Origin of the sequence: Ruegeria sp. HKCCD7303 (assembly GCF_013111185.1) — a bacterium.
Lineage (GTDB): Bacteria > Pseudomonadota > Alphaproteobacteria > Rhodobacterales > Rhodobacteraceae > Ruegeria.
Map to the genome: position 1 here is coordinate 1 of NZ_WVRE01000014.1, position 40,806 is coordinate 40,806.

At 53.7% G+C, this 40,806-nt stretch carries 33 protein-coding genes, 1 tRNA gene and 1 pseudogene; 15 read left to right on the forward strand and 20 right to left on the reverse strand.

Annotated elements, in window-relative coordinates; translation table 11 throughout:
* A partial coding sequence (locus GS630_RS21485; RefSeq protein ID WP_171656720.1) for an HNH endonuclease occupies positions 1 to 196 on the forward strand: 196 nt, incomplete at its 5' end.
* A 624-nt stretch (positions 197 to 820) separates the two neighbouring features.
* Positions 821 to 1,912, forward strand: a complete 1,092-nt coding sequence (locus GS630_RS21490; RefSeq protein ID WP_171621552.1) for a hypothetical protein — start codon at positions 821 to 823, stop codon at positions 1,910 to 1,912.
* A gap of 196 nt (positions 1,913 to 2,108) precedes the next feature.
* Here GS630_RS21490 and GS630_RS21495 read toward each other — a convergent pair whose 3' ends face one another.
* From GS630_RS21495 to GS630_RS21525, 7 genes are all read right to left on the reverse strand, one after another.
* The gene (locus GS630_RS21495) at positions 2,109 to 2,285 is read right to left on the reverse strand and encodes a hypothetical protein (RefSeq protein WP_171621553.1); all 177 of its coding nucleotides are present in this window, start codon (positions 2,283 to 2,285) and stop codon (positions 2,109 to 2,111) included.
* Positions 2,282 to 3,586 (reverse strand): DUF6538 domain-containing protein, encoded by a 1,305-nt coding sequence (locus GS630_RS21500; protein ID WP_171656721.1) that lies wholly within the window; start codon positions 3,584 to 3,586, stop codon positions 2,282 to 2,284. The genes GS630_RS21495 and GS630_RS21500 overlap by 4 nt, the downstream gene beginning before the upstream one ends.
* A 37-nt stretch (positions 3,587 to 3,623) precedes the next feature.
* Positions 3,624 to 3,815 carry a hypothetical protein gene (locus GS630_RS21505; RefSeq protein WP_171712238.1) on the reverse strand — a complete coding sequence of 64 codons (192 nt, stop codon included), beginning with the start codon at positions 3,813 to 3,815 and terminating at the stop codon, positions 3,624 to 3,626.
* Positions 3,816 to 3,825: 10 nt separating this feature from the next.
* Positions 3,826 to 3,975, reverse strand: coding sequence for a hypothetical protein (locus GS630_RS21510; RefSeq protein WP_171656723.1), 150 nt, complete (start codon positions 3,973 to 3,975; stop codon positions 3,826 to 3,828).
* 236 nt (positions 3,976 to 4,211) lie between these two features.
* The gene (locus tag GS630_RS21515; RefSeq protein ID WP_171621497.1) at positions 4,212 to 5,669 is read right to left on the reverse strand and encodes a sulfotransferase; all 1,458 of its coding nucleotides are present in this window, start codon (positions 5,667 to 5,669) and stop codon (positions 4,212 to 4,214) included.
* Positions 5,666 to 5,923, reverse strand: coding sequence for a hypothetical protein (locus GS630_RS21520; protein ID WP_253285971.1), 258 nt, complete (start codon positions 5,921 to 5,923; stop codon positions 5,666 to 5,668). Before GS630_RS21520 ends, GS630_RS21515 begins: the two co-directional genes overlap by 4 nt.
* Positions 5,923 to 7,020 carry an arylsulfotransferase family protein gene (locus tag GS630_RS21525; RefSeq protein ID WP_171621498.1) on the reverse strand — a complete coding sequence of 366 codons (1,098 nt, stop codon included), beginning with the start codon at positions 7,018 to 7,020 and terminating at the stop codon, positions 5,923 to 5,925. The genes GS630_RS21520 and GS630_RS21525 overlap by 1 nt, the downstream gene beginning before the upstream one ends.
* A 1,336-nt stretch (positions 7,021 to 8,356) precedes the next feature.
* Here GS630_RS21525 and GS630_RS21530 point away from each other — a divergent pair.
* Positions 8,357 to 9,115 carry a sulfotransferase family 2 domain-containing protein gene (locus GS630_RS21530; protein ID WP_171237064.1) on the forward strand — a complete coding sequence of 253 codons (759 nt, stop codon included), beginning with the start codon at positions 8,357 to 8,359 and terminating at the stop codon, positions 9,113 to 9,115.
* A 2-nt stretch (positions 9,116 to 9,117) separates the two neighbouring features.
* On the opposite strand, the gene GS630_RS21535 is transcribed toward GS630_RS21530, so the two are convergent.
* The gene (locus GS630_RS21535) at positions 9,118 to 9,345 is read right to left on the reverse strand and encodes a hypothetical protein (RefSeq protein WP_171621499.1); all 228 of its coding nucleotides are present in this window, start codon (positions 9,343 to 9,345) and stop codon (positions 9,118 to 9,120) included.
* Positions 9,346 to 9,478: 133 nt separating this feature from the next.
* Complete coding sequence (locus GS630_RS21540) at positions 9,479 to 9,676, reverse strand: hypothetical protein (RefSeq protein ID WP_171621500.1); 198 nt, start codon at positions 9,674 to 9,676, stop codon at positions 9,479 to 9,481.
* 429 nt (positions 9,677 to 10,105) lie between these two features.
* On the opposite strand from GS630_RS21540, the gene GS630_RS21545 reads away from it, so the two are divergent.
* The gene (locus GS630_RS21545) at positions 10,106 to 10,492 is read left to right on the forward strand and encodes a hypothetical protein (RefSeq protein ID WP_171712240.1); all 387 of its coding nucleotides are present in this window, start codon (positions 10,106 to 10,108) and stop codon (positions 10,490 to 10,492) included.
* A 159-nt stretch (positions 10,493 to 10,651) separates the two neighbouring features.
* Here the strand turns inward: GS630_RS21545 and GS630_RS21550 are convergent, their stop codons facing one another.
* Both GS630_RS21550 and GS630_RS21555 read right to left on the reverse strand, forming a co-directional pair.
* The gene (locus GS630_RS21550; RefSeq protein ID WP_171621502.1) at positions 10,652 to 12,358 is read right to left on the reverse strand and encodes an AIPR family protein; all 1,707 of its coding nucleotides are present in this window, start codon (positions 12,356 to 12,358) and stop codon (positions 10,652 to 10,654) included.
* Positions 12,359 to 12,676: 318 nt separating this feature from the next.
* Positions 12,677 to 12,752: transfer RNA gene (locus GS630_RS21555), tRNA-Thr, on the reverse strand.
* Positions 12,753 to 12,933: 181 nt separating this feature from the next.
* On the opposite strand from GS630_RS21555, the gene GS630_RS21560 reads away from it, so the two are divergent.
* The 3 genes from GS630_RS21560 (at position 12,934) to GS630_RS21570 (ending at position 16,599) form a co-directional block, all read left to right on the forward strand.
* The gene (locus GS630_RS21560; RefSeq protein ID WP_171621503.1) at positions 12,934 to 13,803 is read left to right on the forward strand and encodes a hypothetical protein; all 870 of its coding nucleotides are present in this window, start codon (positions 12,934 to 12,936) and stop codon (positions 13,801 to 13,803) included.
* 174 nt (positions 13,804 to 13,977) lie between these two features.
* Positions 13,978 to 15,084: a saccharopine dehydrogenase family protein gene (locus GS630_RS21565; protein ID WP_171238650.1), complete on the forward strand. Its 1,107-nt coding sequence runs from the start codon at positions 13,978 to 13,980 to the stop codon at positions 15,082 to 15,084.
* Between the two features lie 3 nt (positions 15,085 to 15,087).
* Positions 15,088 to 16,599, forward strand: coding sequence for an aldehyde dehydrogenase family protein (locus GS630_RS21570; protein WP_371809156.1), 1,512 nt, complete (start codon positions 15,088 to 15,090; stop codon positions 16,597 to 16,599).
* Between the two features lie 96 nt (positions 16,600 to 16,695).
* Here the strand turns inward: GS630_RS21570 and GS630_RS21575 are convergent, their stop codons facing one another.
* Positions 16,696 to 17,601 carry a LysR substrate-binding domain-containing protein gene (locus GS630_RS21575; protein WP_209940322.1) on the reverse strand — a complete coding sequence of 302 codons (906 nt, stop codon included), beginning with the start codon at positions 17,599 to 17,601 and terminating at the stop codon, positions 16,696 to 16,698.
* Between the two features lie 98 nt (positions 17,602 to 17,699).
* On the opposite strand from GS630_RS21575, the gene GS630_RS21580 reads away from it, so the two are divergent.
* Genes GS630_RS21580 through GS630_RS21595 form a run of 4 tightly spaced genes read left to right on the forward strand, consistent with a single transcriptional unit; the run spans position 17,700 to position 23,309 of the window.
* The gene (locus GS630_RS21580) at positions 17,700 to 18,872 is read left to right on the forward strand and encodes a pyridoxal phosphate-dependent aminotransferase (RefSeq protein WP_253285972.1); all 1,173 of its coding nucleotides are present in this window, start codon (positions 17,700 to 17,702) and stop codon (positions 18,870 to 18,872) included.
* Complete coding sequence (locus GS630_RS21585) at positions 18,872 to 20,074, forward strand: acyl-CoA dehydrogenase (RefSeq protein WP_171238648.1); 1,203 nt, start codon at positions 18,872 to 18,874, stop codon at positions 20,072 to 20,074. Before GS630_RS21580 ends, GS630_RS21585 begins: the two co-directional genes overlap by 1 nt.
* A gap of 11 nt (positions 20,075 to 20,085) precedes the next feature.
* Complete coding sequence (locus tag GS630_RS21590) at positions 20,086 to 22,275, forward strand: alpha-ketoacid dehydrogenase subunit alpha/beta (protein ID WP_171621506.1); 2,190 nt, start codon at positions 20,086 to 20,088, stop codon at positions 22,273 to 22,275.
* Entirely contained in the window at positions 22,272 to 23,309 is a 1,038-nt protein-coding gene (locus GS630_RS21595) for an ACP S-malonyltransferase (RefSeq protein WP_171238646.1), read from the forward strand. The genes GS630_RS21590 and GS630_RS21595 overlap by 4 nt, the downstream gene beginning before the upstream one ends.
* A gap of 47 nt (positions 23,310 to 23,356) precedes the next feature.
* Here GS630_RS21595 and GS630_RS21600 read toward each other — a convergent pair whose 3' ends face one another.
* Together GS630_RS21600 and GS630_RS21605 are read right to left on the reverse strand one after the other, a co-directional pair.
* Positions 23,357 to 24,100 (reverse strand): nucleoside 2-deoxyribosyltransferase, encoded by a 744-nt coding sequence (locus GS630_RS21600; protein ID WP_171238645.1) that lies wholly within the window; start codon positions 24,098 to 24,100, stop codon positions 23,357 to 23,359.
* A 24-nt stretch (positions 24,101 to 24,124) separates the two neighbouring features.
* Positions 24,125 to 27,214: an AAA family ATPase gene (locus GS630_RS21605; protein WP_171621507.1), complete on the reverse strand. Its 3,090-nt coding sequence runs from the start codon at positions 27,212 to 27,214 to the stop codon at positions 24,125 to 24,127.
* A 181-nt stretch (positions 27,215 to 27,395) separates the two neighbouring features.
* Between GS630_RS21605 and GS630_RS21610 the strand changes: the two genes are divergently transcribed.
* Positions 27,396 to 28,823 carry a metallophosphoesterase gene (locus GS630_RS21610; protein WP_171621508.1) on the forward strand — a complete coding sequence of 476 codons (1,428 nt, stop codon included), beginning with the start codon at positions 27,396 to 27,398 and terminating at the stop codon, positions 28,821 to 28,823.
* A gap of 713 nt (positions 28,824 to 29,536) precedes the next feature.
* Here GS630_RS21610 and GS630_RS21615 read toward each other — a convergent pair.
* The 4 genes and pseudogenes from GS630_RS21615 to GS630_RS21630 form a co-directional block, all read right to left on the reverse strand.
* Positions 29,537 to 30,472 carry a hypothetical protein gene (locus tag GS630_RS21615; protein WP_171175790.1) on the reverse strand — a complete coding sequence of 312 codons (936 nt, stop codon included), beginning with the start codon at positions 30,470 to 30,472 and terminating at the stop codon, positions 29,537 to 29,539.
* Positions 30,473 to 30,580: 108 nt separating this feature from the next.
* Positions 30,581 to 33,727: an adenylate/guanylate cyclase domain-containing protein gene (locus GS630_RS21620; protein ID WP_171621509.1), complete on the reverse strand. Its 3,147-nt coding sequence runs from the start codon at positions 33,725 to 33,727 to the stop codon at positions 30,581 to 30,583.
* A gap of 273 nt (positions 33,728 to 34,000) precedes the next feature.
* Positions 34,001 to 34,344, reverse strand: a pseudogene (locus GS630_RS22480) (transposase); the annotation flags it as partial.
* A gap of 299 nt (positions 34,345 to 34,643) precedes the next feature.
* On the reverse strand, positions 34,644 to 35,468 hold the full coding sequence (locus tag GS630_RS21630) for an endonuclease/exonuclease/phosphatase family protein (RefSeq protein WP_171621511.1): 825 nt from the start codon (positions 35,466 to 35,468) through the stop codon (positions 34,644 to 34,646).
* A 936-nt stretch (positions 35,469 to 36,404) separates the two neighbouring features.
* Here GS630_RS21630 and GS630_RS21635 point away from each other — a divergent pair.
* The 3 genes from GS630_RS21635 to GS630_RS22550 all read left to right on the forward strand — a co-directional run bounded on the left by GS630_RS21635 (position 36,405) and on the right by GS630_RS22550 (position 38,572).
* On the forward strand, positions 36,405 to 36,794 hold the full coding sequence (locus GS630_RS21635; protein ID WP_170560072.1) for a hypothetical protein: 390 nt from the start codon (positions 36,405 to 36,407) through the stop codon (positions 36,792 to 36,794).
* Complete coding sequence (locus GS630_RS21640) at positions 36,794 to 37,972, forward strand: AAA family ATPase (RefSeq protein WP_171621512.1); 1,179 nt, start codon at positions 36,794 to 36,796, stop codon at positions 37,970 to 37,972. The genes GS630_RS21635 and GS630_RS21640 overlap by 1 nt, the downstream gene beginning before the upstream one ends.
* A 396-nt stretch (positions 37,973 to 38,368) precedes the next feature.
* Positions 38,369 to 38,572 carry an HGGxSTG domain-containing protein gene (locus GS630_RS22550; protein ID WP_305848827.1) on the forward strand — a complete coding sequence of 68 codons (204 nt, stop codon included), beginning with the start codon at positions 38,369 to 38,371 and terminating at the stop codon, positions 38,570 to 38,572.
* A 440-nt stretch (positions 38,573 to 39,012) separates the two neighbouring features.
* Here GS630_RS22550 and GS630_RS21645 read toward each other — a convergent pair whose 3' ends face one another.
* Together GS630_RS21645 and GS630_RS21650 are read right to left on the reverse strand one after the other, a co-directional pair.
* Positions 39,013 to 39,783 (reverse strand): DUF2182 domain-containing protein, encoded by a 771-nt coding sequence (locus tag GS630_RS21645; protein ID WP_171621513.1) that lies wholly within the window; start codon positions 39,781 to 39,783, stop codon positions 39,013 to 39,015.
* 28 nt (positions 39,784 to 39,811) lie between these two features.
* Positions 39,812 to 40,432 (reverse strand): DUF1326 domain-containing protein, encoded by a 621-nt coding sequence (locus tag GS630_RS21650; RefSeq protein WP_170560160.1) that lies wholly within the window; start codon positions 40,430 to 40,432, stop codon positions 39,812 to 39,814.
* Positions 40,433 to 40,806: the final 374 nt, after the last annotated feature.

Genomic DNA, 40,806 nt, shown 5'->3' on the forward strand with positions numbered 1-40,806 from the left:
CCGCCAAGTGGCCTCTGCGCGGTTCGTTTACTGCGTGGTTAACCGGGCGGTGATCGATGAGGCGACGGTGGTTCGCCATCGCTGTCATAACGAGCGCTGCGTCCGTCCTGAGCACCTGATTGAGGGGTCTGCGGCGGATAACAAGCGCGACGACTGGGACTTCTGGGCGAACGGCGTCGATCGAGACCTGCTATAACCGTGGCATGGGCCTTCTACGACCTCTGAGCGCCCACCCTCAACACCCGTTACACCCGAAACCACTGGGGCATAAACGGGGGCATTTCTTGGAGGGTTTAGCCCCAAGTGCCTAGTCTCGTTCCATGTTCTGATGAATTGGCTGGGGTGGTAGGAAACCTTGCCCTCCGATGAAACCCAAGAGCTTTTCCCACTAGCCCGAGAAACTGGGGCGGTTTCGGGGGCATTCGCTAAGCTCTGCGACGGGCATTTCTGACCGCTAGACCGACCGTTGAAGGGACAGCTTACGAGACCGCTGACGACCCGCTGACGATCGGTTCCGGGTGCTGAAGACTGGTCGCTGGTGCTGGCGGGTGGCGGAGCGGACGGTCAGGTTTAGTGCTGCGAAGGACTGTTGAGAGCCCAAATTCAAAACATGCCAACAGTCCCTTCGGGGGTGGCTGTTGACTTTTGTTTCGTCTCACATTGAGGTTTGACAGTGTTTATTTTACGTGCGTTTTAGGAACGCTCAGTTGGACAATCGGCAGTTCCGCCAATAGCCCTTCAGGGTTCCACGTCTTGACTGTCGCTACCGACCGGGTTGTTCTAAGCGACGTTATTTGTAGCAAAATTGTTGGATAAGCGATTGACTTTAAATCTTTACATCAACCCCGAGGGGTTTCCGGCACTGATTTCTGATCTCATAGTTACCCCGATTAAAGACGGAATGACTCCAGAAGCTGGAACAGTGCTCACACCCTCAAATGTTTGGCCTGAAGAAATTGTTTCAGACAAACCCTATGCTGACTTTGTCGACAAATTGCTGATCCTGGATGAACAATCTACAGCAACATTTGCAGCAACCGATGCGGCCAAAGTCATAGATTTCCTTCCAAACCTCGCAATTCGCATGAAACATCGTCCTGACGACGTTCGTCCCATGAGGTTCGCTGGTGATCTTGCAGACCAGTACCTTGAAGAAAATGACTGCCCAGATGCGTTCAGGATGATGGGTGTTCGCCCCGCTATTGTGGAACAGCAGAAAGCTGTAAACTTGATCGCTCCAAAAGGGTCTAAAATTTTAAAAACTGGACGTTTCAACGACTGCTATGCACAAGGCACCGGCGCCAACGCAGCGTTACGCCTCCTGAAGAGATTTGATGCTCATCTGAGCACCGGCAGTTGGCCGGAAGATTCATTTGCGCACCTCATTGACTTCCTAGGAATTCTGAATGCTGAAAAACTCTTCAATGAAGAAGCAGAAAGCCTGGCAGACACTTGGGGAGGGTACCTGCAATGTTCTTTCTATGATTTGGAGAAAAGTACCGTACAGTACATTCCGTCCTGGGCGCACATTTCGCTCGGGTTCGACGCTAACGAGCAAAGAATAGGAATTCATCGGAAGCACGTTTTTTACAGTAGGGACGTAAGTCAATACTGGTTGGGCGTTATGTTCCTGAATGAAAGGCGTCCAAAGTGCTTAACTTGGCCCATCAGAAACCTGTTCGATACAGAGGTGGATAATTCACCGCCGAATTGGGAAACGTATAGCCCTAAGTTCACAACGGTTTCAATTTTCGTGCAGAAAAATGGGCACGTGCTGGACCCACTTCACAAAACCCTAACGCCAGACGAACACAAAGACCTCAGTTTTAGATTTGGAAAAGACCGGTTGGAAATGCGATTTTCTCAAGATCTTAAGACGAGCTTGATTGACTTGGTCCAAAAGGCAATCTGAAACCAACAACGTAACCGCACAGCGACTCTCCAACGCTGCGGGATTGATCTAGCCCCACACAATCTCGGGTTGGAATCCGACGACGGCAACTATGTCCGCAACTCAGCCATTCAGCCACCTTCAGCCAAGTCCGCTTCGGGAAAAAGAAAGGAAAGTGATACCCCGGCAGCCCACTAGGGGCCGCCGAGGGATAGATCTACGAGGGTGGTCTTCGGTTGACGACATAGTCAGCCAGCCACTGCCAGTAGGCTTCTGCGTCCCGAAACCCCAGAGCCCGAGCAGCCATATCTTCTGCTGCCTTACGGGTGCACCCGTCATCGAACTCGGCAATCGCTGCTCGTTCCTCGAAGGCGTCAATGTCAGGGAAGCTCATGTCGACAGTCTTATCTGGTCAACGATGGACCGCCGTTGCTCGTCACTGATGCCAGCCGAGTAGATGCCATAGGTGATCCCGTTCTCCGACCGTGCCGATTGGTGACCGACCAGAGATGCCGTGAAGTGTTCCGGAACACCTGTTCGCTCGCACTGGGTGATGAACCACTTGCGGGTCGAGTGAAACACCAGTCCCGGTCGCTCCAGACCCAGTCGCCGTCTCAGTCTCGCAAACCCCTTGGTGACGCGCGCCACGGTCAGGTCAGGGAACAGAGGGCCATGGCCAGGCAGTTGCCGGAACGTCTCGTCCAACACCGGGTGAACAGGAACCAGTCTCTCCGCTGCGTCGGTTTTCAGAAGCCGCAGTTCATTGGGTTGAACATGAACGAAGCAGCCGAGGTTGCCTTTGGTCAGGAGATCTTCCCGGAGCAGCCCAACCGCTTCCCCCGCTCGCATCCCTGTCAACAGGCAGGTCAGCAGAACCGGATGCAGTTCTCGGTCCTTGGCTCCCAGCAGCCGGGCCACCTCATCGTCAGTTAGGACGGCATAGGGTTGAGGACGTACTTTCCGGTCGAAGAGAACAGTTCGGAAGGGGTTAACCTCCAGATGCCCCTCATAGACCACCCAGTCGAGGAAGTGATTGACCTGCGACCAGATACGTCGCTGGGTTCTGGCCGTAATAGTCACCGACCCACGAGACGAGTACGCGACTAACTGGTCCAGGGTCAGCCCTCTGGTCCGCTCAGACTTGCCAATCATCGAGGACAGTTGGGCTATCGCTGACAGGAACTCTCGCCCCTCCGTCCGCGTCAGACTGCAAACCGACTGGTCACCATATCGGCTCGTGAATAACCCCACGGAGTATCGGACCGATTTGAACCCACTGGGTCGCAGTGCATCACTACGCCGGGAGAGATAGGCCAGGCTTAAATCACGAACCGGCACTTTCACCGGCGCAGATGGTCTTGTGAATTTAGACTGCTCCAGATTGCACCCAGAGTCCTCCAGAGTGGCCCGGAGACGGACGAGAGACGCCTCTGGCTGGTCAACCCAATCAGGAACGTCAGTGTTGGTCCCTGGGGCAGAGAGGGCTTCCTCTGCCTGCGACCGAACCTGTTCCACCAGCGTTTCAAACCGCGCATTGACTTCAGCGGCTCGGACGCGGGCGGTGTTACGATCCCCGGTCTTGAGGCTCTGCTTCAGCGCCTGAACGCCCAGCGCGAGAGCCACGTCAACGGGATAGTTGCGCCGATACAGCCACGTATGGCCCTTCAGATAGGCATAGCGAATGTGAGCAGACATGGGCCTCCTCCTTTTCGGTTTAGAATTTGGGATTGGGTCAGTTGGTTGAGATGAGCCGAACGATCATCTCGAGGGCCGGTTCGCCGTAGGACCCAGCCAGAGGGCCAGTCACAGCAAAGCCCGTTACGCAGTCTTCGAACACCACTTCCACGCGGAACAGATGTTCAGGGACGTCATCAAAGGCGCGGATGATCACGACGTCACCGGGGTTCAGCTCCAGCTCAGTCATCGTCGGACCTCTACGTCCAGAGGACCGCCAGCAGAACCAGCGCCGAGACAGCGGGGTGAGACCGAGAGACCACCCAGAGCATCGTCGTCAGGACAGCCTTGGGCGGTGGGCGCAAAAGAAAACCCCCGGCGAGAACGCCGAGGGCAGACAGGTACTTCATGGATCAAACTCCTGCAGTTGCTTCTTTATTTAGATGCAGGGGTTCTCTCGTTTTCAGTGGGAGCGGACGTTCAGGTTTTCTGCGCGGATGGCGGGTTTGTGGACCTAACCGACTTTAAACCCGCGAGGCGCAACTTTTACTTTGGGTTTACGCCGCTAGCTAACAGTCAGAAATTGATTGTAACCTTCAATCGGCACTATTTTAGGAAAGTGTTAGCCTTCAGTTCCGGCGGTTGCTCACTTGAGAGCATAAAAGATGTCCCGGGCTTCTTGCAAGCGTTTGGGATCGAAGTTTCCAACCGTTGCTGCATCAGGCTTCGGAAGGAAATAGCGTTCGAATCTCTGGTGGGTACGCGACAGCCCTAACATGTCGTATAAGGCTTCCATCGTACGCTGAGGAGCAGCGCGCAGATCATCCTGAAATAAGAAAATACACTGATCTTTATGCTCTAGAAGCCCCCGAAACGCGCAAATCCAATAGTGCAGCCAATAGTCTGAATGATGCGTGCCTTCTTGCTCTGGCTCAAACCCGCGGAAAAAAAAGGGCTTATGCAAGTTGCCAAACTCGAAATGGCCAATATCGGACATGTATCGGGTCACAAAACTGTTTCTTGCCTGAAGCATGCTGAAATTGTTGTGCTGCCGCAGGAGTGACTCTGCATGGCATTCCGGTCGCCGCACTGGAACAACGATTCTGCAATCTGGAAAAGACTTGAGCAAATAGGATACGCGGGCAATGTTTGCGTTGTTCTTAGAACAGTAAATCGTTTTCAGTACGTCTTTCGGCCCGGCCTGAATGTTCCGTGCCCTGATGATGCTACGCATGTGCTGCCGCAAAAACTGATCTGCCTCAGGGTCTGTATCGCACGTGCTCCAAAGGGGAATCGAAGTGCCCCTGTAGCGATCTGGCCAAAACGATTTCCAAATGACTTCCTCGAACGCCTCGGGGCTATCAAGGTCGATCTCCAGCCCGTCGCCATGGGCGCGCTGCCTCCTCCGGACCCCCCGCTTCGGCCCGCCCGCGATTTTGTTCCACAGAACAGGAGCCGTCAGAAATGGCATATCCCGATAGATATGCGTGGCCACTTCGGGCGCATCATGCAAAGCGTTGAGGACAGCGGTCGTCCCGCCTCGTGCCAGGGATGTCACAAAAACAGGTTGCGTGGCATCAGCAGTGGAAGATTGCCTCGCCATGCGATCTTCAAGCCGCGAGGCCAGTTTCAGTATCGCCGGTCCTGAGAAGGCAAGGTTATGCACAAACTGGTCAACCGACGAGTATTGGCCGCCTTCAACATGTTCCTCCGTATCCGCGCGACGTAGCCGGCTGCCAATTTTGGCGCCTGCAAAAGCAAGGACCGATACCACGACGATGTAATCCAGACGAAGCATGACCCCAAGCACCGCCGCACCTGTTGCGATTCCGGACCAGTCCGCCAGCGCAATCGGGAGACCCGCCGCCGTCAGAGCCAGCGCAATGCGCCACGTCAAGTTCAGCCCACCCACCAGCAGCTTCAGCCCTGCTTGCCTTGCGGCCGCTTCCTTGGCGTCGTCAGAAAGCTGGTTGTCAAATAGCGCGGTGACACCGGCCATACAGGTGCTCACGACGTGTTGGGCCGTCCCTGCGATATTTGTTTGCCACAGGGCCAGAATAAATCCGGCAACTGCCAAGAGCGAAACGGCTATCGCTGCTATCATGGCGTCGGATCGTTTTCGGAACCAGCCTGATTTTTCCGCCCCCCGATCCAACGTTTAAGCGGAAACCAGACCAGCCCGACAAGCAGAAACACAACACCAAGAATGACGGCAATCGTAACAGCAATCGCGCCCAACCCGGCACCCGGGCCGATATAGGCATGTGCCGGGCTGGCCAGCATCGCAAAGGCTATGCAGCAAACAAGCCACAACGGGATTAGACGACCTTTAAACTTATGATTAGCAGGCTGGTTCATTATGTGCATTCCTTCCAATCGACTTCAAAATACCCCGACGGATAGAGTTTCGAATTGGTGATCTCACCAACAAATTCATCATTATATTCATTGACGTATTCCCAGATCACGTTGCCTGCTCTGTCCACTTCCAGAACACGCCCGGCATCAAATTCGGTAATCAGTACTCCTCCATTTTCCAGAATTTCATGCTGTCCTCGAACGACCGACAACATCTCCTGACCCGGCTTGCTTCCGAATACGATTTCCGTTTCCCGGCTCACCGGATCAATCGCAATGATGTTGGTGTCGCGCGGCGCATCTACCCGTGTTTTTTCGGTCGCCGTATAAGAGGTCAGATATGCGTTGTTATTGAAGATCGAGATTTTTCCGTCAGGACGGAATTCAGGGTCATGCTGCCGAACCCAGGGGCCGGTCTGGTGCCACTTAACTTTCCGGGTGTTTGCATCAACGACCATCACCAGATTAAGCCCTCGCATCGAAAGCACCCAATCCCCAGCGTTAAACAGTGGGAATTTGTCGGCAAGTTCTGATGGCAACTCATCAATTTTGTTGGCGTGGACCAGTTCACTGCGGATCACCCGCGTTGGCTTAATTTCCCTGCCATTGGCGGTCAGCAGTGCCGACAGGCCGCTATCGATGATCAAACCAGGTATTGAAATGCTTTCAAGAACCTGCCCCTGTTCATCAAGTTTCAGAATGACATCTTCCAGAATCGGCTCGCTTGTGGCCGGGGTCGAAAAGGGTGGAAAGCGATCGACAACTTCTGAGGCAATCCATTCGTCGCGACCAAGCGTCAGGTATCCACCATTTTCAGATCTGACCATTGAGTGGTGTGATTTCTCATTGAGCGTCCACAGAACATTTGAACATTGATCCAGCTTAACCGCCCCGCAATACTCATAGCTAAAAACAAGCTCGCCTTTTTCGGTCAGCAATGCGCCATGAACATCGGTCAACAGAGGATTACTGAGCTGAGCACACGGACGGGTGGCGATTTCAGGAAAATGTTCAATGTAGTTCAGCGACCATTTGCGAATGACGTTGCCATTACGGTTCACCAGCCTGGCCTGGTTCTCGCCATCAAAGAAACCCATCAGCAGAATGCTGTCCTGATGTCCCGGTTTCGTATTGATCACGACGCCCTTGCCCTGTCCGCGTGCCGGCTGAAGGTGTTTATGGTACGCCCGCGCCTCGCGGGTCAGTGATTTGTCTACGACCAGAACTTTATATACCGATAGAAGTTGCGGCACCGGTGGCCAGTTCTTTCTTTGCGCAAATATCCCGAACAGAACCGACGAGAAAACAACAGTGAGGAACAGGCAAACCTGGAATAGTCGCTCGGGCAGCTTTTCAAAGTCAGTTCTTTTCTTGCGCGTTTTACCAATCAAAACCAAACTCAAAACTCATACATAGTATCGGACGCGCGAGTTCTCGATCTACTCGGGCAACGATGCTCACTATGCATTTCTCATCATGAACGTGCGAAAAACATCCCGTTCATAATTCGTTAATTTTTGCCCTGTGCAGACGTTGGTGCGCGTTAAGGCATCAGTGATATTGGGCTCTCAACAGTCCTTCGCAGCACTAAACCTGACCGTCCGCCCCGCCCCCCACCAGCACCAGCGACCAGTCTTCAGCCCCCGGAATCGATCGTCAGCGGGTCGTCAGCACCCAGTCAGCACTAGTAAACGAGTATGCCGGCGGTCAGAAATGCCCGTCGCAGAGCTTAGCGAATGCCCGTGCTCACTGTTACAAATGCCCCCGAAACCGCCCCAGTTTCTCGGGCTAGTTGGAAAAGTTGATAGGTTTCATCGGTCGGCAAGGGTTCCTACCACCCCAGCCATAATAATTCTTTAATCACTTACTGAGAAATTGACCGCCGATTGTGGTTAAATTTCTGACGTTTAGAACTTAGCAACTAGAGCTAATATCCGAACGTCAAAGCAATAAGGTTGATTTCGGGCCGCACTCTCAGTTCGCGTTTCCGAAAGTACGCTTTGGTGGCCTCGGGAGAGGCTTTGTATCAGAACACAGCGAACTGCTTGTTCTGATCTGACCAGATCGCCCGGAATTCCGACTTTTACAGGAAATCCCTGGCTAGGCCGTCTGATTGTTCGCCTTCAGCGATGGCATCTAGAAAACTGGGCGCCAGCGTTGCGAGATCGACCCGATTCTACATCTAGCGCTTGGATTCGCCTTTTGTTTCCGCGATCTCAGAGAACGTTCTGCCATCTATAATCATCACCAAGCAATCGCTCTAGCCGGCGATCGCTCATCTAAAGGCAAAAAAATACAATCAGTTTGATGTTTGATTGAGACAGAAACTCACGTTAACGTGAACGCATCATCTGGCGCGTTCGAGTGCTGTCAATAAAATCAACGTTGCGCCTCATATTTACCGGAGACGAAACGAATAAAGTCGGGCGGAATATGTTCTCTTTTAAAAAATCGAAAAAGCTTCGACCGGCGATCTTTCCACACATTCAAAAAACCGCAGGCACGTCTGTGCAAGAGATCGCCCGCCGTCACTATGGCGAAAACCAAGTGTGCAGTCACGCTGATTACCAGACACTCGATCTTGATGAGTGTGCCAAATTTCCTTTTATTTCTGGACATTTCGGAATGATATTTGCTGAGCCGCTATTGGCAGATCGCTACCTTTTCACGTTCTTGCGAGAGCCGACTGAAAGAGTCGTTTCTCTGTACAAGTATTTGTCGAAGCAACCTGCTGAACAAAGTGAGCTTGCAGCCGCTGCACGCACTCAAAGTCTAAAAGAGTTTTTGTTGCAGGCCAACAAACCGAAATTTTCGCAACATTTGTGGAACGCCCAAGCTTGGCAACTGCATTCCGGATGGGGTTCTCGGAAGGCGCGCGAACAAGCCGACGCGAACCTCTTAGGTGACCCAAGGCAAATCGACCCGAACGCCCTGCTGGATCGGGCGCGACAAAACCTCCGACGGTTTGATTATATCGGGTTTGTCGACAGCTTTGAGAGCGACATTCGCAATATTTTCGCTGATCTGGGGGCACCTAAAATCAAAGTCCTTCACAGCAACGCATCCAAGGTCGAAATTCACCAACCCGATGAAGAGACGTTGGCTCTTATTGAAGAACTAACCGCTTTGGATCGCGTGATTTTTGATGAGGCAAAGAAACTAGTGTCACACCGATCCGGCGGCACGGGCTGAACTTATCCGCCGACGTAAACCCCGCTTTTCGGCCGATAGAAAATCTTCTGATCGTGAAGGCGCCCCAACAGGTCTTGAATTCTGTTCAACGCATCTTCTCGTTCCTCCCTTTGTTGCACATTTTCAGCCCGCTCAGCATGTGAAAGTGCAGTCTGCGCCCGGCGGAGAGAGCTTTCAATCAAATCGATGTCTTCGACGGACAGTTCGAACATGTCGTTGTATTGCGGCATAAAGAACCTCCTTTGGATGTTGAAACCTTAAAGAATCTCAGGTGCGTTTTAACGGGCTGGGAGGAAGAAATAATGTGGCCCAGCAATCTGTCGTCAGCAGTCCTTCGACTATCCAAGCGAGACCAAAAAAAGACTAGTTCGGCCGCACCGCAACCAGAACGACATCAAGCTCATCCTCCAGAGCCTGCAACTTTTGCAGCTTGTCTTTCGGAAGATCCGCAGTGCCCGCATCCACAGCGGTGAGGGCTACAATCGGGCTTCCGATTTCTTCTTCAAGTTCCTGAACCAGGTTCAGCTTGTCGGCTTTGAGTGTTGCAAGTGGATAAAGCATGGCAGTCTCCTATCTTGAAATAACTTCAAGCATAATCGATTTTCAGGAGCTTGAGTGCATTTAATGCAAAATGATCTCCAATTCTCGATGCGTCCGTGGTGACGAAGCATTTTGCCCAGTCGCGCAGTCGGGTTAAGCGTGACGGACGCCATCGGAACGGCGTGTATTGGCTAGGCTGCCGAAAAAATACAGAAACGTCTTGAGCAAAGGAAGTGGTGCCCCCACACGGACTCGAACCGCGGACCTACTGATTACAAATTTCCCGAAATCATCCCCTCAATACCAGCTAAGTAGCTGATTTTGCTTAGTTTAGCCTTCCGACAAATCGTCCTTTTTAGGACTTATCGGACATTCGGTGGACACAGTCTGGACACAGCCCGAACCCCTCGCGGGACACAGTGTTCACCACCATCCTAGGTTGAACAGACCATGAAAACTACAGAACGTGACACATACATTTGCCAGGACTACTCAGATGGGAAGGAGATCAGTGAACTGGCGCGGTCCTATGGGATCTCGGACCGTCGGGTCGCACAAATCTTGCGGGCCAACGAGGTCCAACTGCGCCCTCGTACAACCGAAGAGAAAAAGCCCCTTAGCCCACTTCATGTGCGTCTGGGAATGCACCTCTACAATTACCGCTTCAATCGTGGCCTCGAGCCCTACGATGCAGCTACAGAAATGGGCTGGTCGATGCTCAAGGTTCGGAAAGTTGAGAAAGGCGTTACTGAGCTCGAACTCTTAGAACTCATTGACATTGCAAAGTACACGCAGACGACACTCGACGAAATCCTGAGTTCCACAAACCGAAACTGAGGGCATATTTTTGAAGTTCCTCTGCCTCAGCCCAATCAAAGGTCTACATAGCAGCCGCTATTCAAAAAGCGCAGTGCATAACTTTGTAAACCCAACCTCTAATCGATGGTTTGAACTTGCCCGCGCACGGGCAAGTTCGCTACGGCTAATTGATGGCAGTTACTGCGTTGTTTCGTTGGACTCCATCAATTCCGAAATCAGTTCCGCGATCGGCTTAACCCTTTTGCGCTTTACGTCCTTCTTGTACGCAGAAGTCAGCTTAATACTCATCGCTCGACACCATGTCGGGCTTTTCAGGTCTCTTTTATGGTCAAACTCACCGTTCTCAAGCAAGTCTCCGACTTCGGCGTTGAGATCATCCACCGTAGTTGATGCAATTTCGCTGAAAAGGTTAACAAAATCAGCCACAAGACCCTTGTCGAAAAGCGTTTTGGGGTGTTGTAACAAGTCTTTTGCTGTTGGTTCGTCTTTGAAAATTTGAGCCACAGAGTGCGCAACAAAATACCGTGTCAGATTATAGTGTCCAAACACTTGATCATCAAAGCCATCCAAGGTCTTGCCAACGCTTTCCAGGAGTTCGTTGCAGAAGACTAATTTGGCACCATTTACGTCAGCACGCCCGAAGATTTTGGCATGGGCATCGTCCATAACTTTGAATTTCTGGTGGCAAGCCCAAGGTTCACCTAGATCAATCGCCAAGAGCGATAGACCTGCATCTTCATTTTTTAGAACTCTTTTGCCAGCGTTGATCTCGCCTTGTTTTACCTCAAGCACAATGTTGTCGTAGGCGAGGTCCTTGATCTCTTTCTTGAGCCGCTGTTGAATCGAGTGGTTGGATTTTTGATCCCTGGGCTTAATCGCGTTCTGGTTGTTGCTATTGTGAGTAATCTTGTCAGACAGCTCAGCATCGTCTCCCAATGCGACTACTTTAGTTAAAACTTTCAGGTCGGCAGTGATGCTAGCCTTTGAGTTTAGAAGCGAAGTAAGACTCTGAGCGCCATTCACTACGACAAAGCTTGAGATCTTCAATTGATCCTCCGCCTCATCAATTTTGCTACAAAGGACTGTTATGCCATTGTGATACAGAGGGAAATTCTTGTGCTCTCCCTTGTTTTTGATGCTCGCCACCAAACTCTTGTTAACTTTGGTATTACCAAGCGCAAGTCGAACATTCTGACTAAAGAGAGTCTGATCTGAGATTCCCTTCATGTGTGTAAGCTGAAGGGCGTTGGCCAAAAATATTCTTGCGGTAACGCCGTCAGCCGTCTGATATTTGATGACTTCAGTATCCGAAGTGTCAAAAACAAAATCCTCATTGATCCCGCTTTTGGCTTCGAGATCGACGAACTCACTGGCAATTCTGTCTGCATCGTAGACGACGAGGTCACCAGCAGATTTCAAGAAGTCCAATCCGTCTTGGTTCAAGCTGGCGTTACAGCAAAATACACCTTCAACGGAATAGCCAGCGGCGACCTTTTCCTTAATACGTTCCCGCACCAACGCACCCTTAAGTTCTGCGTTCGCCTCACCGTCCAGCAAAACCTGGATGTTTTCCGGGGTTTCAAACTGTTTCAGAGTGCCGCAGAACTCCTTGAGATCAGTGTCACCCAACTTCGATCCGGCCTTCATTCGAACTTTGGATTGAAAAACATGAACGGTCTCTAGGGTATCATTTACAAGGATGCCATCGACACCTTTGTCCTGCTTTTTGTCCACACAGGCATCATCTGCATCTTGAGGCTCAAGACGATAGATATTCTCCAGAACCCACCTCAAAAACTGAGTGGATTCCGTCGCTCCGCGCTTCTGATAGGGTTTCAAAAAAGTTTGGGTCAAATTCCCAAACTCGAGGTCTGCTGCAATCATGTAAGCGATCCCAATTGGCGTTACCACAAAAGATTGAGCAGACACTCGTCCATACAACCAAAGAAAACAAGAGCAACTGATTATCTATCTATTGCACCTCTCGAAAGGAGCAAAACTGACAACCCGTGGGAGATCGATTGCAGCTAACTCAGAGTGTTATGCACTTTAGATGGATTGGGAGCACAAAAAGAGCAGGAATCAACTGGGCAGCAAAACTGATCAATCGGTAAATTTTGGACACAGTTCGGACACAGTGCAAGAAGCTTGAAGAAAGCGCACTACCTGTGTCCAAATAAGTCATTGTTTTTTTTGATTAAATGGTGCCCCCACACGGACTCGAACCGCGGACCTACTGATTACAAATCAGTTGCTCTACCAGCTGAGCTATAGGGGCACTGGCAGTCGATTACTTCCTCTGGCGGGGGACTGCAAGCCTCATTTTCAGCTTGAACTAAGGTATTGTCGGTTTTCCTGAGAAAGTGCAAAAACCACTCAGGCAGAAACCCCACATACGTCTGGTACAGCGAAGGACATGTGCGAGGTTGGGTATTGTATGTGAGGGTACGGAAGTCGACATGCAGGTAATCATTCATGCCGGTGCAGCCTTTACCGATGAAGGCCACATTTTGTCGTCGCTTGTTGCAAACAGACAGATGCTGGCAGAGATGAAGACTGCTCCGATGGGCCCGCGGATGTCCCGACAATTCGTCAAGATCATGTCGGACGCGCTGACCCAGGGCACATCGATCGACGAAACGCGGGACAGTCTGGCCCCTCTTTTTCCACAAGACGTCAACCTGGAGCGTGTAGTTCTGTCGAGCGACAAGTTCTTTGGGCCTCGACGGACTGCGCTGCAACATGGTCAGATTTATCCTTTTGCGGGAAGGCGGACGGCATTTACTGAAACCCTCTTGGAAGGTGCGCAGCTTGAGCTGTTTGTCGGGCTGGTGAACCCTGGAATTTTCATTCCCAAAACACTGATGTCCATTCACGAAGACCATCGGCGGGATATTCTGGCCAGCACTGACCTCAGTTGTCTCAGTTGGCTCAGCATGATTGAAGACCTGCGCGAACTTGCGCCTCAGTTTAAACTGACCGTATGGGAAAACGAAAATCTACCTCTGATCTGGGGTGATATTGTCCGGGCTATGACAGGGCTGCCCAGCGAGACACCCCTTCCCGATGAGTACTCCTTTTTGACGTCGCTCTTGACCGACGCAGGACAAAGACAAGTGCAGGAGATCCTTGGGCGGCGCACACCCTTGGATATACAAGGCCAACGCGAAGAATTGGCGCAAGTCCTCGAGGATCAAGCGCGCCCCGAGCTGGTTGAAGAAGAGTTGGATTTGCCTGGGTGGAACACGGACATATTTGACGCGTTTACAGAGCTTTACGCGCAGGACATGGCCGCCATCCGCACCATGTCAGATATTCGCGTGTTTTAGCCTTCGATCTCCGTTTCAGGCAGCACCCCAGATGCCCGTCTCTGATCCGTCATAACTCCGAATTATCCGTCATAACGACAGAATACCTGTACGTTTCGTCACATTTCACCCTGCCACCCGAACAGCCTTCGAACCATCGTTAAGTGAGGCATAAATTGGGAGGCTAAGACAGTAATGTCCTGGAATGTGTGTATCGTAGGCGCAGGCAAAATCGGGCAGATGATCGCGACCCTACTGAAAGCATCGCCAAATTACACCGTGTCTGTTGCGGATCACGACCTCAAATCACTGGCAGAAGTTGCAAAGCTTGGTGTGCCCACCAAGCAAGTCGACGCCAGCGACACACATAGTCTGGCCGCAAGTCTTAAGGGCTTTGATGCCGTAATCTCGGCGGCTCCCTTCTTTTTGACACCAAAGATTGCTGAGGCGGCTCAAAAGGCAGGCGCGCATTACTTTGATCTGACCGAGGATGTGGCCGCCACGAACGCTGTGCGCGCCTTGGCCGAGGGCAGCCAGACAGCATTCATGCCGCAATGCGGGTTGGCGCCGGGCTTTGTTGGTATCGCGGGCGCTTCTCTGGCCGCCGAATTTGACGAAATCGACAGCCTGCATATGCGGGTCGGTGCGCTGCCGCTCTATCCGACCAACGCGTTAAAATACAATCTGACCTGGTCAACTGACGGGCTGATCAACGAGTATTGCAACCCCTGCGATGCCATCGTGAACGGCCAACGGGTCAAAACCGCGCCGCTGGAAGACTACGAGGTTCTGGGGCATGACGGCGTGGAATACGAATGTTTCAACACTTCGGGCGGGCTGGGTACATTGCCCGAAACGCTTGAAGGCAAGGCGCGGTCAGTCTCGTATCGGTCGATCCGTTACCCGGGCCATTGTGACATTCTGAAACTGCTGCTGCATGATCTGGGCCTGGAACGTCGCCGCGATTTGCTGAAAGAGATTTTCGAATCCGCCCTACCCCGCACCGATCAGGACGTTGTTCTGGTCTACTGCACAGCCAAGGGCATGATCGACGGCGCGCTGCGTGAGAAATCGCTGATCAACAAAAGCTTTGCCCGTGACATCAGCGGCCAGACCTGGAGCGCTATTCAGGTCACGACAGCCGCAGGCGTTCTGGGCGTTGTCGACCTGATGCGCACGGGTGCGCTGCCTTCGAAAGGCTTTGTCCGGCAAGAGCAGGTGAAGCTGCCCGACTTCCTGAAGACTGAATTTGGCGCGCTCTATCGCGCTGGTGATGCAACCCCTCAAAACAAAGCGGCCTGAGACATGAAAGACGTTGTAATGACTGCAGAAACCACACTTTCGAAACTGGACCTGATTGCGGCTGAATTGACCGGCGGTACCTTGCAGGTGACGTCTCCGATCGATGGTCGTGTATTGGCCGACGTGCATGAGACACCCGCCGCTGAGATGGACGCCATCATAGCCCGCTCGCAAGCTGCGTTCAAAGCCTGGCGCGTGGTGCCCGCACCGCAGCGGGGCGAGTTGATCCGGCTGCTGGGTGAAGAACTGCGCGCAGCCAAAGACGATCTTGGCGCGCTTGTGAGCTGGGAGGCTGGTAAGATCACCTCCGAAGGTTTGGGCGAAGTACAAGAGATGATCGATATTTGCGACTTTGCCGTTGGTTTGTCGCGACAGCTTTACGGTCTGACCATCGCATCCGAGCGTCCGGGCCACCGGATGATGGAAACCTGGCACCCTGCCGGGCCGGTGGGTGTCATCTCGGCCTTCAACTTTCCGGTTGCAGTCTGGTCGTGGAACGCGGCGCTGGCGATTGTTTGTGGTGATCCGGTGATCTGGAAACCGTCCGAGAAGACACCGCTGACTGCAATGGCATGCCAGAAGATCTTTGAACGCGCTCTGGCTCGTTTTGGCGACGCCCCTGCCGGTCTGTTGCAGACCGTGATCGGCGGCGCGGCTTTGGGCGAAGCTCTGGTATCAAGCGAAGATGTACCTGTGATTTCGGCAACCGGTTCGACGCGTATGGGGCGCGCTGTGGCGCCCATCGTGGCGGCGCGCTTTGGCAAGTGCATTCTGGAACTGGGTGGTAACAACGCGATGATCGTTGGCCCCTCGGCAGATCTGGAAATGGCCGTGCGCGCCATTGTGTTTTCGGCAGTTGGCACCGCAGGTCAGCGCTGCACAACCTTACGCCGCCTGATCGTTCACAACTCGATCAAGGACGAATTGGTGGCCCGCCTAAAGAAAGCTTATTCTGGTTTGCCCATCGGCGACCCGATGGCCGAAGGCACGCTGGTTGGGCCTTTGGTGGATGAAGCCTCGGGCGCAGCCATGACAGCTGCGCTGAAGGCGGCAGAGGCCGAAGGTGGTAAGGTGTTCGGCGGCAACTGTGTGACCGAAGGTGTCCCCGGCGGTGTCTATATGGAACCTGCGATCGTCGAGATGCCCGGGCAGTCCGATACTGTGAAGACCGAAACATTTGCGCCTATCCTTTATGTCTTGGGCTATGAGGATTTCAACGAGGCCATCGAACTGCAAAACGATGTGCCGCAGGGGCTGTCTTCTTGCGTGTTCACCCTGAATATGCGCGAGGCCGAGCAGTTCCTGACCGCGGCCGGATCCGATTGCGGCATCGCCAACGTCAATATCGGGCCATCAGGGGCCGAAATCGGCGGGGCATTTGGCGGTGAAAAGGAAACCGGGGGCGGACGTGAAAGCGGTTCGGACGCGTGGAAAGCGTATATGCGCCGTCAAACGAATACCGTGAACTACTCAGCGGAACTGCCGCTTGCGCAGGGTGTAAAGTTCGACATCTAAGGCCCGCGCTGTTCGTAAAAGAGTAGCCTCTCAAGCAAACAAGAACTGGCCGCATCGGGTAGGAAGACCCCGGCGCGGCCATTTTGATCCATTCAGCTAGCCAGCTGATCGCCGGTGCTTTGACTGCTTTATCAACCAATCCGAAAAGACCTGAACAGCTTCGTTTTTTTGCCCGGTTGGGAAAGCCACGTAATACGCGCTGCCTGACACATTCGCGACCTGACCAATCTCGACTAGGGCTCCCGAGGCCAACTCGGCCTCGATCAGATAAGACGGCAGGATCGCAGCCCCCAACCCGGCAACGGCCCCCTCGATCAGCATCGAAAACTGATCAAAGCGCATCCCAGGAAACACAGCGCGCGCACCCAATCCCAGGCTGTCATGATAGTCTGACCATTGCTCGGACCGTGAGGTGAGATGCAATAGCGGCAGATCGAACACATCTTGTTTTTCGTCAAGCCCAGCGCTGCCCACCAGTGCAGGCGCAGCCGTGACCACCAGATGCTCCGGGAACAGCTTGCGCAGCGCGGCACCCGGCCAGTCATCATGGCCAAAGTGGATGGCAACGTCCACGCGCCGCTCTTCCAAACTAAACGGCGTCGTATAGGAGTGAAGGTCCAGTACGATCTCTGGATGTGACGCTTTGAAATCGGCCAGGCGGGGCACCAGCCATCGCGTCGCGAAGGTGGGCAACACTGCCATGGTTAAAAGGGTGGCGCCGTCCCCAGCGGCAATGGCACGGTTGATTGTACCGCTCAGTCGTTCAAGATCGCCGGCCAGTTCCTCGCGCAAAGCGCGCCCTGCTTTTGACAGCCGAACGGCCCGCCCAACGCGGCGAAACAGCGTAACACCTATTGCCGCCTCCAACTCGCGCACCTGACGACTGACCGCGCCCTGCGTAACGCCCAGTTCCTCTGCCGCCATGGTATAGCTTTCGTGACGCGCTGCGGCTTCAAAACTGCGCATCAGGGCAAGAGACGGAAGAGCGTTGATCCTGGGCATGACATCCATGAGCTTTAGTCACAGAAAAGATACCTATTGAGGTGTTTTTCTCAAGTAATTTAGGCATTAGTTTCATGCTGAATTTCAAAGGAAATGACATGTTGTTCCAACGTGCAGAGCGGCTAAACGGGATCGAACTCTCTGAGATCGTGCAGATTTCCGAGGCTGCTGCCCGTTTACGCGCGGATGGCCGCGATATTGTGGCGCTGTCAACGGGTGAGCCGGATTTGCCCACGCCGCCACATGTGGTCGAGGCGGCCCACGCCGCGGCGCAAGAAGGTAAGACAAAATACCCACCAACCGCAGGTATCCCCGATCTGCGCACCGAGATCGCTCGTCAGGCAGGGGTCGAGATGGCGCAAGTCATCGTGTCGACCGGGGCAAAACAGGTGATCGCAAACGCAATGCTATCCAGCCTGAACCCCGGCGACGAGGTGATCATGCCCGCGCCCTATTGGACCAGCTATTCCGATATTGTTCGCATGGCGGGAGGAACGCCGATTGTCCTGCCTTGCCCGATGGAACAGGGCTTCAAGCTGCTGCCCGAACAGCTTGAGGCCGCGATCACGCCCCGTACCCGCTGGCTGATGCTCAACACACCGTCGAACCCGTCCGGGGCCATCTACACGAAGGATGAGATCGCCAGCTTGGCTACCGTTTTGGCGCAGCACCCGCATGTCTGGGTTCTGGCGGATGAGATTTATCAACACCTCAGCTTTGTTCAGTTCACCTCGGTAGCCGAAGCCGCACCAGAACTTGTCGGGCGCATGTTGATCGTCAATGGCGTGGCCAAAGCCTGGTCCATGACCGGTTGGCGCATCGGTTGGGGGATTGGACCCGCCGATCTGATCAAGGCGATGGTGGCGGTGCAAGGTCAGGTGACCTCGGGCGCGTGTTCGATTTCACAATGGGCCTCTTTGGCGGCTATCACTTGTGACCCAAGCTTGCTGGAAGAACGCCGCGACCTGTTCGCCCAACGCCGTGATCTTGTGGTTGCCGGGCTGAACGCAGTTCCTGGGCTGCGTTGTGACGCGCCTGATGGGGCCTTTTATGCCTTCCCCTCATGCGCGGAATTGCTTGCAGATCACGGCGGACCCTTCAAGAATGATGCGGACTTTTGCGGCTGGGTGCTGGAAGAAGCCGGTGTCGCCCTTGTCCCCGGTCGTGCTTTTGGCTTGCCCGGACATTTCCGCCTGAGCTTCGCTTACGCCCAAGATACAATAGCAGCTGGCCTTGAACGCCTTAAATCGGCTGTAGAAAGGAAACTCTGATGAAACCACAATCCCGTCCGCAGCTTGGCCCCTTCACCTGGGAAGACCCGTTCCTGCTGGAAGACCAACTGGCCGAAGACGAACGCATGGTGCGCGATGCCGCGCGTGCCTATGCGCAGGACAAACTGCTGCCACGCGTGACCGAAGCCTTTGCCAAAGAAGAAACCGACCCTGGCATATTCCGGGAAATGGGTGAGATGGGCCTACTGGGGACCACCATCCCCGAGGAGTTCGGCGGCATCGGGTCCAGCTATGTGACTTATGGCCTTGTGGCGCGTGAAGTTGAGCGTGTCGACAGCGGTTACCGCTCGATGATGTCGGTCCAGTCCAGCCTGGTGATGTATCCGATCTATGCCTACGGCACCGACGAGCAGCGTCAGAAATACCTACCGAAACTGGCCAGTGGTGAGTTCATTGGCTGTTTTGGCCTGACCGAACCCGACGCAGGTTCAGACCCTGGCGGGATGAAGACCGTCGCCAAAAAAACCGAAGGCGGGTATGTGTTGAATGGTTCGAAAATGTGGATCTCGAACGCGCCGATTGCGGATGTGTTTGTGGTCTGGGCCAAGTCCGAGGCACATGACGGCAAGATCAAAGGCTTTGTTCTGGACAAGGGCATGGCCGGGCTGTCCGCGCCCAAGATCGAAGGCAAACTGTCGCTGCGCGCCTCGATCACTGGTGAGATCGTGATGAACAATGTTGAGGTCGCAGAAGACGCACTGTTACCCAATGTCGAGGGCCTCAAAGGTCCGTTCGGCTGTCTGAACCGCGCGCGGTATGGGATTGCCTGGGGCACCATGGGTGCGGCCGAAGCTTGCTGGCACGCCGCCCATCAATACGGGATGGATCGCAAGCAATTCGGGCGACCTTTGGCGCAAACCCAGTTGTTCCAGTTGAAACTTGCCAACATGCAGACCGAGATTGCCCTTGGCCTGCAGGCCGCCCTTCGCGTGGGTCGCCTGATGGACGAAGCCCGCGCCGCGCCCGAAATGATCAGCCTGATCAAGCGCAACAATTGCGGTAAAGCACTTGAGATCGCGCGCCACGCCCGTGACATGCATGGCGGCAACGGTATCAGTCAGGATTTTCACGTTATCCGGCACATGGTGAATCTGGAAACGGTGAACACCTATGAAGGCACACACGACGTACACGCGCTGATTTTGGGGCGCGCGCAAACGGGCCTGCAAGCCTTCGCCTAAGGACAGTCAACATGGATCGCGCAGCCATTGTGCACGAAAACTTCCTGCGTCGCGTGGCGGCGCAGGATTTCCCCGCAGGTAACGCCCCTGCTGGCCCTTTGACCCAGACCGAGGCCGTGGGGCTGTATCGCGCACAATGCCTCAGCCGAGCGCTGGATCGGCAAAGCCGCGCGATGCAGAAAGCCGGTCAGGGGTTTTATACCATTGGGTCTTCCGGCCACGAAGGCATGGCAGCTGTCGCCGCCGCCCTGCGCCCGACCGATCCCGCCTTTCTGCATTATCGCGATGCTGCCTTTCAGATCGCCCGCTCTGATCAGGTGCCGGGGCAAAGCCCAACCTGGGATATTCTACTGTCTTTTGCTTCGTCTTCTGAAGACCCGATCAGCGGTGGGCGGCATAAAGTATTGGGGTCCAAGGCACTGTGCATTCCGCCGCAGACCTCAACCATTGCCAGCCACCTACCCAAAGCGGTGGGCGCGGCATATGCCATTGGCGCGGCTCGCCGCCACCGCCCAGAACATGCTGACATGCCGGATGATGCGATTGTCTATTGTTCCTTTGGCGATGCCTCGGCCAACCATTCAACCTCGCAAGGGGCGTTCAACACCGCGCAATGGACGTCTTACCAATCTGTGCCTCTGCCATTGCTGTTTTGCTGTGAAGACAATGGTATTGGTATTTCGACCAAAACACCGCAGGGTTGGATCGCAGCGACCTTCCAAAATCGGCCGGGGCTGAAATACTTCAGCTGCAACGGGCTTGATCTGTTCGACACATTCCGAGTCGCGCAAGAGGCGGCCGACTACGTGCGCCGCCGCCGCAAACCCGCCTTCCTGCATGTACGCACGGTGCGCCTTTACGGTCATGCCGGGGCGGACATGCCGACAACCTATCTGCCGAAGTCGGAAGTCGAGGCAGAAGAGGCCAACGATCCCCTGCTGCATTCTGCCCGACTGCTGGAACAATCCGGGGCTATGCAGCCCGAGGACGCCTTGGGCATCTATACCGATACCTGCGCACGTGTCGCCCGTGTCGCAGACAAAGCCGTAACCCGCCCGCGCTTGAAAACAGCAAGTGACGTGATGGCCAGCCTGATCCCACCTGCGCGCCCCTGTGCACCGACCAATGGCCCAAGCCCAGAGCACAGAGCCGAAATCTTCGGCAGCGATCTAAAGGCGCAATCCGAGCCTCAGATCATGTCGCGCCTGATCAATTGGACCCTAACCGACCTGATGCTCGAACACGATGAGATCGTGATGATGGGCGAAGACGTCGGACGCAAAGGCGGCGTCTATGGTGTGACGCAAAAATTGCAGGCGCGCTTTGGCCCTGATCGGATGATCGACACTTTGCTGGACGAACAATCGATCCTGGGTCTGGCCATCGGCATGGCACAAAATGGCTTTGTTCCGATGCCGGAAATCCAATTCCTAGCCTATCTGCACAATGCCGAAGACCAACTGCGTGGCGAGGCGGCCACCCTTTCCTTCTTCTCGAACGGGCAATACACCAACCCGATGGTCGTGCGCATCGCCGGGCTGGGATACCAGAAAGGCTTTGGCGGGCATTTCCATAACGATAACTCGGTCGCCGTTTTGCGCGACATTCCGGGCCTGATCCTGGCCTGCCCGTCAAATGGTGCAGATGCCGCGCGGATGCTGCGGGAATGTGTCCGACTGGCGCGCGAAGAACAACGGCTCGTTGTCTTCCTTGAGCCCATCGCGCTCTATCCGATGCGCGATCTGCATGAAGCGGGCGATGGTGGGTGGATGCAAACCTATCCCGCCCCTTCCGAGCGCATAGAGTTAGGGGAGGTCGGCGTAGAAGGTGACGGGGACGATCTGGCCATCGTGACTTTTGGCAATGGCGTCTATCTCAGCCACCAAGCGCAAAAGGCTTTGCAGGCGGATGGAATCAAAACCCGGATCATCGACCTGAGGTGGCTGTCGCCACTGCCGAAGGATGCGCTGACCCAAGCCGTAGCCGGGGCCAAACGTATCCTGATCGTTGACGAAACCCGACACCACGGCGGTGTGGCCGAGGGCCTGATGGCGCATTTTCATGAAACCGCAAATGTGCCATTGGCCCGCATCACGGCCGAAGACAGCTTCATCGCAACCGGCCCGGCCTATGCCGCCACAATGCCGTCAAAAGACAGCATCGAGGCTGCAGCGCGGCGCCTGATGGAGACCGAGGTATGAGCCAAGAAAAACAGACCGCCGTTGTCATATGCCCCGGTCGGGGCACGTATAACAAACCCGAACTGGGGGTGTTGGGGCGGCAATTCTCGGACAAGGCTTTGTTGGCGCGGTTCGACCAGATGCGCAGCGCACAGGGACAGGAAACTCTGACTGAGTTGGACGGTGCAGCGCGGTATTCAGTTGCGAAACATACGCGCGGCGATAACGCCTCGGCCCTGATCTATGCTGCGACGCTGGGCGATTTCCGTGCCATTGACCGCAACAAGATCGACGTGGTGGCGGTGACGGGTAACTCGATGGGTTGGTATTCGGCCCTGGCCTGCGCGGATGCGCTAACCGCCGAAGGTGGGTTCGAGGTTGTCAACACAATGGGCACGCTGATGCAGGACAACATGATTGGCGGGCAACTGGTTTATCCATTTCTGAACGCGGATTGGCACCCGGATCCAGCCCGCAAGGCCGAGCTGATGGCTCTGATCGACCGGATCGACGGCACGAGCGCAACGCTGACTCTGTCGATTGATCTGGGAGGAATGTTGGTTCTGGCCGGGGATGAAGCCGGGCTTGCTGCGTTCGAACAAGCCGTACCGGTGGTGCAGGAGCGCTTCCCTTTGCGCCTCGCCAACCATGCGGGCTTTCATTCACACCTTCAAGCCCCCGTCGCCGCACAGGGGCGCGCGCGACTAGGTGTAGATCTTTTCCACCAACCCGGTCTTCCGATGATCGACGGGCGCGGCCATATCTGGTGGCCCGGAGCTTGTGACACGCACGCGCTGTGGGACTACACATTGGGTCATCAGGTCACGGAAACCTACGACTTTACCCATGCGATTGCGCAGGCCGCTCGAGAGTTCGCGCCGGATCTGTTCATCGTCACCGGCCCCGGCACCACGTTGGGCGGGGCTGTGGCGCAATCCCTAATCCTCAGCAATTGGGACGGGCTGGGTGACAAGGCCGCCTTCCAAAGCGTACAACGCACCGCACCATTTCTGGTTTCAATGGGGATGGATGATCAAAGAGCACAAGTCACCTAGCCTTGCCCTCTTTTTTGGTTTCTGCCTTTGGCTGGCGGGAAATACCGCTACAGGTTGACGAGTTTGTGCTGACCGTCAGACCCCAGAAAGCTTGTTTGGCCGGACCCAAACGCCGCCTGAAAGGCTTTGTCCGTCTTGGCCCATTCCAGCAGCGCCTTGGCCTCTTTCAGCGCGTCAGGTCCTGTTGGCGCAGCAGAGATGGCCGCCAGGATTTGTCGCAGTTTTGAGTTTTTGTCCGCGACGCTTGCCCCGACCTCAAGCACAAGGCCAACAACCGGTGGCGGGGTATACACATAGTCCGCATCGGATTGCGCCGCGATACGGGCCTGCAGGGCCGGAACGATGTCGACTGTGTCATGGACATAGGTCCAACTGGTGGACAGCCCCTCGATCATGGGATTGTCGGTCCCGGCCAGCATTGTGATCGGTGTGGTTTTGTAGATCACGATCGGTTTGCCGGCCGCATAGGCAATAGAGGATTCAACCAGACTGCCCCCGTCAGGCACACGCCCATCCATGTTGAAAACCAAACATGTACACCGACCGATCAACTGATAGATATCCAGCGAATAAGTGACTTTGCGCACGATCGAGAGCGCGATTTGCCCTTCTTGCGATGAAATCTGGGGATCAAGAAGCAAAGCCATCAGCTTGCCAACTTCAAGCCCGTCCCTCTGCGGCAGATAGGTTGTGAACCCACCGGCCTCAAGCACGGCGGCAATGTTCTGCTGCTCCCAAAGATCCCCGACGCTGAACATCGGCCCCGAGCAATAAACGATCTGTTCTGACATTTGAAAAAGCTCCACAAATAAACTTCAGGTATTAACGGCAGTAAGAACGCGGGATGCCCTTTGCGCATCCGGAGTGTCTGTGCCGGGCTCGAGTGCCTTGAGAACAGTCGCCAACCGATTTCGGGTGGTCCGATCCTCGGTTCCGAGTACGTCATCCAGCGTCAGCAAAGCCCGCAACTCCAACGAGCGGGCATTGTTGCCGCGTGCCAGGTCCACAGCTTCGGACAGGCTTTCGACCGCTGCGGTGCGGTCACCCATCGTTGCCTGCACCACACCCAACAGACGTTTCAGTTCAGCGTCCCAGAAATGCTGACCCAACATCGCCGACATCTGGCTGCCTGTTTGCAACACGCCCAGCGCTATTTCGGGGTTGCCCTGATCCGTATGCGCGCTGGCCATAATGGCAAAGCCCAGACCCACAGCAGACTGACTGCCGCTGCCGGACAGGATGCCAAGCCCCGCTTCGATGTCTTGCAGGCGTTGTGCAGGCGGATCAACCTTTTGACCCGCGCGCAGTAGCAGGCATAACCCTTGCCAAAACGGTATCCCAAGATTGGCGCAGAACATAACTGTTTCGTCCGCGACCTCATAAGCCAACGCCTCATCCCCTCGGTAATGATGAATGAGCGCCAGATAAGAGCGTGCGGCGGCAAGGCTGAGGGCGGATTCAAGCCCTTCGGCAAGGGCAACCCCCTGACATGCCCGTCTGAGACCGGTTTGCGCCGCCCCTAACCACCAATGCGAGGCCGCAGCAGCCCCATAGGCCACAACACCCTGATCGGTACCGACACCGTAGGTCACATTTGCAAAATCTTCGGGTTGATATAGCGAGACCGCCGTTTCCGCATGGTCCAGCGCGTCTTGTACATCACCGATCTGAAACTTCGCATTTGCGAGTGAAGAATGGGCCCGAAGCAACCCAATGCGATGATTGGCAGGTTCTGACCACGACAATATCTGAAGCGCAAAGTCACAGGCTTTGCCGCAGTCGCCCTTCCCAATCCAATAGGCGGCCAACCCATTCAGTGCCGAGGACCGCTCATCATAGTCCTTTAGCGTTTCTGCTATGCTCAGCGCACGTTCCCATACCGGAACGATTTCATCTGATCCAAACCCGCGCACTCCCATCAAAGCGTTACCCAGCAATATCTGTAGCGACAGCTCAGAAACGTGGCGCTCGGGCGATTCCGGTGCGCCTTCCAACGCTTCTAGCGCGCGCCTGTACAGCGTTGCGGCGTCCTCGACCGCAGCCTGTTTTGCTGCGCTTCGACCTGCTTTTTTGAACCACTCCGCAGCTGGGTTGAACTGCTCGGACTCAAGCAAATGGTAGGCCACCACAGACGGAGCCATGCCTCCTTGCCGGCTGAACTGGGTCGTCAACTGATCTGCCGTTACTGCATGAAGCGCCTTGCGACGCTGACGCAGCAAAGTGCCATAAGCTCCATCGCGGGTCAGGGCGTGGCGGAAGAAATAGCTGTCTGGTTGACCTTCATGCCGCCGGATAAGATCAGCCTCCAGTAGCTGGTCAAGCGCCGCATCCAATCCATCGGCGTCGAGTTCAGAGACCGCTGCCAGAAGCGTCCGATCAAACACCTGCCCCAGAACAGAAGCCACCTGAGCGGTACCTTTCGCGTTGCCCGACAGACGGTCAAGCTGTTGCATGACCAGACCATCAAGTGATGTTGGTATGAGGGAATGACGCCCGGCCTCATCACGCAGCGCTTGTCGCGTCAGTTCTTCCAGAAACAACGGCACACCCTGCGCCCGATCAATCAGTTGCTGTATGTCTTCGGCGCTGAGGCGCTGAGCGTCATCGATCACGCGAATGAGCTCATGCGCCTCAGTGTCTTCCAGCGTCGCCAGTTCGATAACGCGGCCAAGCAGTTTCTTTGCCACCCCGTCTTTGGCATGTCGCGAAGTGACGACGCACAGGACCTTCGCAGGCGTATCCCTCTCCAACATCAAGTTCAGCAAGTCTATCGTCGTCGCATCGCTCCAATGCAGATCTTCGCAAACCAAAACAACAGGGCGCTGATTGGAGAGAAACTCGATCCAGCGCACCAAGGTTTCCAACGTCAGCTTGCGCAGACTTTCCGGGCTCTCGTTCGCCAGCCCTGAGGATTCCGGCACATGGATACCCAGAAGGTTGGCAATGACGGGAAACGCATTGTCCGGCCTATCTTCCCAAGCTGCCAAACCGTCCTGCAACCGGGACGCGGCGTCCTCAGTTTCCTGTGAATCTGCAATCCCCAGACTTTTCAACGCCAATTCGATGAACGGATGCAGGGCCGCGCCGGTCTGCAATACATCACACCTGGCCTCAAGCCAGGTATGCGGCGTTTCATTAAGACCGGCCTGAAACCTGTCGATCAACGAACTTTTTCCCAATCCGGGCTCAGCAACGATGCTCACACTGGACCTAGAGCCATTAAGAACCGCCCCAAATTCTGAGGTCAGCGCAGACAGCTCCTCGCTTCGACCCACTAGAGCATTCATTTGCCGCACCGCAGATCGCTTTGCCGCCGCGGATCGGCGCAATTGATGAAGAACTACTTTGTCTGCAATCCCCTTCAGCTGAACCGGTGGCTGGGGTCTTGAAGCGAACTTTCCTTTCAGCAATTGCAGTGCGGATTCACTGGTGAAGATCGTGCCCGGCGATGCTGCTGATTGAATACGCGCAGCAACATTCACGGTCTCACCCAATAGAATGTCACCCAGACCTTCGCTACTTTGGCCGACGACCACTGGCCCGGCATGGATACCGACACGCGCTTGCAGCGGCGCCTTAAGCCGGGACTGACCGACTTGGCCCAACCCCTGCAGCATCTCAAAAGCCGCGCGCACGGCCCGTTCTGCGTCATTTTCCTGCGCTTGTGGGTACCCGAAATAAACAAGAAGCCCATCACCCAGATAATGCGCGATTTTTCCACCGAATTTTTCGAATGCCGCACTTCCGAACTTTTGAAACGCCAACATAAGATCGGCGAAATCTTCGGAATCCATCTTGGTGCTTAGCTCGGTAGAGCCCACAACATCGACAAAAGCAAGAACAAGCCGCCGCCTCTCACCGCTGAGTCCAGAGTCTTTATGAGTACCAGCGGAGGTCTTTGCCATAAGGTCACCTGCGCGCAAAAATGAAAAAACAGTCTAGTTAAAAGCAAGCTATTGTTCAAACAAACACGCAAAGGTGTCACTAGGTCAAGTTTTGTGATACCTCTCAGAAATAGTCAGCCCTCGTGTTCAAGACGAGCACGAGGCAACAAAACGTTATTAAAACATATATATTGGGTGGATTATGGGCGACATCAGATATGTCTGTCTTTCGGATATGCATTTCGGGGCGGATAACAGTATTTTAACCCGTCTGGACGCAACCAACGGGCAAGTAGACCCGATGCACCCAAGCGATGTTCTGATCCACCTGGCGAACTGCCTGAGGCACCTGATCAACGAAAACTCACGCGACCGACTGCCAACGCTTATTCTGAATGGCGACATTCTTGATCTGGCCTTCAGCACCGAAAATGTCGCTGCAATGGCGTTTCGGCACTTTCTTGAACTGACCATGCCGGAAGACCCGGCCGCCCGGCTTTTCGACCCCGAGATTGTGTTCATTCCCGGCAATCACGACCATCACCTGTGGGAAACCTGTCGAGAACGCCAATATGCAGAGTCTTTGAGTTCCGCCGATTGGAGCAATCCCCTGCCCCGCCCACCGCACATCACTCCGATGCGCGACCCGCAAGGGGTGCCAAGCTATTTCGTGAATGCAATCACACACAGCCTTCCCTGGCTTTCAGAAACCCGGATCAAAACCGTTTATCCAAACTTCGCCATCACGTCCGGGAACAGGCTGATCGTGGTCAGCCATGGGCACTTCATCGAAGACGCCTATCTGATGGTCAGTGAGTTCGCAGATCTTCTGTACCCAAAGACTACTCCGCCCGAGACGATGGAGGCATGGGAGGCGCAGAACTTTGCCTGGATCGATTTCGTCTGGTCGGTTCTGGGCCGATCTGGGCACATCGGGGTCGACGAAGAAAACGTCTATAATACTGAAAACAGCCCCAAAGCGATTGGATCACTGCTGGGCAGTGCTGCCCGAAATCTAGTTCTGAAAAAGGGCGGCGCGACCGGGAAGACACTTGCCAATGGCGTCGGCGAAATGGTCAGCGCGCTGGTCACCGACAATTTTGAACGTGGGCAGACCGATACCCTACTCAGCGACGACGGAGCAGGCGTCAAACGGTTCATGCAGATCCCTGTTCAAGAGCAAATAAAATCAGAGTTCGGCCCGAGCGTTCCTTCACAAGTTTCTCTTGTATTTGGCCACACGCACAAACCTTTTGAATCGGTCATGCCGTTGGAACATTTTTTTGTGCCAAATTTCGCCGCCTACAACAGCGGCGGCTGGGTTGTCGACAGCCCCGAAGTCAAACCGCTTATCGGAGGCGCAATCGTATTGATTGACGAGGACGCCAATCTCGCCTCGTTGCGCATGTATAACGAGGGCCACGACACATCGGACTATCGCGTCTCGGTCCAAATCGCCGAGAACCAGGACGAAGCGGATAACCCGCTATTTGCGCAACTGTCCAAATCCGTTGACTCCCAGAAATGGCCCTGGTCGGATTTCTCCAAGGCCGCAGCCGTAGCTGTAAAACAGCACAACGCGCGCTTAGCCGATTTCCTTAAAGGCAAAGACAGTACAGGACAGGGTTAATGGGCCTAAGATCAATTGAGCATCACGAAGCCGTGCAGCCCAAGGTCGAAATGACCATCTAGAAAGCACTTAAAAGTTCAGCCAAAAAAGGTACCGGGGCGGAAACGAACCACCGCCACGAGGATTTTCGATCAAGTTTCATACTTGATTTTAAGAAGTTACAAAAAACTGCGTCACGTTGTGTAGAGCTTATGGAAACTGGGTTTCAAGAGAAAGCGGTGCGCCGATCACACTTCTGCGGTGCAGCTCCAGGGCATGAGGCGGCTGATATTGACCCGTTTCAAGTCGGACAGTGATTGGTTGAGCTAGGAGTGCGGATTCTCGATAAGTGGCAGATAATTTGGTAACGAGCCCCGGTTGGCTTCGCGTGGGCTGGGTTGGCGCTTGATCAGGCAGACGTTTGCTTTGTCCTCGACATGGATCGCGATCTACGCCGTCTCGATACCTTCCGGCGCCAGTCCACACTTATTGAGGCAAATCTTTTCAGACCTGCACCCGAACTGCTTGTAGTCTGCGACCCGCTTCTCTGGCTGAACGATGCGCGCCGCTGTCCGGATGATGATGATCCCATCATCCTACTGGTCAGTCCGAGACCGAGCCAGCAGAACAACAGAAATAGCCTCGCCCGCTCAAGAATTGATCCTGACGAAGCAAGCACTATTTGCGGCGGGAGCCTGCAAAGGGATGCTCGTCCGCCGCAGAATGTTGCCGACTTATTTTGTGTTCACGATTGGTGGATTTTTGCAGCGTCCTAAACAGTAATGAACGCCAGCAGCGGCTCCGGGTTGTAGTGTCGGTGGTGGGGTTGTGGGAAACAGCATGTCAACACACGCGTCAGGGTCCACCTTAAAGTACGCAGCGATGCGCGGTGGCATTCCCGCAGTAGCGCTGGTGTACATCTTCCATGCTGGGTTGCTATTTTTGCTTTTAGCATTCGCCTCCCAGTAGTTTACAACGCGAATGTTTCGCCCATTTGCATACAACTTATAATTCAAGTTTTGATTGTCCGGCGAAGCTTTGATTTTCAAACCCGTTGCATTAGCCGCGGCCGGAAAAATGTTGTTGGGATCGTTGTTGTTTCTTTTTTCGACGCGAGCGCTTGATGCTTCAACGTGGAAATACTGATAACGGAACTTATTGTTTTTGTTCTTAGCTTTGGGGATTTCGGTTACCATTAGAACGCAAAGTCGTAAGTTGCCATTCTCGTAATGGTAGCCCTGCAAAGCCGGGTCATGAGCGCATTTTTCTAGGATTTGGCCTTTAACAAAGACCTCCGTTTTCCCGTTTGCTTTCCTGCCCGCTTCTGCAACTCGAACCAAAGATTGACCTGTAATTCCCGACAAACTTCCAAACTTCTTGGTGTCATTCTTTAGTCTTTGAATACAAGCGTTCAATGAACCATTTCTTTCGCACTGATCCGGCGCAAGTACATGCAATACATTTACGAACTCTTGCTCATCCAGATCTGCTATTTTTTTTGGAGGATCGTTACGGTTACCGTTAGATCCTCCAGCTACAAATTTTAGATCTGGGATGCTTTGTACATTAAAGATTTCTCCTGTTTCCGAGTTAATTGGCCCTTGTGTACAGCCAGTCAGAACAAAACCCATGGATGTCGCCAATACTGTCCCCAACAAGTACTTTCGCATAATCGCCTCCAGACAAAACAGTAAGTTATATACATACCACAAAGTGCTTCAAAAACTCAGTGATTTTGCAAAAATGAATCTTGGTACTATCATAAGCCGTAATTTGGGTCAGCTATTCGATCCTGGCGAACCGAATTGAATTTCGACTTCTCTAACGATTTTGTCCGTCAGAAGATCGTGAAATCTTATCGGGGAATCCTCTAAGAGTTTCTTTGCTTTAGCGATCTGACTGGCAGCCTCTTCTACTTCGCCTTTGCAAAGGCATGCTGAGGCAAGCAATGTGTGAGAAAATGCTACGATCTGACCCGACCCGGTAGCTTTGTATCTCTCTAGACCCGACCGTATCCTTTCGATGCCGCCATCTGCGCTTCCGCATTTTGCTTCTGCCCAACCAAGAATGATGCTTGACCACGCTTCCCAATACTGGAACTCGATCTTTTCGCTCGTTCGATGTGCTTCGGAGGCAAATTCACGGGATCGCTCGGGGTCGTTTACAGTACAATAGATCGTTGCGATGATGCTAAGTGCATAACATCTGGTAAACTCGCTTGTTTGCGCGTTAGTGAGTGCAATCGCGGCCTCAAGCTCATCTTGAATTGCTTCGAGCTTCAATTCCTTCAGCGCGATGGCCCAACACCGCATCACGGTGTCAACGACGGCTGAGTTTGCCGGATAGTAACGGTGCAGATCCTCGGGGTCTGATTGTTTGTGAAATTTCAAGGCGAGATCAAAATGAGAAATCGCTCGGTCAAATTCACCCAACAGAACAAGCGCCATCCCCTTATAATGGTGACAAAGGGTATGCATAGCCGATGACGTTTCGGTTTCTATGACAAGCGCCATGCGTTCACAATGCTCGAACGCGACGTCTGGCCGTCCGGCAATGAGATTGTCCCCTGCGAGTTGATTGAGGTTAGTGAAAACGGCCTCTTTATCTCCGACCTTCTCTTTGAGTTGGATCAAACGGTCGAGGTTCACGCCAATATCAGGAGATCCCCAACCACGCATTTCGAGCGCCAAATATAGGTTCTGTCGCAGTTCGATTTCAATCTCATCCGACCCAGCATCCCAGTCCAGACTATTATGCGCTTCAAGAGCAGCTGAAAGGTGCGCGACTGCTTCTTGGCTAGCGAATTTCTGCAAACTTACTTGAGCTGCCAGCTTCCACTGATCCCGAGCTGCCGCATGGTTTTCGGCTTCTTTAAAATGAAGGGCAAGGATCTCCGGGTTGCGATCGCAGTAATTGGGGAAATCCCGCGTCATTACGTTTGCAATACGATGGTGTAGTTGCTTGGCCTTCTGAGGTAGTATGGCATCGTAAGCAGTGTCGCGTATTAGCGCGTGTCGAAACGAGAAACTATCTTCTCCCCTGCCTGATTTCATGACCAGTATCTGCGCACGAACAAGCGTGTTAAGTTCTTGTTCTATTTCAGAAACATCTCGACCAGCCATTGCCGCCACTAGTTGCAACGAGAAACTTCGCCCCAATGCAGCGCAAACTGAAATTGTGTCAGGTGCCACCTTGAGGTGATCAAGCCGGGCACGAAACAAATCTTTCAAAGTCGTTGGAAATTCTGAATCGTCGTTTAGCGGAGCGTCTTTTACACCGTCCAAACCAACACGCTGAAACATGTTAACCAGTTCTTCGATGAACAGGGGAACACCTTCTGATCGCTTTGCGATGGTCGCTTCAACGGTACGACGTATATCGCTTGAATTTAGTAGCACCTCCACAAGATGGCGCGTCTCATTGTTACTCAATCGTGACAATGAAAGAGTAGTGACCTTGGAATTGCCATGCCAACGCGGAACATACTCAGGTCGATAAGTGCCGAGTACCATCACGCGTAATTCGTCCAATCGGTCGATCAAATTGCTCAGCAGTTCTTCTGATGATGGGTCCACCCAATGCAGATCCTCAAAAAGGATAAGGACAGGGCTTTGCTCGGCCATCTTCTCAACATATCGCAGCAAAGCGTTCGTTATTCTAGATTTGGTTCCTTCGGGCGACGAAAAATCAATTTTTCCAACGCCTTCGATCGACAGAAGCTCTGAAAGCGGTGCAAGAAACTCCTTCGTGTATTGCTCGCCTGAAGCCACAAATGATTGTAGTTTCCTCAGTTTCGTTTCCTGAGTGTCCCCATCTTCAAGGCCGATAACATAATCAAGGTGTGACTTGACCGGATAAAACGGGCTGTTTTGATGGTAAGGCGAACATTGAAACACTAGGCGTCGCCCATTCGCTAAAGCCAAGTGTTTAAGAGTTTCTTCCGCAAGTCGTGATTTTCCTATTCCGGCTTCTCCGGAAAGAAAGACCGCCTGTCCTTCGCGCTGGCAGGACATCACCCAACGACCGCGTATTAGGTCTAGTTCCGACTTGCGCCCAATCAGAGGGGTCAGATCGCCACGTTTGCGCTTGTCAAAGCGGAGTTCGGTGTTTTTGGCTCCTTCAACCAGCCAAACTTTAACGGGATCAACGAATCCCTTCAATTGGTGATTACCAATCGCCTTGCATTTGAAATTGCTTCCCAACAGTTGCTGCGTGCGTTCAGAAATCGCTATTTGTCCAGGTGTCGCAACTGTCTGAAGTCGAGCAGCCAAGTTGGGAATATCTCCTAACGCGATGTTGTCCATGGATTGACTGGTATGATCCAGGTCTGCGACAACTACGTCACCCGTAGCGATACCGATACGTGCCGATAACTTCTGCGGTACCTTCATATCCCAAAGTCGAATTTTCTCCATTATCTGCAAGGCACTTAACGCGGCTCGCTCAGCATCATCTTCCTTTGCGTTTGGAAAACCAAAATATGAAACTATCCCGTCACCAACAAGTTGGGCAAAAAACCCAAAGTTGTCATGAATGGCTTCGGTGCTACACTGCTGGAACTCCTTTAAAATATCTCGGTAAGCCTCAACACCAAGCTCATGCACTAGACCGGTCGAATTCACTAGGTCGACAAACATTATTGTCATCTGACGCAGTTCACCAATCAGCCTTTCAGAGGTGGTCGATCCCTCGTGGATGCTTTTGACAGCTGGTTCTTGGGCATGAATTGACGCAACGGTCGAGTTTTCCCCCAACAATTGTGCGGCTCGTATTAGGCGTTTTCTGTCGCCTAAGGGGATATTGAGACGGGCTAGGTCTTCGTCAGTCAATAAGGCAACAACATCGAGGTCAACAGAGTTTTCCTCAAAAGTTGCGAGGTATCTTTCCATTTTTACGGAGGCCAACCAGGCTTTTAGATCACTCACAGCCTATCCCCCAACCAACAGCACATCGAAAAGAAGGTATTGAATGTGTAGATATTAACGCGTCGCAAAATTCTGCATCAAGCCGACGGACTTGTCAAAACGATCAATATTAACTCTTTGAGGATTGACCTTCCATTTGATCGTCAAACGGCCGAATGGAAACGAACTGAGCTACGAGGTATTTGTTCACTTCGGCAATAGCATTTAGAGACCAGATGTTGTTTTACACGACCCCTTGAGCAACCCGGTCTGACTGCTCCAATTTGATTATTCTTATATGATTGGCCTCAGCTCCACCCAGATGAAGGTTTCGGGCGCTGGCGGGCGATAGCCCAGTGTACTTCGCGGTCTCATCGTATTGTAGTGTTTCCTCCGCTGTTCGATCAGAATTTGAGCCTCGCGCAAGCTGTAGACTTCTCACCGTTGAGAAGTTCGTCCCTCATTCTACCGTTGAAGTTTTCGCAATATCCGCTTTTCCAGTGTTAACTTGGCGCGATTTAGGCGATCTTCGCGGTATCAGAGGCGATAGGGTTCCGAACGGCTTGTACAAAGAATTCAGACCCTTTATCCGACCGGGTAAAGGCAGGGGTACCACGCAAGATGAATAGATCGGTAAGCCGACGTTGAGCGAGACGTTTAGATGTTGCGGCCACAACCCGATTTGCCGACATTCACCTCCAGAGAAAAATCTGGCGCGCGTGAATTCTCTAATCAAGAGACACAGCCGCTATCTGAGCAAAATGGTCGAATGACTATATCAAGCTCAGTGCATCAAGATCAAACGGCTCCGTTAGGTCGTTTTATTGGGGCGCTCAAGGCACAAAAAGCTAAGCTTAGACGAACAGAATAGACCCAGACCAGACTGTAGTAATGGATTAGCCCGATCTGGTAGCGTGGCAAGCTGTGCCAATTTGAGTTAAACCTTCTGAACTTCCAGATATAGCATTGCGTGATCCGAGAATTTCTTCACCCAAGCCTTCCTCTGCGCCTTGTTAGATTTGTCATTCCAGCCGCTTACCTTTACATCTGCGCCGCCGAATGATTTGAATTTTAGATGATCCATCGCCACGACATGGTCCAGATCACTTGGACCATAACGCTCGCTCCAATAGGTTGCGCCTTCGCTTTTTGTCAGCAATTGCATGCTCCTGCGCTTGGCAGCGGCGGCAAGCTCCTTTATCTCCCTCTCTCCGCTGATGTCCTTGTCTGAACCAAAATACTCCATGCCCATTGTATTCAGATCCCCCAAAAAAATGTAGTTCGGGGTCTTTCCACCCGCCGCCTTCTTCAGGACGTTTCGGAAATCAAATGCCTTGTCGATCATGTAATTCCGAATGCCAAACCCACGCGGATCGGGCATTGACTTCACATGGAGGAAGAGAATTGGATAGGCCTCGCCATCTATCGTCGGTGTAACCAGCAATCCGGGGCGTAGGCTTGTTTGTCCGGCCTGAAACTCGTTCTTCTGTGTAACGAACGCAGGAAGAGTTTTCCGGATTCCGACCAAAATCTCCTGCATCTGCTCACCTTCGGTTATGAAGAAGAAATGGTTGGGCATCGAGTTCATCAAGTATTGGGCCACGATGCTGCTGCGCACCTCGATGATCGCCACAATGTCTGGATTGACTGCCGCAATCTCATCAATGATTGGTTGAATTGGTTTCTTTGGTGTTTTCTTCTTTTTGTCGGTTGCCCCGAAATGCTCGACGTTCCAGGTCAAAACAGAAAAAGCCTTTGCCATGAAAGTGCTCCTTATACCAATGGTGAAACTATAATACCAATAGTGAAACCATAGCCTGGACGAGGTAGCAAAGATAGAGAGACCCCAACACAGAGCACGCACTGTATTGCATTGGCAATTTAATTCATTCGGCTATTCTCGCCTCCAAGAGCCAACGGCCCGTAAGGGCCGTTGCACGGTTGGTATTGACGCTAAGGCGCGACCCATCAAAAGCCGCAGTTCGCTGAAATCGCTCGATACTGGCTGTGAAGAAGGGCCGCCGTGCGGACAAAGCCGCCTAGTGCGAATTGACAACCTTTCGTAGTTTGCCTGAATAAAGTCTGAGTGTCCGTCATCAAGTATTTTGGGACAGATTGTGTTCTGATCTAAGAGAGAGTGTTTCGCATTTGTTGATGTTATGCTGTCGAAGGCGTTTGTATTGGCGAACAGAATAGACGCCGCGAAACAGTGTGAACGCTCTACTGGAACTTCGAATTGCGCAAGGAGGCCAAAAGATACGGTGCGGCTCCAATTTTTAGATGCATCCCAAAGCAGTTCGGGTTGCATCGCTCCATTGCCGCCAAACTATCTACACATAAATGGTGGTCATTAGGGTGGATGAATGAAGTAAATAGTGGTTTTTTTTGAATTAAAGTTAATGAGTTAAAGCATTGAGATGGTGCCGGGGGCGGAATCGAACCACCGACACGAGGATTTTCAATCCGGCGCTAATTCTAGCAAATCAAACACTTACAAAACCGGGGTGCGTCAAACCCCCGACGAAACATCAAAGACTTACCGCGAAAGTGTCAAACCGGTTGAAGCCGAACTGACAAACGAAAACCCCGGCGCGACGGCAATCGCAACCGGGGTTAAAGACGTTATGGAAGGCGTCTGTTCTTACAGTGAACATATCGCGGCTTTCCCCATATTGGCAATGCATTGGGGGGTGCTGCTGTGAATATTTCGACGCAAATCCCCGACAATATCAAACGTGTTTGCCGCTCGATCGGATACGCCGCTTGGCTGGATGGCACTGACGCATGGTTCGGCCTTACGGTAATCCTGCGAGCACGTCTGGATGCGCGGCAGCGCGTGGCCCTGGCATTCGTGGCTCTCAAGGCTCTGGACCGTGACGACGCGGTAAATGCGGCTGAGGCGGCGCTAGGCACTGGTGCGGGACGGCCCCCTGCCCCGTTCTTTAACTTCATGGATGAGGCAGCGTTCTGGGCGGATTATGCCGACCCGGAAGAACTATACGCTTATTGCCTTGCCAGCTTTAAGCGCATGAAACCCGCGCGGCAGGCAGCATTCCTTGAACATGTGCAAAGGAGGCAAGCGGCGTGATGCGTGATTTTGCTGACATGGCGTTGAAACTGGATGCACACGGCGCCGAGTTCCCCAAAGAACGGTCGGATCGTTTGCCTACAGAGTTCGTCTGGCGCGACCCTTCCACTATTCCGCCCCGTCCTTGGCTCTACGGGCAACACCTGATCCGCAAACAGATATCGGTGACGGTCGCACCCGGCGGCGTCGGGAAATCGTCTTTGACGATCTGCGAAGGGCTGGCAATGGCCTCCGGCCGCGACCTACTGGGTGATTGGACCGCATCAGACCTAAATGTCTGGATATACAACCTGGAAGACACCCGAGACGAGATGAACCGGCGCATCATCGCGGCCATGCAACATCACAACGTCGCCTCCGAGGAAATCTCAGGGCGTCTATTTGTGGACACGGGGCGGGAACGCGAACTCAGTACCGCCATTCAAACTCGTGAAGGCGTCCAGATCGTCAAGCCGGAAATGGAGGCCTTAGCCCAAGAGATCGAAGCGCGCGAAATCGATGTTCTGATTATCGACCCGTTCGTGTCGTCGCATCAGGTGGGCGAGAACGACAACGGCGCAATCGACCTTGTGGCAAAGGAATGGGCGCGGCTGGCAGACCGTTGCAATTGTGCAATCGAACTTGTGCACCACACTCGCAAAACCAACGGTGAAAAAGCAACAACCGAAAGTGGGCGAGGTGCAACCGCGCTTTTGGCAGCGGCGCGTTCCGGTCGGGTACTTAACAAGATGACAGAGAGCATGAAGGCTGAAGCGGGTGTGAAAGAGGACCCGTCTACCTACTTTGCAGTGACCCGCGACAAGGCAAACCTTGCCCCCACTGCTGGTCGTGTCTGGCGGCGCTTAGCTTCAGTCCACTTGTCAAACGGTGACAGCGTAGGCGTAGTCGAAGTCTGGAATTGGCCCGGTACCTTTGATGGAATTTCATTGGCCGACCTTCTTGCTGTGCAGAAAGCTCTGGATGGAAAAGGACTACGGTATTCAGACCAGGCTCGTGAGGACTGGGCAGGCCTGACTATTGCGGAAGTCTTGGCACTTGATGCCTGTTCAGACCGCATACGTATCAAAAAAATGATCGAGGCATGGTTGAAATCTGGTGCCTTGAAGAAGGTCAAATTGTTGGATGCAAAACGTATGGAACGCCCGTGTTTGGAGGTAGGTGAATGGGCAAACACATAAGTGCGACACCCACCCCGAAAGCGGAGGTGTGGCGGGGTGTGGCAAACATGCAGAAAACAGTCGCCACACCACCGCCCCCCCTAAAGGGGGCGGGCGGTGGTGTGGCGTGCCGCACCTCCATTGAGCGAGATACGGTGCAGTACTCAATGAAATTTGTGAGAACCGAACACCAAACACTACGCGCATCATGGGGTTTGCCGAGTATGTTAACAATTGTTGGGGTTTTTGATGGGGCGACCGACAAAGCTAGAAGTTGAGTTACGCTCGCTCTTTCAAAGCGATCCCATTGATTGGCGTGAAATTCGGTCACGTTGGCGACCATGCCCAGCAGAGGCGCACAAGCATCCAGACTATCGTAGGGATTGCTCACAGTGCCACGGCGTAAATTGCAAACGGATGGCTGAGCTAGGCTTGAATGATGCCAGGGAACCCTTGCCTAAGACAGAGCGCCCAACATGCGGCGCTAGGACCCGAACCGGTGGCCAATGCCAAGCCCGGGTAGTACCTGGAAAACGGCGTTGCAGGTTGCATGGCGGCCTCAGCACCGGCCCAAAGGGGAAGCGAAAAGCTAAAGCCAAAGTTGAAACAAAGGATGACTAAAGGGAGGCGGTGCAATACCTCCGTTGCACTGCCGGTGGAGCACGCAATCCGTACCCATCAGATTCCACAACATCGCTCACAATGGCCACAGGGAGAAATTTCCCCCGTATGATCCGATTGGATCATGCTGTGCACAAGATACCCCCAATAGCCGAAATTCAGGGCGAAACTTCCAGAATCCGGCGGTGAACAGCTGCTTCTCCATCAAGTGCAAACGCTGGCGGAACATGAGCCTATGTCGATTTTAGGTGATCGATGTGAGTCATGGCCAACTCCAGAAAATCTGAATGGTCTTGCAACAGTTTAGCACACCAGTTCCCCTATTTCCGCTTAGGGTTCGGAGCGGAACTTAAACTCCCGCAGAAATTGCTTGTCCGGTGACGTGATGGAAATCGCCCCGCGGTTGCGTTCATCCTGCTCGTGAATGCGACAATGTTTCTTCAGGCGAGCATGATCAGCCACCCGCCCCAGACAATCAAAACCACGCCCAATGCACGACTCAGAAACCGCCCGAATGGCAACGTCTTTTCCGCCAACACCACGATTGTAAGTACGGCAACCCACGGCAAGTTCATGACGCCCAATACAAACAACAGCACCATCAGCATCCAGCAACAGCCAAGACAGTAGGCCCCGTGGTGAAGCCCCATCTTCGCGGCACCCAGGGTTCCCTCGTGCCAATGAGCCGTCAGAAAACTCATGGGCGAGCGGCAATGCTCAAGGCAAGCGTTCTTGAGTGGCGTCCATTGGAACAACCCGGCGAATATCAACATCACGCCGCCCACCGTCGGCGCAACCCTCCCCATCATGGAGGACAGCGCGCCACCCGTGTGAAGCCACCAATTCAATACAGTCGCCGCCAGTGAGAACCCCAGCCAAACCAACAGATACCCTGCCACAAAGCTGCCCGTTGGCACGAAGGGTCGCCCTGCCTCCTCCCGTTTCGCGCGCACCCGCTCGTAGATCATTACGGCGGGTGTAACCGAAGGCAGCATCATCGCGAACATCATCACCGCCCACATGATAAGCATGAAGACAAAATCCGCGACTGACCACTGCATCATCATCGGCATAGCCATGTCGCCGATCATCGTCATCGAGGGCGAACCTCGCCCGAGGTAAATTGTGTAGGCCCACGCCAGCGCCGTGAGCGCGACTAGCGCAGCCAGAACCAGCGCCCGATCCCGTTGTGCAACTCCTAAAGCATTCATTATAATGGCCTGACGACCCGGCCCGGCCTCAGCCGGCCCAGGCGACTTGTCCGACCACACCCGACCGACCTGTCCAGCTCATGGGCATATCCGAGTCGTTCCAGGTGGTGCCGTCACTGGGGGCCAGATCACCTTCATGCCCCTCATGCCCGAAGGCGAGGCTGAACGCGGCATTCTGCAGTTTCATCTTGTTGCCGAGATCATTGACCAGACGGCGGGATTTCATCTCGCCCACACCAGCCACACTCGCCGTTAGTTCGCCTTCGGCCTCGGTCACGCTGATCGCGGCGCGTTTGGTCGGAAGCCAAGTCGACAACAGGCTTGCTGGTACTTCCATGCCGCCGCCGGACGCACCCTGTAAGATGGTTTCCAATGCCTCTGCCTGCGCATCGCTGGCGTTTTCATCAATGTACACTCGCCCAGTGCCGTTGGCGTCGAACAGTGTCGGCCCGGGGAAATGAAACGAGACAATCGCGTTTTGACCGGAAAGGTCCACGCCTTCATGAGAGCCCTCGCGAATGCGTACCAACAGTGATGTTGCACAATACCCCTGGTCCATGAGCATAAGGTCGGCTTGTCCGAACCAGCATGGGCAAAGCATGTTGCAACTGCAGGTTTCGACGAGTTCCCCTGAAACATTCCAAGACATGATTTCTCCTCCCATCCCACATTTCCGACGACTGCATTTTAGCAGAAAGACCGCTTTTCACCAATCAACCAGAAGGTTACTCATGTTTCCTCAAAGCTCAGAGCTGCCTATCCCTACAGCTTGCTTGATTACCTGGTTGGCAGCCCATGCCGGTCCTTCGCAACAAAGTCGCCATTCGTCACCAAGCGATCCAAATCGAAGTTCAAGGCCGATATCTCGTTGGGCGTCGAAGCTCCACTGATCTTATCAAGCTGGCTTAATCAATGTTTCCAAGTATGCCCGAGTGTCGGCGTCCCAAGAGCTGGGGTCCTCTCCATGGGCGACCACCGCGTGCAGTTCCATGAGCTTCCAGACTTCGTCCTTGGTCGCTGCAA

Excerpts from the sequence above, each read along its gene's own strand:
- GS630_RS21495 (WP_171621553.1), bottom strand. The coding sequence starts at position 2,285 with ATGAGCTTCCCTGACATTGACGCCTTCGAGGAACGAGCAGCGATTGCC.
- GS630_RS21500 (WP_171656721.1), bottom strand. The coding sequence starts at position 3,586 with ATGTCTGCTCACATTCGCTATGCCTATCTGAAGGGCCATACGTGGCTG.
- GS630_RS21505 (WP_171712238.1), bottom strand. The coding sequence starts at position 3,815 with ATGACTGAGCTGGAGCTGAACCCCGGTGACGTCGTGATCATCCGCGCC.
- GS630_RS21510 (WP_171656723.1), bottom strand. The coding sequence starts at position 3,975 with ATGAAGTACCTGTCTGCCCTCGGCGTTCTCGCCGGGGGTTTTCTTTTG.
- GS630_RS21515 (WP_171621497.1), bottom strand. The coding sequence starts at position 5,669 with ATGATAGCAGCGATAGCCGTTTCGCTCTTGGCAGTTGCCGGATTTATT.
- GS630_RS21520 (WP_253285971.1), bottom strand. The coding sequence starts at position 5,923 with ATGAACCAGCCTGCTAATCATAAGTTTAAAGGTCGTCTAATCCCGTTG.
- GS630_RS21525 (WP_171621498.1), bottom strand. The coding sequence starts at position 7,020 with ATGGGTTTCTTTGATGGCGAGAACCAGGCCAGGCTGGTGAACCGTAAT.
- GS630_RS21530 (WP_171237064.1), top strand. The coding sequence starts at position 8,357 with ATGTTCTCTTTTAAAAAATCGAAAAAGCTTCGACCGGCGATCTTTCCA.
- GS630_RS21535 (WP_171621499.1), bottom strand. The coding sequence starts at position 9,345 with ATGCCGCAATACAACGACATGTTCGAACTGTCCGTCGAAGACATCGAT.
- GS630_RS21540 (WP_171621500.1), bottom strand. The coding sequence starts at position 9,676 with ATGCTTTATCCACTTGCAACACTCAAAGCCGACAAGCTGAACCTGGTT.
- GS630_RS21545 (WP_171712240.1), top strand. The coding sequence starts at position 10,106 with ATGAAAACTACAGAACGTGACACATACATTTGCCAGGACTACTCAGAT.
- GS630_RS21550 (WP_171621502.1), bottom strand. The coding sequence starts at position 12,358 with ATGATTGCAGCAGACCTCGAGTTTGGGAATTTGACCCAAACTTTTTTG.
- GS630_RS21560 (WP_171621503.1), top strand. The coding sequence starts at position 12,934 with ATGCAGGTAATCATTCATGCCGGTGCAGCCTTTACCGATGAAGGCCAC.
- GS630_RS21565 (WP_171238650.1), top strand. The coding sequence starts at position 13,978 with ATGTCCTGGAATGTGTGTATCGTAGGCGCAGGCAAAATCGGGCAGATG.
- GS630_RS21570 (WP_371809156.1), top strand. The coding sequence starts at position 15,088 with ATGAAAGACGTTGTAATGACTGCAGAAACCACACTTTCGAAACTGGAC.
- GS630_RS21575 (WP_209940322.1), bottom strand. The coding sequence starts at position 17,601 with ATGCCCAGGATCAACGCTCTTCCGTCTCTTGCCCTGATGCGCAGTTTT.
- GS630_RS21580 (WP_253285972.1), top strand. The coding sequence starts at position 17,700 with ATGTTGTTCCAACGTGCAGAGCGGCTAAACGGGATCGAACTCTCTGAG.
- GS630_RS21585 (WP_171238648.1), top strand. The coding sequence starts at position 18,872 with ATGAAACCACAATCCCGTCCGCAGCTTGGCCCCTTCACCTGGGAAGAC.
- GS630_RS21590 (WP_171621506.1), top strand. The coding sequence starts at position 20,086 with ATGGATCGCGCAGCCATTGTGCACGAAAACTTCCTGCGTCGCGTGGCG.
- GS630_RS21595 (WP_171238646.1), top strand. The coding sequence starts at position 22,272 with ATGAGCCAAGAAAAACAGACCGCCGTTGTCATATGCCCCGGTCGGGGC.
- GS630_RS21600 (WP_171238645.1), bottom strand. The coding sequence starts at position 24,100 with ATGTCAGAACAGATCGTTTATTGCTCGGGGCCGATGTTCAGCGTCGGG.
- GS630_RS21605 (WP_171621507.1), bottom strand. The coding sequence starts at position 27,214 with ATGGCAAAGACCTCCGCTGGTACTCATAAAGACTCTGGACTCAGCGGT.
- GS630_RS21610 (WP_171621508.1), top strand. The coding sequence starts at position 27,396 with ATGGGCGACATCAGATATGTCTGTCTTTCGGATATGCATTTCGGGGCG.
- GS630_RS21615 (WP_171175790.1), bottom strand. The coding sequence starts at position 30,472 with ATGCGAAAGTACTTGTTGGGGACAGTATTGGCGACATCCATGGGTTTT.
- GS630_RS21630 (WP_171621511.1), bottom strand. The coding sequence starts at position 35,468 with ATGGCAAAGGCTTTTTCTGTTTTGACCTGGAACGTCGAGCATTTCGGG.
- GS630_RS21640 (WP_171621512.1), top strand. The coding sequence starts at position 36,794 with ATGCGTGATTTTGCTGACATGGCGTTGAAACTGGATGCACACGGCGCC.
- GS630_RS22550 (WP_305848827.1), top strand. The coding sequence starts at position 38,369 with ATGGCTGAGCTAGGCTTGAATGATGCCAGGGAACCCTTGCCTAAGACA.
- GS630_RS21645 (WP_171621513.1), bottom strand. The coding sequence starts at position 39,783 with ATGAATGCTTTAGGAGTTGCACAACGGGATCGGGCGCTGGTTCTGGCT.
- GS630_RS21650 (WP_170560160.1), bottom strand. The coding sequence starts at position 40,432 with ATGTCTTGGAATGTTTCAGGGGAACTCGTCGAAACCTGCAGTTGCAAC.